Annotated in this window: 47 protein-coding genes, 1 tRNA gene and 1 pseudogene; 16 read left to right on the plus strand and 33 right to left on the minus strand. The window is 73.0% G+C overall.

Features of this window, described 5'->3' with window-relative positions; all coding sequences use genetic code 11:
* Positions 1–658 precede the first annotated feature (658 nt).
* From ABZW32_RS27015 to rsmI, 3 genes are all read right to left on the minus strand, one after another.
* Positions 659–1,546 (minus strand): TatD family hydrolase, encoded by an 888-nt coding sequence (locus tag ABZW32_RS27015; RefSeq protein WP_356220419.1) that lies wholly within the window; start codon positions 1,544–1,546, stop codon positions 659–661.
* Between the two features lie 10 nt (positions 1,547–1,556).
* A complete protein-coding gene (locus ABZW32_RS27020) occupies positions 1,557–1,946 on the minus strand; it encodes a hypothetical protein (protein ID WP_356220514.1) in 390 nt (129 codons plus the stop codon).
* Positions 1,947–2,211: 265 nt separating this feature from the next.
* Positions 2,212–3,111: a 16S rRNA (cytidine(1402)-2'-O)-methyltransferase gene (rsmI, locus tag ABZW32_RS27025; protein ID WP_356220422.1), complete on the minus strand. Its 900-nt coding sequence runs from the start codon at positions 3,109–3,111 to the stop codon at positions 2,212–2,214.
* Between the two features lie 141 nt (positions 3,112–3,252).
* On the opposite strand from rsmI, the gene ABZW32_RS27030 reads away from it, so the two are divergent.
* Together ABZW32_RS27030 and ABZW32_RS27035 are read left to right on the plus strand one after the other, a co-directional pair.
* Entirely contained in the window at positions 3,253–5,019 is a 1,767-nt protein-coding gene (locus ABZW32_RS27030; protein WP_356220424.1) for a phospholipid carrier-dependent glycosyltransferase, read from the plus strand.
* A gap of 170 nt (positions 5,020–5,189) precedes the next feature.
* Positions 5,190–6,833, plus strand: coding sequence for a penicillin-binding transpeptidase domain-containing protein (locus tag ABZW32_RS27035; protein ID WP_356220427.1), 1,644 nt, complete (start codon positions 5,190–5,192; stop codon positions 6,831–6,833).
* Between the two features lie 102 nt (positions 6,834–6,935).
* Here the strand turns inward: ABZW32_RS27035 and ABZW32_RS27040 are convergent, their stop codons facing one another.
* The 4 genes from ABZW32_RS27040 to ABZW32_RS27055 are packed head-to-tail and all read right to left on the minus strand — an operon-like array spanning position 6,936 to position 10,759.
* A complete protein-coding gene (locus ABZW32_RS27040) occupies positions 6,936–8,093 on the minus strand; it encodes a serine hydrolase domain-containing protein (protein WP_356220430.1) in 1,158 nt (385 codons plus the stop codon).
* A 44-nt stretch (positions 8,094–8,137) separates the two neighbouring features.
* Positions 8,138–8,938, minus strand: coding sequence for an ABC transporter ATP-binding protein (locus ABZW32_RS27045; RefSeq protein ID WP_356220432.1), 801 nt, complete (start codon positions 8,936–8,938; stop codon positions 8,138–8,140).
* On the minus strand, positions 8,926–9,687 hold the full coding sequence (gene cbiQ, locus ABZW32_RS27050) for a cobalt ECF transporter T component CbiQ (RefSeq protein WP_356220434.1): 762 nt from the start codon (positions 9,685–9,687) through the stop codon (positions 8,926–8,928). The genes ABZW32_RS27045 and cbiQ overlap by 13 nt, the downstream gene beginning before the upstream one ends.
* A gap of 1 nt (position 9,688) precedes the next feature.
* Positions 9,689–10,759 carry an energy-coupling factor ABC transporter permease gene (locus ABZW32_RS27055; protein ID WP_356220436.1) on the minus strand — a complete coding sequence of 357 codons (1,071 nt, stop codon included), beginning with the start codon at positions 10,757–10,759 and terminating at the stop codon, positions 9,689–9,691.
* Between the two features lie 176 nt (positions 10,760–10,935).
* Between ABZW32_RS27055 and ABZW32_RS27060 the strand changes: the two genes are divergently transcribed.
* On the plus strand, positions 10,936–11,388 hold the full coding sequence (locus ABZW32_RS27060) for an SsgA family sporulation/cell division regulator (RefSeq protein ID WP_356220439.1): 453 nt from the start codon (positions 10,936–10,938) through the stop codon (positions 11,386–11,388).
* Between the two features lie 100 nt (positions 11,389–11,488).
* Here ABZW32_RS27060 and ABZW32_RS27065 read toward each other — a convergent pair whose 3' ends face one another.
* Together ABZW32_RS27065 and ABZW32_RS27070 are read right to left on the minus strand one after the other, a co-directional pair.
* Positions 11,489–13,693, minus strand: coding sequence for an MMPL family transporter (locus ABZW32_RS27065; RefSeq protein WP_356220440.1), 2,205 nt, complete (start codon positions 13,691–13,693; stop codon positions 11,489–11,491).
* A 168-nt stretch (positions 13,694–13,861) separates the two neighbouring features.
* Positions 13,862–14,440: a TetR/AcrR family transcriptional regulator gene (locus ABZW32_RS27070; protein ID WP_356220517.1), complete on the minus strand. Its 579-nt coding sequence runs from the start codon at positions 14,438–14,440 to the stop codon at positions 13,862–13,864.
* A 179-nt stretch (positions 14,441–14,619) separates the two neighbouring features.
* On the opposite strand from ABZW32_RS27070, the gene ABZW32_RS27075 reads away from it, so the two are divergent.
* Positions 14,620–17,904, plus strand: coding sequence for a S41 family peptidase (locus ABZW32_RS27075; RefSeq protein WP_356220443.1), 3,285 nt, complete (start codon positions 14,620–14,622; stop codon positions 17,902–17,904).
* Positions 17,905–18,021: 117 nt separating this feature from the next.
* Here ABZW32_RS27075 and ABZW32_RS27080 read toward each other — a convergent pair whose 3' ends face one another.
* From ABZW32_RS27080 to ABZW32_RS27095, 4 genes are all read right to left on the minus strand, one after another.
* Positions 18,022–18,207, minus strand: a complete 186-nt coding sequence (locus ABZW32_RS27080) for a hypothetical protein (RefSeq protein WP_356220446.1) — start codon at positions 18,205–18,207, stop codon at positions 18,022–18,024.
* Between the two features lie 75 nt (positions 18,208–18,282).
* Positions 18,283–19,167, minus strand: a complete 885-nt coding sequence (locus tag ABZW32_RS27085) for an SDR family oxidoreductase (RefSeq protein ID WP_356220448.1) — start codon at positions 19,165–19,167, stop codon at positions 18,283–18,285.
* Positions 19,164–20,090 (minus strand): alpha/beta hydrolase, encoded by a 927-nt coding sequence (locus ABZW32_RS27090; protein WP_356220450.1) that lies wholly within the window; start codon positions 20,088–20,090, stop codon positions 19,164–19,166. The genes ABZW32_RS27085 and ABZW32_RS27090 overlap by 4 nt, the downstream gene beginning before the upstream one ends.
* Positions 20,087–21,718: an NAD(P)/FAD-dependent oxidoreductase gene (locus ABZW32_RS27095; protein ID WP_356220519.1), complete on the minus strand. Its 1,632-nt coding sequence runs from the start codon at positions 21,716–21,718 to the stop codon at positions 20,087–20,089. The genes ABZW32_RS27090 and ABZW32_RS27095 overlap by 4 nt, the downstream gene beginning before the upstream one ends.
* 182 nt (positions 21,719–21,900) lie before the next feature.
* Between ABZW32_RS27095 and ABZW32_RS27100 the strand changes: the two genes are divergently transcribed.
* Positions 21,901–22,617 carry a MerR family transcriptional regulator gene (locus ABZW32_RS27100; RefSeq protein ID WP_356220521.1) on the plus strand — a complete coding sequence of 239 codons (717 nt, stop codon included), beginning with the start codon at positions 21,901–21,903 and terminating at the stop codon, positions 22,615–22,617.
* On the opposite strand, the gene ABZW32_RS27105 is transcribed toward ABZW32_RS27100, so the two are convergent.
* A complete protein-coding gene (locus ABZW32_RS27105) occupies positions 22,599–23,402 on the minus strand; it encodes an exodeoxyribonuclease III (protein WP_356220452.1) in 804 nt (267 codons plus the stop codon). The genes ABZW32_RS27100 and ABZW32_RS27105 overlap by 19 nt on opposite strands.
* Positions 23,403–23,440: 38 nt before the next feature.
* On the opposite strand from ABZW32_RS27105, the gene ABZW32_RS27110 reads away from it, so the two are divergent.
* Positions 23,441–23,935, plus strand: a complete 495-nt coding sequence (locus tag ABZW32_RS27110) for a GNAT family N-acetyltransferase (RefSeq protein ID WP_356220455.1) — start codon at positions 23,441–23,443, stop codon at positions 23,933–23,935.
* A 77-nt stretch (positions 23,936–24,012) separates the two neighbouring features.
* Here ABZW32_RS27110 and ABZW32_RS27115 read toward each other — a convergent pair whose 3' ends face one another.
* The 8 genes from ABZW32_RS27115 to galU form a co-directional block, all read right to left on the minus strand.
* Positions 24,013–25,338: a CoA transferase gene (locus ABZW32_RS27115; protein ID WP_356220457.1), complete on the minus strand. Its 1,326-nt coding sequence runs from the start codon at positions 25,336–25,338 to the stop codon at positions 24,013–24,015.
* 224 nt (positions 25,339–25,562) lie between these two features.
* A tRNA-Ala gene (locus ABZW32_RS27120) sits at positions 25,563–25,636 on the minus strand.
* A gap of 74 nt (positions 25,637–25,710) precedes the next feature.
* Entirely contained in the window at positions 25,711–26,739 is a 1,029-nt protein-coding gene (locus tag ABZW32_RS27125) for a hypothetical protein (RefSeq protein WP_356220458.1), read from the minus strand.
* 145 nt (positions 26,740–26,884) lie between these two features.
* Complete coding sequence (locus ABZW32_RS27130; RefSeq protein ID WP_356220460.1) at positions 26,885–27,514, minus strand: GNAT family protein; 630 nt, start codon at positions 27,512–27,514, stop codon at positions 26,885–26,887.
* Between the two features lie 17 nt (positions 27,515–27,531).
* Complete coding sequence (locus ABZW32_RS27135) at positions 27,532–28,023, minus strand: MogA/MoaB family molybdenum cofactor biosynthesis protein (RefSeq protein ID WP_266841709.1); 492 nt, start codon at positions 28,021–28,023, stop codon at positions 27,532–27,534.
* 122 nt (positions 28,024–28,145) lie between these two features.
* Positions 28,146–28,625 (minus strand): cyclic pyranopterin monophosphate synthase MoaC, encoded by a 480-nt coding sequence (moaC, locus tag ABZW32_RS27140; protein WP_266839546.1) that lies wholly within the window; start codon positions 28,623–28,625, stop codon positions 28,146–28,148.
* Positions 28,626–28,705: 80 nt separating this feature from the next.
* Entirely contained in the window at positions 28,706–30,046 is a 1,341-nt protein-coding gene (gene glp / locus ABZW32_RS27145; protein WP_356220463.1) for a gephyrin-like molybdotransferase Glp, read from the minus strand.
* Positions 30,047–30,050: 4 nt separating this feature from the next.
* On the minus strand, positions 30,051–30,953 hold the full coding sequence (galU, locus tag ABZW32_RS27150) for a UTP--glucose-1-phosphate uridylyltransferase GalU (protein WP_356220465.1): 903 nt from the start codon (positions 30,951–30,953) through the stop codon (positions 30,051–30,053).
* A gap of 51 nt (positions 30,954–31,004) precedes the next feature.
* Between galU and ABZW32_RS27155 the strand changes: the two genes are divergently transcribed.
* Positions 31,005–31,646 carry a 5-formyltetrahydrofolate cyclo-ligase gene (locus ABZW32_RS27155; protein ID WP_356220468.1) on the plus strand — a complete coding sequence of 214 codons (642 nt, stop codon included), beginning with the start codon at positions 31,005–31,007 and terminating at the stop codon, positions 31,644–31,646.
* Between the two features lie 93 nt (positions 31,647–31,739).
* Here the strand turns inward: ABZW32_RS27155 and ABZW32_RS27160 are convergent, their stop codons facing one another.
* Entirely contained in the window at positions 31,740–34,655 is a 2,916-nt protein-coding gene (locus tag ABZW32_RS27160) for a penicillin acylase family protein (RefSeq protein ID WP_356220471.1), read from the minus strand.
* A gap of 244 nt (positions 34,656–34,899) precedes the next feature.
* On the opposite strand from ABZW32_RS27160, the gene ABZW32_RS27165 reads away from it, so the two are divergent.
* From ABZW32_RS27165 to ABZW32_RS27180, 4 genes are all read left to right on the plus strand, one after another.
* Complete coding sequence (locus ABZW32_RS27165; protein ID WP_356220524.1) at positions 34,900–36,405, plus strand: potassium/proton antiporter; 1,506 nt, start codon at positions 34,900–34,902, stop codon at positions 36,403–36,405.
* Between the two features lie 576 nt (positions 36,406–36,981).
* Positions 36,982–38,325 carry an MFS transporter gene (locus ABZW32_RS27170; protein ID WP_356220473.1) on the plus strand — a complete coding sequence of 448 codons (1,344 nt, stop codon included), beginning with the start codon at positions 36,982–36,984 and terminating at the stop codon, positions 38,323–38,325.
* 67 nt (positions 38,326–38,392) lie between these two features.
* Positions 38,393–38,704 carry an FmdB family zinc ribbon protein gene (locus tag ABZW32_RS27175; RefSeq protein ID WP_356220476.1) on the plus strand — a complete coding sequence of 104 codons (312 nt, stop codon included), beginning with the start codon at positions 38,393–38,395 and terminating at the stop codon, positions 38,702–38,704.
* Between the two features lie 83 nt (positions 38,705–38,787).
* Positions 38,788–39,621, plus strand: coding sequence for an S-methyl-5'-thioadenosine phosphorylase (locus ABZW32_RS27180; protein WP_356220479.1), 834 nt, complete (start codon positions 38,788–38,790; stop codon positions 39,619–39,621).
* Positions 39,622–39,686: 65 nt separating this feature from the next.
* On the opposite strand, the gene ABZW32_RS27185 is transcribed toward ABZW32_RS27180, so the two are convergent.
* A complete protein-coding gene (locus tag ABZW32_RS27185) occupies positions 39,687–40,049 on the minus strand; it encodes a DUF6086 family protein (RefSeq protein ID WP_356220480.1) in 363 nt (120 codons plus the stop codon).
* Positions 40,050–40,246: 197 nt separating this feature from the next.
* Here ABZW32_RS27185 and ABZW32_RS27190 point away from each other — a divergent pair, with 197 nt between their 5' ends.
* On the plus strand, positions 40,247–40,792 hold the full coding sequence (locus ABZW32_RS27190) for a hypothetical protein (RefSeq protein WP_356220483.1): 546 nt from the start codon (positions 40,247–40,249) through the stop codon (positions 40,790–40,792).
* Between the two features lie 123 nt (positions 40,793–40,915).
* Positions 40,916–41,416 carry a large conductance mechanosensitive channel protein MscL gene (gene mscL, locus ABZW32_RS27195; protein ID WP_356220485.1) on the plus strand — a complete coding sequence of 167 codons (501 nt, stop codon included), beginning with the start codon at positions 40,916–40,918 and terminating at the stop codon, positions 41,414–41,416.
* 13 nt (positions 41,417–41,429) lie between these two features.
* On the opposite strand, the gene ABZW32_RS27200 is transcribed toward mscL, so the two are convergent.
* Complete coding sequence (locus ABZW32_RS27200; RefSeq protein WP_356220488.1) at positions 41,430–41,675, minus strand: hypothetical protein; 246 nt, start codon at positions 41,673–41,675, stop codon at positions 41,430–41,432.
* A 37-nt stretch (positions 41,676–41,712) separates the two neighbouring features.
* A complete protein-coding gene (locus tag ABZW32_RS27205; RefSeq protein WP_356220490.1) occupies positions 41,713–41,958 on the minus strand; it encodes a hypothetical protein in 246 nt (81 codons plus the stop codon).
* Between the two features lie 433 nt (positions 41,959–42,391).
* On the opposite strand from ABZW32_RS27205, the gene ABZW32_RS27210 reads away from it, so the two are divergent.
* Together ABZW32_RS27210 and ABZW32_RS27215 are read left to right on the plus strand one after the other, a co-directional pair.
* Positions 42,392–43,558 (plus strand): low temperature requirement protein A, encoded by a 1,167-nt coding sequence (locus ABZW32_RS27210; RefSeq protein WP_356220492.1) that lies wholly within the window; start codon positions 42,392–42,394, stop codon positions 43,556–43,558.
* A 144-nt stretch (positions 43,559–43,702) separates the two neighbouring features.
* Positions 43,703–44,968, plus strand: coding sequence for a cytochrome P450 (locus ABZW32_RS27215; RefSeq protein WP_356220494.1), 1,266 nt, complete (start codon positions 43,703–43,705; stop codon positions 44,966–44,968).
* Positions 44,969–45,122: 154 nt separating this feature from the next.
* Here ABZW32_RS27215 and ABZW32_RS27220 read toward each other — a convergent pair whose 3' ends face one another.
* Positions 45,123–45,617, minus strand: coding sequence for a DUF5949 family protein (locus ABZW32_RS27220; protein WP_356220497.1), 495 nt, complete (start codon positions 45,615–45,617; stop codon positions 45,123–45,125).
* Positions 45,618–45,674: 57 nt separating this feature from the next.
* Positions 45,675–46,286, minus strand: a complete 612-nt coding sequence (locus ABZW32_RS27225) for a DUF4352 domain-containing protein (RefSeq protein WP_356220500.1) — start codon at positions 46,284–46,286, stop codon at positions 45,675–45,677.
* Between the two features lie 170 nt (positions 46,287–46,456).
* Between ABZW32_RS27225 and ABZW32_RS27230 the strand changes: the two genes are divergently transcribed.
* A complete protein-coding gene (locus tag ABZW32_RS27230) occupies positions 46,457–46,897 on the plus strand; it encodes a DUF6299 family protein (protein WP_356220502.1) in 441 nt (146 codons plus the stop codon).
* Between the two features lie 256 nt (positions 46,898–47,153).
* Here the strand turns inward: ABZW32_RS27230 and ABZW32_RS27235 are convergent, their stop codons facing one another.
* The 5 genes and pseudogenes from ABZW32_RS27235 to ABZW32_RS27255 form a co-directional block, all read right to left on the minus strand.
* Entirely contained in the window at positions 47,154–47,321 is a 168-nt protein-coding gene (locus tag ABZW32_RS27235; RefSeq protein ID WP_356220505.1) for a hypothetical protein, read from the minus strand.
* Positions 47,322–47,406: 85 nt separating this feature from the next.
* Entirely contained in the window at positions 47,407–49,500 is a 2,094-nt protein-coding gene (locus ABZW32_RS27240) for a SpoIIE family protein phosphatase (RefSeq protein WP_356220507.1), read from the minus strand.
* A gap of 12 nt (positions 49,501–49,512) precedes the next feature.
* Positions 49,513–49,812 carry a hypothetical protein gene (locus ABZW32_RS27245; RefSeq protein ID WP_356220509.1) on the minus strand — a complete coding sequence of 100 codons (300 nt, stop codon included), beginning with the start codon at positions 49,810–49,812 and terminating at the stop codon, positions 49,513–49,515.
* A 24-nt stretch (positions 49,813–49,836) separates the two neighbouring features.
* Entirely contained in the window at positions 49,837–51,117 is a 1,281-nt protein-coding gene (locus tag ABZW32_RS27250; protein ID WP_356220511.1) for an NAD(P)-binding domain-containing protein, read from the minus strand.
* A 31-nt stretch (positions 51,118–51,148) separates the two neighbouring features.
* Positions 51,149–51,484, minus strand: a pseudogene (locus ABZW32_RS27255) (ATP-grasp domain-containing protein); the annotation flags it as partial.

Consider the following 51,484-nt stretch of genomic DNA (forward strand, 5'->3'; position numbering starts at 1 on the left):
GGTCGGCCCCCTTGCGCCGCCGCCCGGCCCGCCGCCCCTCACCCCCGCCCCGGGGAGCGGGCACCCCGGCCTCGGCCCCGAGGTGGGAAACGGGGCCGGGGCCGGGGCCCGAGTTGTATCCGGAGTCGGCCCCGGAGCCAGAGCTTGGGCCGGGGACGGGGCCGAAGCCAGGGCCGGAACCCGGGACCGGGCCGAAGCCGAAGCTTGAGCCGGGAACGGGGCCAGGGCCGGAGCCGGGAACCGGGCCGAAGCCGAAGCTTGAGCCGGGAACGGGGCCAGGGCCGGAGCCGGGAACCGGGCCGAAGCCGAAGCTTGAGCCGGGGACGGGGACCGGGCCGAAGCCGGCGCCGGCGTCGGAGGCCCGACCGGCCTCGAAGGTCCGGCCGTCCCGGGATGCCCGGCCGGGTACCGCTCCGGGCCCCGGACCCGCCCCCGCGGGCCCCGCGGGCCCCTCGGGCGCGCCGGCCGGGGCGGGGTCCGGCCAGGGGGTACGGCGGTGACTGCCCTGCGTATCGCTCACGTCGCTCGCTCCACTGGTCCGGCCCCGGCTGGTTCGGGCACGGCACCCTAGCGGGAGCGGCCGTCACGCACCAAAGCCGTTCGACCACGCAGCGTGTCGGACGAACAGGTGTGTCAGTCGCGTCAGCGGTCAGTCGTGTCAGTAGTCGAAGGCGCGCGCCGTATTGGCGGCCAGCGCCGTGGCCATCGCGTCCTCGTCGATGCCGCGCACCGCGGCCATCGCCCGCACCGTCAGCGGAATGAGGTACGGCGCGTTGGGCCGCCCGCGGTAGGGCGCCGGAGTGAGGTACGGGGCGTCGGTCTCCACCAGCACCAGCTCCAGCGGGGCCACGGCCAGGGCCTCGCGCAGCGGCGCGGCGTTCTTGAAGGTGACGGTTCCGGCGAAGGACATGTAGTACCCGGCGGCCGCGCACTCGCGGGCCATCTCGGCGTCGCCCGAGTAGCAGTGGAAGACGGTCCGCTCGGGCGCACCCTCCTCCCGCAGCACGCGCAGCACGTCCGCGTGGGCGTCGCGGTCGTGGATGACCAGCGCCTTGCCCTGCCGCTTGGCGATCTCGATGTGCGCCCGGAAGGAACGCTCCTGCGCCGCCATCCCCTCCGGCCCGGTGCGGAAGTAGTCGAGTCCGGTCTCGCCGACCGCCTTGACGTGGTCCAGCGCGGCCAGCGCCTCGATCTCGGCCAGGGCCGCGTCGAGGGCCGCCTCGCCGCCGCCGGTCCGCGCGCCCTGGCGGGACCAGCCGTCCGGGTCGCCGTGGACGATCCGGGGGGCTTCGTTCGGGTGCAGGGCCACCGCCGCGTGGACGTTCGGGTGGACGGCGGCGGTCTCGGCGGCCCACCGCGAGCCCTTCACGTCGCAGCCCACCTGGATGACCGTGGTCACCCCCACGGAAGCCGCCTTCGCCAGGCCCTCCTCGACCGTGCCGGCCTGCATGTCGAGGTGGGTGTGCGAATCCGCCACCGCCACCCGGAGCGGTTCGGGCAGCGGTGGCGGCGTGTCCTTCGCCCCCGTCTTGTCATCGCGTGTCATACGGCCGATCTTATGACCGGCGCAGACGCCCCAGCAGACGGGAGAACCAGCTCCGGCGCCGCTCCGGCGCGTCGGCCCCGACCGGCCCGGGGGTGTCGTGCGGCCGTGCGTGCCTGCGCGGCTTCGGGGTCCGCGGGACGTCGGCGCCGGCCGGCACCGGCCCGGCGATCCCGGGTGCGACGCGGTGGTGGTAGAGCTGGTCGAGCATGCCGAGCACCGAGGAGACCTGCCCCGCCCGCATGATCCGTACGACGTGCCCGCCACAGTTCAGGCAGGTGGGATTGGACAGCGGGGAGGGCACCCGCTCGCCGTTGACCGTGTACATGATGAACGGCTGACCCGTGCCGTCGACGTGGTGTTCTATCGCGTAGGCCTGCTCCCACCCGTACCCGCACTTCATGCACGCGAAGGAGTACGCCTCGTGCACGGTCTGTACGGCAGGTGTGGATACGGCGTCCGATACGGCCAGGGGTGCGGGTACCGGGGTGTCTGCGATCTCACTCATGCCAGCTCCTCTTGTTCCACTGGTGCCATTGCCAGTGGACGCCTCTTCGGGCGGGAGCGCATCAGACCCTGTCCAGTGTTGGACCGTCTTTGGGCCAGTCATGCCAAAAGTCGCCGGTGCACGGTCTGAGCTTTGCTTTTCAGGCCGGCTCTTTACCGACCTACGGCATCTTTCGAGTCGCATTCTTTGCCGCGACGACCGCGTCGAAGACCTCGCGCTTGGGTAGTCCCGCCTCTGCCGCGACCGCCGCGATGGCCTCCTTGCGGCGCTCCCCCGCCTCCTCGCGCACCCGCACCCGCCGCACCAGCTCCTCGGCGTCCACGTCGCCCGGTACGGCCGCCGGGGCGCCCTCGACCACGATGGTGATCTCCCCGCGGACCCCGTCGGCCGCCCACAGCGCGAGGGCGCCGAGCCCGCCGCGCTTGACCTCCTCGTAGGTCTTGGTCAGCTCGCGGCAGACGGCGGCCCGCCGGTCCGCGCCGAACACCTCGGCCATCGCCGCCAGGGTGTCGTCGAGCCGGTGCGGGGCCTCGAAGTAGACGAGCGTGCGCCGCTCGCCCTCGACCTCGCGCAGCCGGCCCAGGCGCTCGCCCGCCTTGCGCGGCAGGAACCCCTCGAAGCAGAAGCGGTCCACCGGCAGCCCGGACAGCGCGAGCGCGGTGAGCACGGCGGACGGCCCGGGTACGGCCGTGACCTTGATGTCCTTCTCGACGGCGGCGGCGACCAGCCGGTAGCCGGGGTCGGAGACCGAGGGCATCCCGGCGTCCGTCACCAGCAGCACCCGCTTGCCGGCCTCCAGGGCCTCGACGAGCTCCGGGGTCCGGGCGGACTCGTTGCCCTCGAAGTACGACAGCACCCGCCCGGTGGTGTGCACGCCGAGCCCCTGCGTCAGCCGGCGCAGCCGCCGGGTGTCCTCGGCGGCGATCACATCGGCCCGCTCCAGCTCGGCACCGAGCCGGGGCGGGGCGTCGGCGAGGTCCCCGATGGGGGTCCCGGCGAGGACGAGCACGCCGTCGGTCGGGGAGGTGGCTTCGGTACCGCGGGCCTGTTCAGCTGTCACCCCGCCATCTTCTCATCGGTCCCGGCACGGCTCCGGGCCCTCCCGTCCGCCCCGCGCGACGCACCCGCTCCGGACCGACTTCGCACGTCCCGACCCACGTGGGGGCTGGGGCTCCACAGGGGCGTTCCCTACGATGACCCGGTGACCAGTACCGCGACGCCGCCGCCCAGCCCCGCGGGGGCCCCGCCCGTCCCGCCGGGCGCGGGCGACTCCGCGCCCGAGCCGTCCCCCTGGCTGCGCCGCCTGCGGGGCTTCGGCTACACGCCGGCCGCGCCGCCCGCCGACGTCCGCACCCGCCTGGTGCCCCCGTACGCCCGCCCGTCCGGGCAGCTCTGGACGGCGCTCGGGGTCCCGGAGGCGAGCCGACACGGCTGGCAGCGGTTCATGGGGTGGGCCGGGCCGCTGCTGGTGACGCTGGTGGCCGGGGTGCTGCGGTTCGTGCACCTGGGCAGCCCGAAGGCGGTGATATTCGACGAGACGTACTACGCCAAGGACGCCTGGGCGACGATCCGCCAGGGCTACGAAGCCAGTTGGCCCAAGGATGTCGACAAGTCGATCCTCGCGAATCCCGACGCCGTGCCGCTCCCCCTGGACCCCGGCTACGTCGTGCACCCGCCGGTCGGCAAATGGGTGATCGGGCTCGGCGAGTGGATGTTCGGCTTCGACCCGTTCGGCTGGCGGTTCATGACGGCCGTGCTCGGCACCCTGTCGGTGCTGATGCTCTGCCGGATCGGCCGCCGGCTGTTCCGCTCCACCTTCCTCGGCTGCCTGGCCGGCGCGCTGCTCGCGGTGGACGGCCTGCACCTGGTGATGAGCCGCACGGCCCTCCTCGACCTCGTCCTCATGTTCTTCGTACTGGCGGCCTTCGGGGCGCTGGTCATCGACCGCGACAAGGCCCGTGCCCGGCTCGCGGCGGCGCTCCCGCTCGACGAGGAGGGCCGGGCCCGCCCCGACCGGGACATCGCGCGGAACCTGCGGCTGGGCCTGCGCCCGTACCGGCTGCTGGCCGGCGTCTGCCTGGGCCTGGCCTTCGGCACCAAGTGGAACGGCCTGGTGGTGCTGGCCTTCTTCGGCGTGCTGACCGTGCTGTGGGACGCGGCCGCCCGCCGCACCGCCGGCGCGGGCACCCCGTACGCGGCGATGCTGCGCCGGGACGCGCTGCCGGCCTTCCTGTCGACGGTGCCGGTGGCGATCGGCGTGTACCTGGCCTCCTGGGCGGGCTGGATCCTGAGCCCGGACAACGGCAAGGGCGGCTACTTCCGCGACTGGGCCGCCAAGTACGACCAGAACAGCTCCCTGTCCTTCCTCCCGGAGTGGCTGCGCAGCCTGTGGCACTACGAGACCGAGGTCTACAAGTTCCACGTGGGCCTGACCTCGGGCCACACCTACGAGTCGAACCCGTGGAGCTGGCTGGTCCTGGGCCGGCCCGTCTCCTACTTCTACGAGTCCCCCTCCCCCGGCACCGACGGCTGCCCGGCGACCGAGGCGGGCAAGTGCGCCCGCGAGGTCCTGGCCCTGGGCACCCCGCTGCTGTGGTGGGCGGGCTGCTTCGCACTGCTGTACGTGCTGTGGCGGTGGTTCTTCCGCCGCGACTGGCGTGCGGGCGCCATCGCGTGCGCGCTGGGCGCCGGCCTGCTGCCCTGGTTCAACTACCAGGAGCGGACCATCTTCTACTTCTACGCGGTGGTCTTCGTCCCGTACCTGTGCCTGGCGGTGGCGATGATGATCGGTGCCCTCCTGGGCCCGGCGGGCTCCACCGAACGCCGCCGCGCCCTGGGCGCGATCGGAGCGGGCGTCCTCGTCCTGCTGATCATCTGGAACTTCATCTACTTCTGGCCGATCTACACCGGCGGCACCCTGCCGATGGACTCCTGGCGCGGCCGCATGTGGCTGGACACCTGGATCTAGCGCGTTCGCCGTGTCGCCGCGTTCGCCGGTGTCGCCGTGTTCACCGTGTGACGCGTGCGACATCCCGTTCCGATGAACAACAGCGTGGCGGCACGCTCGCACAGCGTAAGGTCCACACCAGGAGTTCTTTGAACGTGTTCAGAGAACGGGGGTTCCTGGGGAGGGGACGCATGAACGGGGCAGCGAAGGGCGCCATCGTCGGCGGGGTGTTTCTCGCCATGGTCGGCGGCACCGCGTACGGGGTCTACAGCCTGGTCGGGGACGAGGGGGCCGGGGGCGGCGACGCCAAGGGGTCGATGAGCGGCAGCGCGCCGGCCGGACAGAAGGCGAGCGGGCCCGTCACCGAGAAGGAGACCGCGGAGACCGCGCGGGCCTTCCTGGCCGCGTGGGCGGCTGGCGACGACCAGGCGGCGGCCGGACTGACGAACAACACGCAGGCCGCGCAGTCGGCGGTCGCCGACTACCGCAAGGCCGCGTACGTCTCCAAGGCCGTCATCACCCCCGGCACGCCCGAGGGCACCACCGTTCCCTTCAAGGTGGAGGCCGAGGTCTCCTACCAGGGCGCGACCAAGCCCCTCGTCTACGACTCCCGGCTGACCGTCGTACGCGGGGCGACCACCGGCAAGCCGCTCGTCGACTGGCAGCCCTCGGTGATCCACCCCCAGCTCCAGCGCGACGAGCGGCTGCGCGCGGGCACCCCGGCGAGCCCGCCGGTGAAGGCCGTGGACCGCCACGGCAAGGAACTCACGGCGGAGCGCTACCCGTCGCTGGGCCCGGTCCTGGACGCGCTGCGCAAGACGTACGGGGAGAAGACCGGCGGCACCCCCGGCGTCGAGCTGTGGATCGAACCCGCCGGCCCCGACGCCCCCAAGCGGACCCTCGTGACGCTGGTCGAGGGGAAGCCCGGACAGATCGAGACCGTCCTGGACGCCGACGTGCAGGCGGCGGCCGAGAAGGCGGTCGCCGCCCACGCCGAGGCCTCGGTCGTCGCGGTCCAGCCGAGCACCGGCGACATCCTGGCGGTGGCCAACCACCGCCGGGACGGATTCAACGCGGCGATGCAGGGCAAGCGGGCGCCCGGCTCCACCCTGAAGATCGTGACGGCGGCGATGCTGCTGGAGAAGGGCCTGGTGGCCGCGGACCGGCCCGCGGCCTGCCCGGCCACGGCCTCCTGGGACGGCAAGGTCTTCCGCAACCAGGGCGGCTTCTCCACGCAGGGGCAGCCCTTCTCGAACAGCTTCGCCCGATCCTGCAACACCGCCTTCATCAGCCTGATCGACGATGTGAAGGACAACGGCGCCCTGCCGGCCGTGGCCCGGGAGGCCTTCGGCATCGGGCTGGACTGGAAGACGGGCGTCCCCTCGCAGGACGGGACGGTTCCGGTGACCTCCGGTTCCGCGGCGGCGGCCGAGTACATCGGCCAGGGCGCGGTCCAGATGAACCCGCTGAACATCGCCTCCATCACGGCCACGGCCCGCACCGGCGTGTTCCGACAGCCGGTGCTCGTCAAGGCCTCCCTGGACGGGCGCACCCTGGCCACGGCCTCGCGCCGGCTGGCGCCCGGGGTCTCGGCGCAGCTGGTCCAGATGATGCGGCAGACCGCCACCGGCGGCACCGCCGCGGGGGCGATGTCCTCGGTCCACGGCTCCGACAAGGGCGCGAAGACCGGCTCGGCGGAGGTCGACGGCGCGGCCGCCCCCGACAGCTGGTTCACCGGCTTCAGCGGTGACGTGGCCGCCGCGGCGATGGTCGAGGGCGGCGGCCACGGCGCCGACGCGGCGGGCCCCATCGTCGCCCAGGTCCTGAACTCCTGACGCGCCGCCCGACGGGGTCGCGGGCCCGTGGAGATCACGGGCCCGCGCAGGTGACCGTCCCGGCGGGATCACAGGCTCCCGCAGGTCACCGTCCCGCCGCGGTCACAGGCAGGTGCGCAGCGCGCGGACCAGGGACTGGGCGCGGGGGTCGGCGGTGACCGACTTGGCGTGGGAGTTCGTCACGTAGCCGAAGCCGATGCCCGCCTCCGGGTCCGCGAACGCCAGTGAGCCGCCCCGTCCCGGGTGGCCGAAGGAGGCCGGGGACAGCAGCGGCGAGGCCGGGCCGTGCAGCATGTACCCCGGGCCGAAGCGGGTGCCCACCACCAGCACCCGGTCGGCGCCGGAGGCGAACTCCGTACCGGCGAGCGCGGTCGTCGCCGGGGTGAAGACGCGGGCGCCGTCCTCGACCACCCCGATGGTGGCCCCGTAGAAGCGCGCCAGTGCGCGGGCCGTGCCGATGCCCGCGGAGCCGGGCAGTTCGGCGGCCCGGTACACGGGGTCGTTCTCGTCGGGCTGGGGGTCGATGGCGGCGAAGGCGCGGCGGGTGAGGGACTCCGGGTCCGCGTAGGCCTCCGAAACGTTTCTCCTGGGCCGGGTCTTCAGCAGGCCCGCACTCGCCGGGGGCTCGACCGGAGCCACCCGGCCCACCCGGTGCTCCTGCTCCTCCGGCAGGCCGATCCAGAAGTCCAGTCCCAGCGGCTCGGCGATCTCCTCGGCGAGGATCCCGCCCACCGTGCGGCCGGTCGCCCGCAGCACCAGCTCGGACACCAGCCAGCTGAAGGTCTGGGCGTGGTAGCCGTGCGCGGTGCCCGGTTCCCAGTGGGCCCGCTGGGCGGCGACGGCGCGCGCGCCGGTGACCCCGTCCACCGCCTGCGCGACGGTGAGTCCGCGGTCCAGCGCGGGCACCCCGGCCTGGTGGGCGAGCAGGTGGCGGACCAGGGTCCGTTCCTTGCCGCCCGCCTTGAACTCCGGCCAGTACGAGCCCACGGGCGCGTCCAGGTCCAGCAGTCCGCGCTGGTGCAGGAGCAGCGGCACGGCGGCGGCCACGCCCTTGGTGGCGGAGCGCACGATCTGCGCGGTGTCCTCGGTCCAGGGCTCGGTGCCGTCGGCGTCCTTGGTGCCGCCCCACAGGTCGACGACCTTGCGGCCGTCGCGGTAGACGGCGACGGCCGCGCCCCGGTCCCCGAGCACCTCGAAATTGCGCGCGAAGGCGTCTCTGACGGGCTCGAAGCCCTCGGTCACCACACCCTGGATGTTCACGTCCGGGGCAACAACCGCAGGCCGGCGCTTATGCCACGGTCCGCTTATGCCACGGTCACCGAGCGCGGGTCGAAGCCGAAGGGCAGCTCCAGCCGGTGGGCGCCCATCAGGGCCTCGTCGCACAGCAGGTCGCGGGTGCGGCCGTCGGCGGCGATGACGCCCTCGCTGAGGATCACCGAGCGCGGGCAGAGTTCCAGCGCGTACGGCAGGTCGTGGGTGACCATCAGCACGGTCACGTCCAGCGAGCGCAGGATGTCGGCGAGCTCGCGGCGCGAGGCGGGGTCGAGGTTGGAGGAGGGCTCGTCCAGGACGAGGATCTCGGGGCGCATCGCCAGTACGGTCGCCACCGCCACCCGGCGGCGCTGCCCGAAGGAGAGGTGGTGCGGCGGGCGGTCGGCGAAGTCGGCCATGCCGACCAGTTCGAGGGCCTCGCGGACCCGCTCCTCCAGTTCGGCGCCGCGCAGGCCGGCCGCCGCCGGGCCGAAGGCCACGTCCTCGCGGACGGTCGGCATGAAGAGCTGGTCGTCGGGGTCCTGGAAGACGATGCCGACGCGGCGGCGGATCTCGGCGAGGTTGCGCTTGTCCACGGGCAGCCCGGCGACGGTCACGGTGCCGACCCCGCCGCCGAGGATGCCGTTGAGGTGGAGCACGAGGGTGGTCTTGCCTGCGCCGTTGGGGCCGAGCAGGGCGACCCGCTCCCCGGCGGCGACGGTGAGGTCGACGCCGAAGAGGGCCTGGTGCCCGTCGGGGTAGGCGTAGGCGACGCCGGCCACCTCCAGGGAGGGCGGGGGCGACGCGGAAGCGGAGGCGGAGGCGGGGGCGGAGGGAGCGGTCACAGCGTCCATCCCATCAGACAGACGGCGAGGGCCGTCACCGGGAGCACGGCCGCGTAGGCCCACTGGGCGCGGCTGGCCGTGACGTCGTCGATCACCGGCATCGAGCCGGTGTAGCCGCGGCTGACCATCGCGAGGTAGACCCGCTCGCCGCGTTCGTAGGAGCGGATGAAGAGGGCGCCGGCCGTTTTGGCGAGGACGCCCCAGTGGCGCACGCCCCGGGCCTCGAAGCCGCGCGAGCGGCGGGCGATGGACATCCGGCGCAGCTCTCCGCTGATCACGTCGCCGTACCGGATCATGAAGGAGGCGATCTGGACCAGCAGCGGCGGGAGCTTGAGGCGCTGGAGGCCCAGCAGCAGGGCGCGCAGTTCGGTCGTCGAGGCGAGCAGGACGGAGGCGGCCACGCCGAGGGTGCCCTTGGCCAGGACGTTCCACGCGCCCCACAGACCGGAGACGCTCAGCGAGAGGCCGAGGACGTGGACCTGCTCGCCCTCGGCGACGAAGGGCATGAGGACGGCGAAGGCCACGAAGGGGACCTCGATCAGCAGCCGTCGCAGCAGGAAGCCGGCGGGGACCCGGGCCGCCGCCGCGACGACCGCGAGCAGGACGGCGTAGAGGCCGAAGGCCCACATCGCCTCGCGCGGGGTGGAGACGACGACGACCACGAACGCGAAGGTCGCGGCGATCTTGCAGTGCGGCGGCAGCCCGTGGACGGGCGAGTGCCCGTGCCGGTACAGCCTGTGCGCGTGGCCGGCCCCCATGTCAGTGGGCCGAGGGGGCGGCCGGGGCGGTGGCGGTGAGGTCTTCCGCGCGGCGCCGGCGCACGGACCAGAAGATGCCGGTGCCCACGACGACGGTCACGCCGACGCCGATGATCCCGGCGAGGCCGCCGGAGAGGCGGGCGTCGGAGACGTCCTTGACGCTGTAGTCGGCGAGCGGGGAGCCCGCGGCGGCGTGTTCCCGGGCCTTGGCGTCGATGCCCTGGTCGGCGGCCACCTTCTCCAGGCCGTCGGGGCTGGAGGAGGCGTAGTAGGAGACGAACCCGGCGAGGACGAGGGCGGTGACCAGGCCGCTGATCCACAGCGGGCGGGTGGAGCGGGCGGCGGCGGGCACGGGGGCGGCGGCCGACGCGGGCGCGGCGGGCGCGTCGACAAGTCGACCGTCGACGCGCAGCTTCAGCGGGGCGGCCAGTCCGCGCGCCCCGTGCACCAGGTCGGGCCGTACGGCGATGACGGCGCCCACGGTCGCGGCGGTGATGACGGCCTCGCCGATGCCGATGAGGACGTGCACGCCCACCATCGCGGTGAACACCTTGCCGATCGGGACGTCGGTGGTGCCGCCGAGGGCGTAGAAGAGGGTGAACATGACGGCCGCGCCGGGCACCGAGAGCAGCGCTCCGGCGAAGGCCGCGACGGTGACCGAGCGGCGGCCGGCCGGCAGCACCTTGAGCAGCCCGCGGAAGACGGCGTAGGCGACGACCACGGTGACGACGGCCATGTTGGAGATGTTGACGCCGAGGGCGGTCAGGCCGCCGTCGGCGAAGAGGATGCCCTGCATGAGCAGGACGACGGAGACGCAGAGGACGCCCGTGTAGGGGCCGACGAGTATGGCGGCGAGCGCCCCTCCCAGCAGGTGGCCGCTGGTGCCGGCCGCGACGGGGAAGTTCAGCATCTGGACGGCGAAGATGAAGGCGGCGACGAGGCCGGCGAGCGGGGCGGTGCGTTCGTCGAGTTCGCGGCGGGCGCCGCGCAGGCTGACGGCGACGGCGGTGGCGGCCACTGCTCCGGCGGCCACCGAGACGGGTGCGTTGATGAATCCGTCGGGCACATGCATGGAGCGGCTCCGCTTCCTCTTCCTCACTAAGTCTTTAACCGTTCAAGAATAGTGCCCAGTTGCAAATGGTTGGCAAGAGCGGCTCCGTCACAAATGGACCCGCGCGCTTTCGTGGGAATGTGCGACGCTGGACGGACAAACGGACTCATTTGCTCCGATTTTGAGGAGTCTTGTCGATGTCAGCCACCGCCGAGAATCCACCGGGCCGCACCGCCGGGGCCGCCGGGACCGCCACCGCGACGGCGACCGCGACCGCGCCGCCGGCCCCGCCCGCTTCCGCCCAGGCCGTCGAGATGCGCGTGCGCGCCCGCGTCATCAGCGACGACCCCCTCTACCGCGCCATCCCCGTGGCCCTGCGCTTCACCTCCGCCGAGCCGCTCGCCGTCCGCGTCGTCTTCCCCGCCGAGCTGTCCCCGGAGGACACCGACAACGAGTGGGTCTTCCCCCGCGCCCTCCTGGAGGCGGGCCTGCTGGCCCCGACCGGGACCGGGGACGTCCGCGTGTGGCCCTGCGGCCGGGTGCAGGCCGTGGTCGAGTTTCACTCTCCCGAGGGAGTGGCCGTCATCCAGTTCGACATCGCCGCGCTGCGCCGCTTCCTGCGCCGCACGTACGCCGCCACCACCCGGTAGACCCGACGCCGCGCGACGGCATGACGGCGGACGGGACGAGACGCGACCGGCCCCGCACCTGGAGTCCAGGTGCGGGGCCGGGTTCGACGGCGTCGGCCGGTCAGGCGTTGACCAGCTCGCGGTCCTTGTCCGGACCCTCCGCGGAGCCGGAGCCGGCGTCGCCGAGGTGCTTGCGCAGGCTCTCGCCCTCCACGTCCACGTTCGGCAGGATCCGGTCGAGCCACTTCGGCAGCCACCAGGCCTTGTGGCCGAGCAGCGCCAGCACCGCCGGAACGATGGCCATGCGGACCACGAAGGCGTCGAAGAGGACGGCGACGGCCAGGCCGAAGCCGATCATCTTGACCATCGCGTCGCTGGCCCCCAGGAAGCCGGAGAAGACGGCGATCATGATCACGGCGGCGGCCACGACCACGCGGGCGCTGTACTGGAAGCCGGTGACCACGGCCTGGCCGGGACGCTCGCCGTGGACGTACGCCTCACGCATCCGGGTGACCAGGAAGACCTCGTAGTCCATCGCCAGGCCGAAGACCACGCCCACCATGAAGATCGGCATCATCGACATGATCGGGCCGGTCTGCTCCACCCCGAACAGCGAGCCGAGCCAGCCCCACTGGAAGACCGCGACGACCGCGCCGAGGGCCGCGACGACCGACAGCAGGAAGCCGAGGGCCGCCTTGAGCGGGACCAGGATCGAGCGGAAGACCAGCATCAGCAGCAGGAAGGCCAGGCCGACCACGAGCGCCAGGTAGGGCAGCAGCGCGTCGTTCATCTTCTGCGAGAAGTCGATGTTCATCGCGGTCTGGCCGCTGACGTACACGCCCTCGGGGTCGCCCTCGCGGATCGAGTGGACGAGGTCCTCGGTCTTGACGGAGGACGGCCGGTCCTTCGGGATGACGCTGACGATCGCCGCGTCCTTGGCCTCGTTCTGGACCGGCGGCATCACGACCGCCACCCCGTCCAGGCCCTTGATCCGGTCGGCGGTCTTGTCGGCGAGCGCCTTGTCGCCGTCGACGACCACCATCAGCGGACCGTTGAAGCCGGGGCCGAAGCCCTCGGAGAGCAGGTCGTACGCCTTGCGCTGGCTGGTGGAGACCGGCTTGGAGCCGTCGTCCGGCAGGCCCATCTCCAGCTTGCTCGCCGGGATCGCGACCGCGCCGAGGCCGATCACACCGACCAGCAGGACCATGATCGGGCGGCGCAGCACGAAGCGGGCCCAGCGGGTGCCGCCGTTGGCCTTGGGCTCGGTGCCGGCCGGCTTGCCCTTGCCGAAGAGCTTGCTCTTCGTCCCGGCGGGCAGCACCTTCCTGCCCGCGAAGCCCAGGATGGCGGGGACCAGGGTCAGGGCGACGAGCACCGCGATGACGACCGTTCCGGCGGCCGCGACACCCATCTTCGTCAGCATCGGGATGTTGACGACGGCCAGGCCCACCAGGGCGATGACCACGGTCAGACCGGCGAACACCACCGCGGAACCGGCAGTTCCGGTGGCCCGGCCGGCGGCCTCGTCACGCTCGCGGCCCTCGGCGAGCTCCGCGCGGTAGCGGGAGACGATGAAGAGGGCGTAGTCGATGCCGACCGCGAGGCCGATCATCATCGCGAGGGTGGAGGTGGTGTTGCCCAGGTCCAGCACGTTGGCGAGCGCGGTGATGGAGGAGACGCCGATGCCCACGCCGATCAGGGCGGTCAGCAGCGGCAGCCCGGCCGCGATCAGCGAACCGAAGGTGATGACGAGGACGACCGCGGCGATCAGGATGCCGATGACCTCGCCGGAGCCCGTCTCGGGGGCCTCCATCAGCGCGTCGCCGCCGATCTCGACCTGCAGTCCGGCCTTCTGCGCGGCGTGGCCGGAGTCCTTGAGGGCGTCGCGGGTGTCGTCCTTCAGCTCCATCCCGCTGACCTTGTACTTCACGCTGACGTAGGTGGTGGAGCCGTCCTGGCTCACCGCCTTCGTCTGGTACGGGTCCTCGACACTGGCGATCTGGTCGGCGCCGGCGCCGCCCTTCAGGTCCGAGATGAGCTTCTCGACCTCGGCCTTGGGCGCCGGGTCGGTGACCTTGGCGCCCGCCGGGGCCTTGACGACGATGCGGGCGGTCGCGCCGTCGGCGGACATGCCCGGGAACTTCTGGTCCAGCAGGTCGAAGGCCTTCTGGGCCTCCGTCCCGGGTATCGAGAAGGAGCCGGAGGTGGGCGCCGAAGCGGTCGCGGCGCCGAAGACGGCCGCGAACAGCAGCGCCACCCAGACGAGGGCGACGAGGCCGCGGCGCCTGAAGGCACCTCGGCCGAGCCGGTAGAGGAAGGTGGCCACGTCGTGGTTCTCCCGTTTCAGGTCGTGGGATGGATCCGGGACGGATCAGGGCGTCGAAAGCCGGCCCGACGACGAGAGCGGCGTGTCAGGAGCAGCGGGAAGTACGTGTGCGGGTGTACGGGGAAGGGCGGAACGGGCGGAACGGGTGGGCGCGCGCCGAGCGGGGACTCAGACGCCGAGGGCGGGGAAGACCACGGCGTCGACGAACTCTCCGAGGAAGGCCCGGTCCACGGACCGGTCCTCGATCAGCGGGAGGGCGATGAACGCCCCGATGAGCATGTGCGGAACGAAGTCCAGCGCCGGACAGTCCGGCCGGATCTCGCCCCGCGCCACCGCGCGCCGGAGCATCTCCTGGAGACCGTTGATCTCCGGGTCCACCAGCAGGTCGCGCAGCGCCCTGTGGAGCTCCGGGCTCTCGTGCACGGCATGGGCCAGACCCCGCATGAGCGCGGTGTCCTTGGCCATCTGCGCGTCGTCCGAACGCTCGACCATGAGCGCGAAGTCGCCGCGCAGGGTGCCCGTGTCGATCTCCCGCAGGGAGACCGGCTGGGTGCACCGCATCGCCTGGGCGACCAGCTCCGGCTTGCTCCCCCACTGGCGGTAGAGGGTGGCCTTGCTGGACTTCGTACGGGCGGCGACCGCGTCCATGGTCAGCGCCTCGTAGCCGACCTCGCGCAGGAGGTCGAGGACCGCCCCGTGGAGTTCGGCCTCGCGTTCGGGGGTGATCCGGCTGCGCCGAACCGACATGGCGTCGGCCACCCGGCAGCTTCCCTTCATCACGACCACCCATCCGAACGAAACCGTTTCGTACTCCACGAAGCCTACCCCCCTCCCTAACGAAACGAAACCGTTCCGTTTCGATGGGGGAGTGAGGTGGATCACCTGTACGAGTTGCCGCACCCCCCTGCCGCGGAAAGCATTGGGGGGTGAGTCACGACGTCGCGTACCTCCGCTTCCCGCACCTGCACGACGATCTGCTGTGTTTCGCCACCGAGGACGACCTCTGGGTCGCCCCCCTGGTCCCCGACGGCCGCAGCCCCGGCCGCGCCTGGCGGATCACCGTCGACCGGACCAGGGTCGGCCATCCCCGCTTCTCCCCGGACGGAGGGCACATCGCCTTCACGACCTGGCGCAGCCTCGACCCCGAGATCCACCTCGCCCCCGTCGGCGGCGGACCCGCCCGCCGCCTCACCCACTGGGGTGCCACCGACACCCGCGTCTGCGGCTGGACCCCGCCCGACGAGGAGGGCCGCAGCGACATCCTGGCCGTGTCCTCCCACGGCCAGCCCTTCTCCTACTTCGCCTGGGCCTACAGCCTGCCCACCGACGGCAGCCCCGGCGGCCGCCTCCCCTGGGGTCCCGTCTCCGACATCGCCGTCCACGCCCCCGACGGCCCCGGCGGCGAACGCCGCAGCCTGCTCCTCACCGGAAAACCCCCGCACGAGCCCGCCGCCTGGAAGCGCTACCGCGGCGGCGCCACCGGACGCCTGTGGCTGCACGGACAACGGCTGCTGGAGGACATCGAGGGCCACCTCGACTCGCCCATGTTCGTCAACGGCCGCATCGCCTTCCTCTCCGACCACGAGGGCATCGGCAACCTCTACTCCTGCCTCCCCGACGGCACCGGCCTGCGCCGCCACACCGACCACGACGCGTTCTACGCCCGGCACGCCTCCAGCGACGGCACCCGCGTCGTCTACCAGTGCGCGGGCGACCTCTGGCTCGTCGACTCCCTCGACGCCGACAGCACGCCCCGCCGGCTGGACGTCCGCCTCGGCGGCCCGCGCGCCGGCCGGCGCGTCTACCAGGTCCCGGCCGCCAGCAACGTCGACTCCCTCTCCGTCGACGCCACCGGCCGCGCCAGCGCCGTCGTCGTGCGCGGCAGCCTGTACTGGCTCACCCACCGCGACGGCCCGGCCCGCACCATCGCCGACACCCCGGGCGTACGGGTCCGGCTGCCCGAGATGCTCGGCAGCGGCGGACAGGTCGCCTACGTCACCGACGCCGAGGGCGAGGACGCGATCGAGATCGCCTACCTCCCCCGCGCCTCCGGGGAACGCGAACCCCGCCGGCTGGCCTCCGGCGAGCTGGGCCGCGTACTGGAACTGCTGTCCGACCCGGACGGGGAGCGCCTCGCCATCGCCTCGAACGACGGACGGCTGCTGCTCCTCGACGCGACGGAGGAGTCCAACGGGGAGGTCACCGAACTCATCCGGTCCATCAACGGACCCGTCACCGACCTCGCCTTCTCCCCCGACGGCTGCTGGCTGACCTGGTCGCACCCCGGCATCGGCCGCTCCCTGCGGCAGATCAAGATGGCGAAGATCGCCGGACCCGGCCCGCGCGCGATCGTCGACGTCACCAACGGCCGCTTCGAGGACGAGAACCCGATCTTCACCCGCGACGGCCGCTACCTCGCCTTCCTGTCCTGGCGCGGCTTCGACCCCGTCTACGACGTCCACACCGGCGACCTGTCCTTCCCCCTGGGCTGCCGCCCCTACCTGGTGCCGCTCTCCTCGGCCACCCCCTCCCCCTTCGCCCTCTCCGCCGACGGCCGCCCCGCCGCGGGCGGGCTCGACCCCGTCGAGGGGGAGAGCGGCGAGGGCGACGGCTCGGTGACCGTGGAGGTCGAGGGCCTGGAGAGCCGGGTCACCCCCTTCCCCGTGAGCGCGTCGAAGTACTCGGCCCTCCACCCGGTGCACGGCGGCGGACTGGTCTGGCTGCGCTGGCCCATCTCGGGCGCGCTCGGCGAGACCTTCGCCAACCCGGCCGACACCAGCGGCAAGCCGACCCTGGAGCACTTCGACATCACCAAGGCGCGCAAGAGCGAACTGGCCTCCGGACTGGACTGGTTCGCGGCCAGCGGCGACGGCACCCGCCTCGTCGTCAACGACGACGGCGACCTGCGCGCGGTCCCCGCCACCGAATCCGGCGACGGCGACTCCACCGTCTACCTCGACCTGCGGCGCATCCTGCACGAGGTGGACCCGGCCGCCGAGTGGCGCCAGGCCTTCGAGGAGGCCGGCCGGCTCATCCGCGCGTACTTCTGGGAACCGGACATGTGCGGCATCGACTGGGACGGGGTACTGCGCCAGTACCGCCCCCTGGTCGAACGGGTCGCCTCCCCCGACGAGTTCGCCGACCTGCTGCGCGAGGTCCTCGGCGAACTCGGCACCTCCCACGCCTACGTCTCCCCCGCACGCCGCAACGAGGGCCCGCCGCACTACCAGCGGCCCATCGGACTCCTCGGCGCCAACCTGGTCTGCCGGGACGGGACCTGGGCCGTCTCGCGAATCCTGCCCGGCGAGTCCTCCGACTCCAAGGCCCGCTCCCCGCTCGCCGGAACGGGCATCCGCGAGGGCGCCGTCCTCACCCACGTCGACGGCCGGCCCGTGGACCCCGTGGCCGGCCCCTACCCGCTGCTCGCGGCGGCCGGGGGCACCACCGTCGAACTCACCTTCCAGCCCGCCGAGGGCGAGGGCCGGGCCCGCCGGGTCGCGATCGTCCCCCTCGTCGACGAACGGCCGCTGCGCTACCAGGACTGGGTCTCCAAACGGCGCGCCGTGGTCCGCGAGATCAGCGGGGGCCGCTGCGGCTACCTGCACATCCCCGACATGGGCGGCTCCGGCTGGGCCCAGTTCAACCGGGACCTGCGCCTGGAGGTCTCCCGGCCCGCCCTGATCGTCGACGTCCGCGGCAACGCGGGCGGGCACATCAGCGAACTGGTGGTGGAGAAGCTCACCCGCTCCATCCTCGGCTGGGACCTGACCCGCAACGCCCAGCCCGTCTCCTACGCCTCCAACGCACCCCGCGGCCCGATCGTCGCCCTCGCCGACGAGGCGACCTCCTCCGACGGGGACATGATCACCGCGGCCTTCAAACTGCTGGGCCTGGGCCCGGTGGTGGGCCAACGCACCTGGGGCGGGGTCGTCGGCATGACCGGCCGGCACACCCTGGGCGACGGCACCGTCATCACCGTGCCGATGAACGCCGCGTGGTTCCCGGAGTACGGCTGGTCGGTGGAGAACCACGGCGTGGAGCCGGACCTGGCGATCCTGCGCACCCCGCTCGACTGGGCGGAGGGGCGGTACGCGCAGCTGGACGACGCAGTGCACCTGGCGCTGGAACTGCTGGAGCAGGACCCGGCCGCGGTACCGCCCGGGTACGCGGACGTACCGGACCTGCGGCGGCCGAAACTGCCGCCCCGGTAACCGGCGGGACGCACGAAGGGGGCGCGACCCGGCGACGGTGCCGGATCGCGCCCCTTCGTACGTCCTCGTACGTCCTCGTACTTCTTCGTACGCCTTCGTACGCCTTCGTGCGCCGGTTCAGATGTCCCAGTTGTCGTCGAGCTCGTCGTGCACCTTGGGCGCCTTCTGCTTGGCACCGGGCTTCTTCCCGCCGGGCTGCTGCCCGCGCTCGGGCGACGGGTCCTTCGCACCGGGCCGGGCCGCCTTCTGCGCCCTGCTCTCGAGCTCGTCCGCCTTGTCCTGGAACTGGTCCTTGATAGCCATGCTCTTCACTCCATGAGGGGTGTCGGTGGTGGGCCTCGCCCAGACTTTCACGGGCGGACATCCCTCGCATTTCGATCAGTGACGCTGCGTGCGCGCCTGCTCGTCGGCGGCCCCGCCCGCACCCACGAGCCCCTTGGAGACCGAGGCGAGCCTCGGTGCGAACCGCCTCATCTCGCGCGCTCCGGACGCCGCGATGATCCCGGGCAGGTAGCCGCGCACGCCCTGCATCCCGCGCAGCCACCCCTGCGCGTACACGTGCGCCGAGCGGCGCTCGATGCCGGCCACGATCCGGTCGACGGCCGGGCCCAGCGGGTAGGTGCGGTTGGCGGGCCACGGCAGCCGCCGGCGCAGTTCCCGCATGACCTCGTTCTCGTCGGCGCCGCGGACCATGTCGGTGTCGGTCCAGGACAGGTAGCCGACGCCCACCTTGACGCCCTGGTAGCCGACTTCGGCGCGCAGGCAGTGGGCGAAGGCCTCGACCCCGGACTTGGAGGCGCAGTACGCCGTCATCATCGGCGCCGGGGTGATCGCGGCGAGCGAGGCGATCTGGAGGAAGTAGCCGCGGCTCTCCACGAGTACGGGGAGGAAGGCGCGGGCGGTGACGGCCCCGCCGATCAGGTTGACCTCGATCACACGGCGCCAGGCCTCGGGGTCGGAGTCGGCGAACGGCCCGCCGGCGGCGACGCCCGCGTTGGCGACGACGACGTCCACCTTCCCGAAGCGCTCCTTGACCTCCCGCGCCACCCGGGCCATCGCCTCGTGGTCGGTGACGTCGGCGTACCAGTGGTCGCTGTCGGTGTGCAGCCGCTCGGAGACCTCCTTGAGCGCCTCCGGCTCCAGCCCGACCAGCGCCACCTTCGCCCCGCGCGCGGACAGCTTGCGGGCGAGCAGCTCACCGACGCCGCGGGCGGCTCCGGTGACGACGGCGACCTGGCCTTCCAGACTCCTGTGAGCGCTCACGCGGTCTTCTCCTTCTCGGTTTCCAGGTAGCGGGACGTCAGTTCGCGGATCGCGCCGGTCACGGCCTCGGGCGCCTCGACCGGGGTCATGTGGCCCATGCCGGTGAGTTCGGTCAGGCCGACGCACCTCGGCAGCGCGGCCGCCAGCCCGCGGGCGTGCGCCACCGGGGTGAGCCGGTCGTCGCGGCCGGCGAGCACGGCGGTGGGCAGGGTCAGCCGGGCGAGCCCCTCGTCCAGGTCCAGGCCGGCCAGCACCACCGACCAGGCGTGGCGCACCGCCGTGGGGCAGCCGTGGACGATACGGGCACAGGCCTCGACCCGGTCCGGCGCGGAGCCGGGGCCCATGGTCGCGTACCGGAGCACGGCGCGCGCGGCGGGCGTGACGGGCCCGAGGGGGGCGCGCGAGCCCAGCACCGCGCGGGTCAGCCGGGTCCGCAGGCGCCCGGGGGGCAGCGGCAGCACGGTGGACCCCTCGACCAGCCCGGAACTCCCGGTGCTGCACAGCAGGGCGGCCGCGGCGTGCTCGGCGAACTCGGGGCGGCCGGCGGAGGCCATCACGGTCATGCCGCCCATGGAGTGCCCCGCGACGACGGCCCGCTCGCCGGGGGCGAGGGTCGCCTTCAGCACGGCGACGAGGTCGTCGGCGAGGGCGGTGGTGCTGTACGTCTTCGCTCCGGCCGGGCTGCGGCCGTGGCCGCGCTGGTCGTAGACGACGACCCGGTGGTCCCGGGCCAGTTCGCGTATCTGGGCGGCCCAGAAGGCGGTGGAGCAGGTCCAGCCGTGGGACAGCACCACGGCCGGGGCCCCTTCGGCGCCGTGCACCTCGACGTGCAGGCGCGCCCCGTCGGCGGAGACGGCGTTCAGGGTGCGGGCCGGGGCGGGGGGCGCGTACCGCCCGGCGGTGACGTGCGCGGGCCCGCTCATGCCGCCGCCTCCCCGGCACCGGCCTTCGCGGAACCGGCCTTCGCGGAACCGGCCTTCGCGGCGGCGGTCTTCGCGGCGGCGTCTCCGGGCCCGGCCTTCGCGGAGCCGGCCTCACCGGCACCGGCCTCCCCGGCGCCGGCCTTCGCGGACACCCGCTCCCGGCCGCGGATGACCTCGTACTCGGACAGGTCGACGCTCCGCGTCTCCTTGCGGAACTCGCCCGTCGTCCCCGGCCAGACGGTGGTGTTGCGGCCCTGCGCGTCCAGGTACCAGCTCGTGCAGCCGCCGGTGTTCCACACCGTCCGCTCCATCCGTGCCTGGACGCGCCGGTTCCACTGGTTGACCGCGGACGGCCGGGCCGCGAGCGCGGTCCGCCCGCCCAGGACGCCGAGCTGGCGCATGTAGTCCGCCATGTAGTTCAGCTGCGACTCGATCATCAGGATCATCGAGCTGTTCCCGAGGCCCGTGTTGGGCCCGATGATCGTCATCCAGTTCGGGAAGCCGGCGGCGGTCGCCCCGCGCAGCGCCTGCATCCCGTCCTTCCAGGCGTCGGCCAGCGTCTTCCCTTCGGCGCCCACCACCCGGTCGGCGATCGGCATGTCCGTCACGTGGAAGCCGGTGCCGAAGATGATCGCGTCGACCTCGGTCTCGGTCCCGTCCGCGGCGACGAGCACCGAGCCCCGGATCTCCTTCAGCCCGGAGGCGACCAGGTCCACGTCCGGCCGGGCGAGCGCCGGATAGTACTCGCTGGAGAGCAGGATCCGCTTGCAGCCGATCCGGTACGAGGGCGTCAGCCTGGCCCGCAGCTGCGGATCCTTGATCGAGCGCGCCATGTTGGCCTTGGCCAGGGACTCGATCAGCCCGAGCTGGTTCGGCCGCTTGGTGAACGCGCTGACCTGGAGCTCACGGATCCCCCACAGCAGCCCGCGCCGCGCCGCCCGGGTGAAGGGGAGCTGGCGGTGGAGCCAGCGCTCCACCGCGCTGATCGCCCGGTCGGTGCGCGGCATCACCCACGGTGGGGTCCGCTGGAAGAGGGTGAGCCGCTCCACCTCGGGCGCGATGGCGGGCACGATCTGGATGGCCGAGGCGCCGGTCCCGATCATGGCGACGCGCTTGCCCCGCAGGTCGTAGTCGTGGTCCCAGCGGGCCGAGTGGAAGACCTTGCCGGGGAACTCCGCGAGTCCCGGTATCTCCGGCATCTTCGGGTCGGACAGCGGCCCGGTGGCCGAGACGACGACGTCGGCCGTCAGGTCCCCGCCGGCGGTCTCGATCTCCCAGCGCAGCTCGTCGGCGTCCCAGCGCATCATCCGGACCTCGTGGTTCAGCCGGATGTGCCGGCGCAGTCCGAAGACGTCCGCGACGTGTTCCAGGTACTCCCGGATCGCCGGCTGCCCGGAGAAGGTCCGCGGCCAGTCGGGATTGGGCGCGAAGGAGAAGGAGTACAGGTGGGACGGGACGTCGCAGGCGCATCCCGGATAGCTGTTGTCGCGCCAGGTGCCGCCGACGGAGTCGGCCCGCTCCAGGACGACGAAGTCCGTGATCCCCTCGCGCCGCAGCCGTACGGCTGCCCCGAGCCCGCCGAAACCGGACCCGATCACCGCCACCCGTACGTGCTCGCGTCCGCCCATGCCGTCGATGCCGCCCATGCCCGCCGCCTTCCGCTTCCGCAGTCCCAGCCACCACACCGCAACACTGCCAGCAATCACTGGCACAATCGGGAGGGTAGAGCAGCCCCGTACCCATGGGTAGGGGTCGCACCCGGAAAGTTACTGCGGGTACGCCCTAGGCTGCGCGTGTGGCGGAGAACCCTATGGCCGAGTCAGGGAGCACAGTGCGCGAATACCGGACGGAGGAACTGGCCGAGGCGGCCGGCATACCCGTCCGCACCCTGCGCTTCTACCGCGAGCGCAAACTGCTCCCGCCCCCGCGCCGCGAGGGCCGGATCGCCTGGTACGACGACCAGCACCTGGCCCGGCTGCGCACCATCGCCGCCCTGCTGGAGCGCGGTCACACCCTCGGCGGCATAGCGGAGCTGACCGCCGCCTTCGAGCAGGGCCGCGACGTCGGCCAGCTCGGCGAGCTGCTCGGCATCGGCTGGTCGGAGGAGACCCCTGTCCGGCTGACCCCCGAGGCCCTGGCCGACTACTTCGAGGGCGAGGTCACCCCGGAGAACCTCGCCGCGTCCCTGGACCTCGGCTACGTCGCCGCCGACGGCGAGGAGATCGTGCACGTCAGCCGCCGCCTGCTGGACGTCTCCTCGGCGCTGGTCCGCGAGGGCGTCCCGCTCGCGGCCGTCCTGGAGACGGGCCGCCGGGTGCGCGAGCACGCGGACGCCCTGGCGGCCCTGTTCACCGACCTGATCTCCACCCACCTCGGCGACGGCACCGGCACCGGCACCGCCGACGACCCGGTCACACGCCTGCGCCCGCTGGCGAAGAGCGTGGTGGAGGCGGAACTCACGATGGCGATGGACCGCCTGCACCAGCGCCGGACCCCGGCCCCGGCCCCTCAGACGCCGAGTTCGTAGACCACGGTCACGGGCGCGTGGTCGGACCAGCGCTCGGGGTGCGTCTCGGCCCGCTCGACGAAGGCCTTCACGGCCTTGCCGGCCAGCCCCGGGGTCGCGACCTGCAGGTCGATGCGCCAGCCGGCGTCGTTGTCGAAGGCCCGCCCGCGGTAGGACCACCAGGAGTACGGCCCCTCGGCGTCCGGGTGCAGGGCGCGCACCACGTCCACGTACCCGGCCTCCGCGTACACCTTTCCGAGCCACTCCCGCTCCTCGGGCAGGAAGCCCGCGTTCTTCCGGTTCGTCTTCCAGTTCTTGAGGTCGGCCTCCCGGTGGCAGATGTTCCAGTCACCGCACACCACGACCTCCCGCCCGTCGGCGGCCGCCCGCTCCCTCAGCCCCGGGAGGTAGGGGAGGAACTCCTCCATGAACCGGTACTTCTCGTCCTGCTTCTCGGTCCCGGCCTCCCCGGAGGGCAGGTACAGGCTCGCCACGGTCACGCCGGGGAGATCGATCTCCAGGTACCGGCCGCTGCCGTCGAACTCGCCGCTCCCGAAGCCGACCCGCACCCGCTCCGGCGCCCGCCGCGTGTACAGCGCGACCCCGGCCCGGCCCTTGGCGGCGGCCGGCGCGAACACGGTGTGCCAGCCCTCGGGCTCCCTGACCCCGTCCGGAATCTGCCCCTCCTCGGCGCGTACCTCCTGGAGGCACACGACGTCGGCGTCGGATCCGGCGAGCCACTCCACGAAGCCCTTCTTGGCGGCGGCGCGGATCCCATTCACATTCACGGAGGTCACGGTGAGCATCCCTGCACCATAGCGGGATGGTTCCGTACGATATTCAAATGTCTCACGGTATAAACCTCCGCGCCGTGCCGTACGACCACGCGGACGCGGTCGAGCTCGATGCCCAGGTCCAGGTCGAGTACCGGACGCGCTACCAGGGCGAGGGCGACGCCACCTTCCTCGACCCGGCGATGTTCGTCCCGCCGATCGGTCTGTACCTCCTCGCCTACGACGCCTCGGACGCCCCGGTGGCGAGCGGTGGCTGGCGCCGCCAGGACCACAGTGACGAGGGTTACTCGGACGGCGACGCCGAGATCAAGCGCATGTACGTGGTCCCGCAGGCCCGGGGCACGGGCCTGGCCCGCCGCATCCTGGCGGAACTCGAAGCGGACGCCCGCGCGGCGGGCCGCACCCGCATGGTCCTCGAAACGGGCGACCAGCAGCCGGAGGCGATCGCGCTGTACCTCTCGTCGGGGTACTCCATGTCGGAGAAGTTCGGCTACTACCGCTTCCACGAGAACAGCCGCTGCATGACAAAGCCGCTGCTTCCCTGACGGGGACGCCCCCTCCGCCCCTCCGGCCCCGCCTGCGCTCGAAGTGCGGGGGCCCGGGGGGCCGGGGCCCGGGGTCGCTACCGGCGGAGCCATTCGGCCGTGTCGGTCCCCCACCGCGAAGGCCCCCGCCCCCACTCCCCGAAGGGACTGGCGGCGTGTCGCAGCACCCCGTACCCGGACGCCGCCTCCCGCAGCCACGGCTCCGCCGTGTACCCCGCACCCCCGTCCCCGTCCCCGCCCTCGCCCTTCGGCACATCCCGGACCAGCCACGACGCCGTCCCCGCGAGGGAGAACCGCAGCAGCCGCCCACCGCCCTCCGCGAGCGCCCGCAGTACGCCGGCCGCCATCAGGTACCCCGTGCCGTGGTCCAGCGCCTGCGCCGGCAGCACCCCCGGCCGGCCGTCCTCGCCGCACGCGGCGGCGATCCCGTACCCGGCCTGAACCAGCGAGTCGAAGCCGCGCCGCGCCGCCCACGGCCCGTTCCACCCCCAGGCGCACAGCTCCGCCACCACCAGGCCGGGCCACCGGGCGAGCAGCTCCGCACCGCCCAGCCCGAACCGTTCCAGCGCCCCCGGCCGGTACCCGGACACCACCACGTCGGCCTCGCCGAGCAGCCCCTCCAGCACGGCCCGGCCGTCCGCCCGCGCGAGGTCCAGCAGCGCGGACCGCTTCCCGAACCCGGTGTCGGCGTACGCGTCGTCGGACTCGGGCAACCCGGGCGGGTCGATCCGCAGCACGTCCGCTCCGAGTACCCCGAGGGTCCGGGTGGCGACCGGTCCGGCGATGACCCGGGTCAGGTCGAGCACCCGTACCCCGGCCGCGGGCAGCGCCGCCGGCTCCAGTACCCGCCCGCGCCCGGAACTCCGTACGGTTTCCACCAGCGGCAGCGGCTCCCCGTACTCCCGCGCCACCGCGACGGCCAGCCCGCCCTCGGCATGGACCAGTTCCTGCACCTCCACGGCGCTCCGCGCCGCGAGCGCCCCGCGCACCGCCTCCGGGGCGGCGGGCACGCCCAGGGCCCGTACCAGGGCGGCTTCGTGGTGGGGGTAGTTGGCGTGGGTCCGCACCCATCCGTCGGTGGTCCGCCAGAACCCGGACAGCGGCGCGAAGGAGACCGGCGCCCGGCCGTCCACCCGCAGGTGCCTCTCACTGACGAACGCGGTCGCCACGGCCCCCTCGTCCACCACCACCGGCCCCGCGTCCCGGCCCGTGCCCCCGGCCCGTACGGCGCCCAGCTCCGCCGCCGCGAGCCCGCACACCCCCACGCAGGCCCGCGCCAACTCCCTTACCGGCAGGGGCCCCTCCCAGCCGCCGGACCCCCGGTACCGCACCCGCTCCGCCTCGCCGGCCACCCCGCCGAGCGCCACCCACGCCTGCCCTGTCGCACCGTCAAAACTCCGCATCCGGCCATTGTGGGCCCGGCGCGGGACGGAAGATCAGGGAAGCCGCCGCGAAACGCCCCGCCGGGCCGGCCACCCGCCCGCCCGGTGCGGGCGTTCGGCCGTCGACCAGCGTCACCGAAACCGCGTCCTCGCCAACGGGCCCACAAACGCCGAGATCCCGCCCGGTCTTCCGACCGGACGGGATCTCGTGACGTCCACGGGAGCAACCCGCGAACTGTCGTCTGTGGACCTGTGGGGATTTGAACCCCAGACCCCCTCGATGCGAACGAGGTGCGCTACCAGACTGCGCCACAGGCCCTTGCGACGTGTGAAACATTAGCATCCCCGGGCGGGTGCTCCAAAACGCGTTCCGCGCAGGTCACCCGCACCCCGTCACTCGTTGGCGGCGCGGGGCCGGTCCTCGCCCTCGTACTGGTCGAAGAGCGGGGTGCGGCCCCGGCCCTGGCCCCGGGGCCGGGGGGTGGACGGGGTCGTCTGGTCCGGGCCCGGGGCCGGCTTCGGGAGGGCCGGCTGGGCGCGCAGGCGCGGGTCGGTCGGCTCCGCGGTGCTGGAGCGGGTCGCGCTCCAGCCGTCGGGGGCCGTCGGCCCGGTGGCGCGGGGGGCGACGGGGGCGGTCACGTAGGTCGGCAGCGGGACCGGCACCGGCTCCCAGCTGTCCCCGCGCGCCGGTCCGCGCTCCCGCTCGCGCTGCTGGTCCACCCACTCGGCGTGGTCGGTCTGCTCGACGAGCGCACGCCGCCCGGCCTCCTGCGGGGAGACCGGCGGCGCGGGGTCCGGTTCGGCTCCGGCCTCGGGGGTCTCCTCGGCGGGCCGGCGGCGCAGGCGGCTCTCGCGCAGCTGGCGCGCGGCCGCCTCGGCGCGGCGCCGGTCCATCGTGAACTCGTAGCGCCGTCGCTCCTGGACCCGCAGGTGCACGATGTACGCGCTCAGCAGCAGGGCGGGCACGGCCGGGGCCCACAGATACCGCAGGCCGCCGACGGCGGCGGCGATCGCCCCGCCGCTGAAGGCGAGGAAGAGGAGTGCGGTGGTGCGCCGACGGCGCGCGAGCACCTGGAGGCGCTGCTGCCGGCGGACCCGCTCGGCCTCGCTCGTTCTCGGCTCGGTCCTGGTCGGGGACATGCCGAAGGCCCGGGCGTCGGCGTCCACGGAATTCACCGTTTCCGTCGCCGCTTCCGGGTCCGCGTGGGGCTCGGGTTCCGCCTGTTCCTCACCGCGCTCACGCAGCCCCTTGGCATAACGGCGCTCCATTCCCGCCCGGCCGGAAAGAAGCCGGATGGCAGTGGAGAAGCGTTCCGTCGGACGGGCTTCGTTCAGCTCGTCCTGCCTGCGGAGCCACATGGGCACCAAGTAGGCGGCCCAGGCCCCGACAATGACTGCGTAGATGAGGCCGCTGCTGCTCACACCCCACACCGTAGAGGGGCGCGGCCGAGGGGATCGGCCAATTGAGCCGGTGTGTCGCACGATCCGGCTGATATCACGGACTTTTTTTGTGATTCTTCGGATCAGGTTATGGGCGAATCGGCCAGAAATTCGAACGCTTTTGCGATTACCTGATTTCGGGCGGCCCGGACGACGACCCCTGCGGCGGCTTCCGCCGGCGGTGCCACCGGCGCACCAGTCCCTCCGGTACCTCCTCCGCCGTCAGCGCGAAGACCAGATGGTCCCGCCACGCGCCGTCGATGTGCAGGTAGCGCGGCCTCATCCCCTCCTCGCGGAAGCCGAGCTTCTCCACGACCCGCCGGCTCGGCACGTTCTCCGGCCGGATGCACACCTCGATCCGGTGCAGCCCGACCTTCCCGAAGCAGTGGTCGACGGCCAGCGCGACCGCCGTCGGCATGACCCCGCGGCCCGCCACGTCCCGGTCCACCCAGTAGCCCACATGGGCGGCGCACATCGACCCCCAGGTGATCCCGGCGACCGTCAGCTGCCCGACCAGCCGTCCCTGGTACTCGATGACGAACGGGAGCATCCGGCCCGCGTTGGCCTCCGCCCGCAGGTGGCGGACCATCTGCCGGTACGTCGGCCGCTGGATGACCGGCCCCCACGGCGCGGGCGGCGGGATCGTGGCCTCCCAGGGGCGCAGCCAGTCGCGGTTGCGCCGGTTGACCTCGCGCCAGGCGCGCTGGTCCCGCAGCTTTATCGGCCGGAGCGTGACATCGCCGTCCGTCAGCACCACCGGCCAGGTGGGGCCGTTCAGCTCGGGCTCCCCGGCGTCGGCGCGGGTCTGGGGTGGTCGCCGCCGCGGAGCTGGTCCACGGCGTGCGGCAGGATCCGGGCCAGGACCGCGAGGCCGTCGCGCACCCCGCCCGTGGAGCCGGGCAGGTTGACGATCAGGGTGTGGCCCGCCACGCCCGCCAGGCCCCGCGACAGGGCGGCGGTCGGCACCTTCTCCAGGCCCTCGGCACGGATGGCCTGCGGGATCCCCGGGACCTCGTAGTCCAGCACGCGCGCGGTGGCGTCCGGGGTCCGGTCGGTCGGGGAGATGCCGGTGCCGCCGGTGGTCAGGATGACGTCGTACCCGGCGGCCACGCCCTCGCGCAGCGCCAGCTCCACCGGGTCGCCGTCGGGGACGACGCGCGGGCCGTCCACGGCGAAGCCGAGCCGCTCCAGGGCCTCGGCGAGCAGGGGGCCGCCCCGGTCCTCGTACACGCCCCGGGAGGCGCGGTTCGAGGCGGTGACGACCAGCCCGCGCGGTGCGGGGGTCCCGGCGGCGGGCGGGACCGCCGTCTCGGGGGCGCCGGCCGCTTCGGCGTGGCTGTGGGTATGGCCGTGGCTGTGGCTATGGACCTCGCCGCCGCGGGGGGCGTTCACGCGCGGGTCCAGTCGCCGGACTTGCCGCCGGTCTTCTCCTCCACCCGGACGTCGGTGATGACCGCGCCCTTGTCGACGGCCTTCACCATGTCGATCACGGTGAGCCCGGCGACGGCGACCGCGGTCAGCGCCTCCATCTCGACGCCCGTACGGTCGGTGGTCTTGACGGTGGCGAGGATCTCCACGGCGTCGTCGGCGACCCTCAGGTCCACCGTCACCCCGGACACCGCCAGCGGATGGCACAGCGGGATCAGGTCCGGGGTCTTCTTGGCGCCCATGATCCCCGCGATCCGCGCGGTGGCGAGGGCGTCGCCCTTCGGCACGCCCTCGCCGCGCAGCAGCTCGATCACCCGGGGCGATACGAGGACGCGTCCGCTGGCCCGGGCCGTCCGGGTGGTCACGTCCTTCGCCGAAACGTCCACCATCCGGGCCGCGCCGGCCTCGTCGATGTGCGTCAGCCTGCTCTGCGTACTCATGTCTGCGTGCCACTCCCGCTCCGGGCCCCCTGAGCCCTGGGGCCTGTGTGGTGCAACACGCTACCCGCACCGGACGGTGCTCAGCCGAGCAGGATGACTTCCAGCTCGGCCCCCGGCTCCACCGAGGTGACGTCCTCCGGCACCACCATCAGCGAGTCGGCGTGCGCCAGTGCCGCGATCAGGTGGGAGCCCGATCCGCCGACCGGGCTGACCGTCCCGCTCCCGGGGTCGTAGGCGCCCCGCAGGAACTGGCGGCGGGCGGCCGGCGAGCCGATCGGCCGGTCGGCCTTGAGCACGGCGCGCACGCTCGGCCGGCTGACCTCGGACGCGGGCAGGCCCATCAGCGCGCGGATGGCGGGACGCACGAACAGCTCGAAGGAGACGTAGGAGGACACCGGGTTGCCGGGGAGGGCCAGCAGCGGGGTGTGGTCGGGGCCGACCGTGCCGAAGCCCTGCGGCTTGCCGGGCTGCATGGCGAGCTTGCGGAAGTCGACGCGTCCCGCCTCCACGGCCTCGTCGCCCGCCGAGACGGAGGTCAGCGCCTCCTTGACCACGTCGTACGCGCCGACGCTGACCCCGCCCGTGGTGACGAGGAGGTCGGCCCGGATCAGCTGGTCCTCGATGACGCCGCGCAGGGTCTCGGCGTCGTCGGCGACCGCGCCGACCCGGTAGGCGATGGCGCCGGCGTCGCGGGCGGCGGCGGCGAGGGCGAAGCTGTTGGAGTCGTAGATCGCCCCGGCGGCCAGCGCCTCACCCGGCTGGACCAGCTCGCTGCCGGTGGACAGGACCACCACCCGGGGGCGCGGGCGGACCCGTACGGTGCCGCGGCCGATGGCGGCCAGCAGGGCGATCTGCGGCGGGCCGAGGACGGTGCCGGCGGCCAGGGCCAGGTCACCGGCCTGTACGTCGCTCCCGCGCGAGCGCACGTGCGCCCGCGCCTCGGCGGCCCGGTGGACCCGCACCTCGCCGCCCGCGCCCTCGGGCGCGGCGCTGGCCGGGGTCATTCCGGCGGCGGCGCCGCCGCCCGTGCCGCCGTCGGTCCACTCGACCGGCACGACGGCCTCGGCGCCGGGCGGCAGCGGGGCTCCGGTCATGATGCGGGCGGCCTGTCCGGGGCCGACGGTGGGCAGTTCACCGCTGCCCGCCGCGACGTCGCCGATGACGGCGAGCACCGCGGGGAACTCCTCGCTCGCACCCTGGACGTCGGCCACACGGACGGCGTACCCGTCCATGGAGCTGTTGTCGAAGGGCGGGAGGGCGACGGGCACGGTGACGTCCTCGACCAGGACGCAGCCCTGGGCGTCGAGCAGCTGGAGCTCGATGGGCTCCAGCGGCCGGACGGTGGCGAGGACGTCCGCGAGGTGCTCGTCCACCGACCACAGGCGGTGCGGTGCGGTGTCCTGCGGTGCGGAACTGCTCACGTTCCTACATCTCCTCCGTGACGTAACGGTGAAGCCAGGTGCGGAACTCCGGGCCCAGGTCCTCACGTTCGCACGCGAGTCGCACGATGGCCCGCAGGTAGTCGCCGCGGTCCCCGGTGTCGTAGCGGCGGCCGCGGAAGACCACGCCGTGCACCGGGCCGCCCACGCTCTCGTCGGCGGCCAGCTTCTGCAGGGCGTCGGTGAGCTGGATCTCCCCGCCGCGGCCCGGCTCGGTCTCCCGCAGTATGCCGAAGATCGCGGGGTTGAGGACATACCGTCCGATGACCGCGAAGTTGCTGGGTGCCTCGGAGGCGTCCGGCTTCTCGACGAGTCCGGTGACGCGGACGACGTCCGGCTCGCCGGTCGCCTCGACGGCGGCGCAGCCGTAGAGGTGCACGCTGGACGGGTCGACCTCCATCAGCGCGATGACGGTGCCGCCGGTGCGCGCGTGGATGTCGACCATCTGGCGCAGGAGCGGGTCGCGCGGGTCGATGAGGTCGTCGCCGAGCAGGACGGCGAAGGGCTCGCTGCCGACGTGCGGCTCGGCGCACAGGACGGCGTGTCCCAGGCCGCGCGGGTCGCCCTGGCGGACGTAGTGCATGGTGGCCAGGTCGCTGGACTCCTGGACCTTCTTCAGCCGGTCGTCGTCGCCCTTGGCGATGAGGGCCGACTCCAGCTCGTAGTTGCGGTCGAAGTGGTCTTCGAGAGCCCGCTTGTTACGTCCTGTGATCATCAGGACGTCGTCCAGGCCGGCCGAGACGGCCTCCTCGACCACGTACTGGATGGCCGGCTTGTCCACGACCGGGAGCATTTCCTTCGGGGTCGCCTTGGTCGCCGGGAGGAACCGAGTGCCGAGGCCCGCGGCCGGGATGACGGCCTTCTTGATCACGGGGTGCGACTGAGTCATGGGCAGAACGATAGTGGGTCGCGCTGAACACCCGCCCAGATTCCGGTAATTATGTCCGGATATCCACCTATAGCAAAGGTATGTGACCTCATAGTGACGGTGCACCCGCCCGAGAAGGCCGCCCTCCGGCGACAACTGCTCGCCGCCCGCCGCGCCCTGTCCCCCGAGGCGCGGGGCACGGCCGCCCGCGCGCTCGCCCGCTCCGCCCTCGCCCTGCCCGAACTGGCCGGTGCGCGCACGGTGGCCGCGTACGTCTCGGTCGGCGCGGAACCCGGCACCCACGAGCTGCTCGACGCGCTGCGCGCGGCCGGCAAGCGGGTGCTGCTGCCCCTGCTGCTGCCCGACAACGACCTCGACTGGGCCGCCTACGAGGGGCCCGGGAGCCTCGCCGAGGCCGCGCACCCGGGGAAGATGCGCCTGCTGGAACCCTCCGGGCCGGCCCTCGGCCCCGAGGCCGTCACGGCCGCCGACGCCGTCCTGCTGCCCGGCCTGGCGGTCGACGGACGCGGGATGCGGCTCGGCCGCGGCGGCGGCTCCTACGACCGGGTGCTGGCCCGGCTGGAACGCGCGGGGGCGCACCCGGCGCTGGTGGTGCTCCTCTACGACGAAGAGGTGGTCGCGCGGGTCCCGGAGGAACCGCACGACCACCCCGTCCAGGCGGTCGCCACCCCGTCGGGGGTGGTGCGCTTCTGAGGCCTCGGCCCCGGGGCTCCGGCTCTCGGCCTTCCACCCCGGGCTCCGGCGTCACCGCCTCGGCGCTACCGCTTCGGCGCTACCGCGTCGGCGTCACGGCTTCAGCGTCAGCGTGTCGACCGTCGACTTGTCGACAGCCTCCTTGCCGAAGGGCCACTCCAGCAGTTCGCCCTTGGCCCACATCGTCGTCTGGTCCGTGTACGTGGATGCGTACGCGTGCCCCGAGGCGCCGGTCAGGTTGATCCAGCGGGACTTGTCCAGGTCGTTGAGGTTCACGACCATCCGCATCGACGGCACCCAGGTGACCCCGTACCCGCTGGAGGCGTTCCAGCCGGTCGCGTTGACGGTGGCCTCGCCGCCGCCCAGGTTCCACGGGCCGCGGTTGAGGAGCCACCGCATGAAGCCGGGGCCCTCGGTGCCGATCGTCTGGTTCTTCAGGTTCAGCTGGTGCAGCCGGCCCCAGCTCCAGGTCGACTGGTCCTTGCCGAGCTTGGCCGTCAGCTCCCAGCGCGCGTCGTTCATGGCGCGGGCGAAGAGCTGGTCACGGGTGGTCGTCGCCGGCTTGGTCAGCGTCTTGGGCGAGGACCACCAGGGCGACTTCTCGTCCTTGACCAGGCGGCGCACCACCTCGAACCACCGGTCACCGCCGTCCGGCTGCGCCGAGTCGGGACCTCGGGTGCCGCACTCGCGGACCGTCTTGGTGAGGTCGTCGTTGGGACCGCCGCTCTCCTGGACGTTGGCGCAGCTGCCCTCGATCCGCAGCTCCTTGGGCATCTTGTCGCCGAAGGACAGCTTGAGGATGTTGCGCCAGACCGCGTTGAAGTACGCGGCCGCCGCCGAGTCGTTCTCCTGCGTGTAGTTCCAGCCTTCGAGCAGCTTCTGCGCCGAGCGCACGTCCGGGTCCGAGACCTGGATCTTGGCCAGCATCGGGGTCAGCAGCGCGGCGATCTCGCTGCTGTTGTCCATCTGCATGGCGCGCATGTCGTCGGTCGAGATCTTGCCGCTGTCCTTGATCTTCGCCTCGATGAGGTCGTTGATCCGCTGGCTGCGGGCGCCGTAGCCCCAGTCCGTGGTCAGCACGTACGGGTACTTGCCGGGGCCGGTCTCGGTGACGGCCTGGTTGGCGGTGACGATGTAGCCGCGGGCCGGGTTGAGCTCCCAGGGCATCTCGTTCTGCGGGATGTAGCCCGCGTTGCCGTCCTTGCCGCCCTTCCAGGCGAACTTCGGGTCCCAGCCGGGCGCCGGCATGCGGCCGTCGCCCTGGCCCCGCATCGGGATGCGGCCCGGGGCCTGGTAGCCGATGTTGCCGTTGGCGCCCTTGTTGTCGGCGTAGATCAGGTTCTGCGAGGGGACCTCGAAGTCGGCCGCGGCCGCCCGGAAGCTCGCGAAGTCCTTGGCGCGGTCGATCTTGAACACCGCGTCCATCGACTTGCCGGGGTCCAGGGCGGTCCAGCGCAGGGCGACGGCGTAGCCGTTGCCGCGGTCGGGGGCGGAGCTGGGGACGGGGGCGCGGACGCCCACGGTCTCCAGCTCGTCGCTGCGGTCGGAGATCAGCGGTCCGTTGTTGGTGGTCCGGACGGTGATCTTCTTGCTCTTGCCGCCCGCGACCTTGATGACCTCTTCACGGGTGGTGAAGGGGAGCACCTTGTTGTCGTAGACGTAGCCGTCGGGCCTGACCTGCTCCAGGTAGAGGTCGGTCACGTCGGCGCCGAGGTTGGTCATGCCCCAGGCGATGTCGGCGTTGTGGCCGATGACCACGCCGGGCATGCCCGAGAAGGTGTAGCCGGCCACGTCGTACTGGCACTGGGGCGAGACGGCGCGGCAGTGCAGGCCCATCTGGTACCAGACCGAGGGCAGCTGCGGGGAGAGGTGCGGGTCGTTCGCGAGGAGCGGCTTGCCGGTCGTCGTGTACTTGCCACCGATGACCCAGGAGTTGGATCCGATGCCGCTGCCGTTGGGGCCGAGGATGGCCGGGATCTCGTCCAGGGTCTTGGAGAGCGAGGTCAGCTGCGTGCGCAGGCCGACCGTGGCGCCCTGGGCGGTGGCGTTGCCGGCGAGGCCGGTGCTGCCGCCGTTGGGGGTGGCCTGCGAGCCGGTGCCGGTGCCCGTGCCTGTTCCGGTACCCGTGCCCGTACCCGTACCCGTTCCGGTACCCGTACCCGTTCCGGTACCCGTACCCGTTCCGGTGCCGGTACCCGTACCGGTACCTGTTCCGGTACCCGTGCCGGTTCCCGTGCCCGGGGTCCCCTGGGGCACGTACTTGCCGCCCGCGACCGTGCCGCCCTCGACGATCGGCTTGTTCCGGTCGAAGGGGTACGGCGGGTAGAGCTCGTCGATCTGGGCCTGCGAGAGCGTGTTCGCCATCAGCGAGCGGTCGATCTCGTCCTGCATGTTGCCGCGCAGGTCCCAGGCCATGGCCTTGAGCCAGGCCACCGAGTCCACCGGCGTCCACTGTTCCGGCTTGTAGTCGTCGGTCAGCTTGAGGGCGGCGTGCTCGACGGAGAGGTCCTTGCCGGACTTCCCCTTCAGGTACGCGTTGACCCCGTCGGCGTAGGCCTGGAGGTACTTCTTGGTCTCCGGTGAGAGCTTGGTGTCGTACTCGGCCTGGGCGACCTGGCGCCAGCCCAGCGTGCGCAGGAAGGCGTCGGTCTCCACCTGGCCGGACCCGAACATCTCGGAGAGCCGGCCGGAGGTCATGTGGCGGCGTACGTCCATCTCCCAGAACCGGTCCTGCGCGTGGACGAAGCCCTGCGCGCGGAAGAGGTCCTCGTCGTTGTCGGCGTAGAGCTGCGGAATCCCGTGCTCGTCACGCTTGACGTCGACGGTCCCGGTCAGACCGGGGACCTTGAGGGAGCCGGTGGTCTGCGGGAAGGAGGCGCGCACGGTGTCCACGCTCCAGTACGCGCCGTAGCCGATTGCCGCCAAGAGCACCAGGACCAAGACGAGCACGAGCAGGCGTGCGCGTCGTCCCTTCTTCTTGACGGAAGGTCCGGATTCATTGGCGGGCATCGCTGTCCTTAGAGGGGCAGGGTGGTCCTGGGATTGCTGGGAGCAACCATAGGCGCAGGACCATGTCCGTTGATCCGCCAGGGGTCAAGGTCATGAGGACAGGGCCGAACAGGCGTTTCACAATGTGACTATCGCGTCAAGGAATCGTCAAATATTAGGTAAGGTAACGAAGTAACTTGCCGGACGCGCCTCCGGAAGGAACGATCCGCCGCTCCGTCAGGCGCGCTGAGGAAAGGGCCGCCCGCTGACTGTCCACACGCTCAACGAGCTCCTGCTGGTCTGCTCGCTCGTGCTGCTCGTCGCGGTAGCGGCGGTACGCATCTCCTCACGCAGCGGCCTCCCCAGCCTGCTCATCTACCTCGGCATAGGCATAGCGATAGGCCAGGACGGCATCGGCAACGTCGTATTCGACAATGCCGAGCTGACGCAGGTCATCGGCTACGCCGCACTCGTCGTGATCCTCGCCGAGGGCGGTCTGGGCACCAAGTGGAAAGAGATCAAACCCGCGCTGCCGGCCGCGATCGTGCTGTCGCTGGTCGGCGTCGCGGTCAGCGTGGGCGTCACGGCGGCGGGCGCGCACTACCTGGTCGGGCTGGAATGGCGCCAGGCCCTGCTGATCGGCGCGGTCGTCTCCTCGACCGACGCGGCGGCCGTCTTCTCCGTTCTGCGCAAGGTCCCGCTCCCCTCGCGGGTGACGGGCGTACTGGAGGCCGAGTCCGGATTCAACGACGCTCCCGTCGTGATCCTGGTGGTGGCCTTCGCGACGGTCGGACCGGTGGACGACTGGTACGTCCTGATCGGCAAGATCGCGCTCGAGCTGGCGATCGGCGCCGCGATCGGCCTGACGGTGGGCTTCCTGGGGGCGTACGGACTGCGGCACGTGGCGCTGCCCGCCTCCGGCCTGTACCCGATCGCGGTGATGGCGATAGCCGTGGCGGCGTACGCCGCCGGCGCGATGGCTCACGGCTCCGGCTTCCTGGCGGTGTACCTGGCGGCCATGGTGCTCGGGAACGCGAAGCTGCCGCACTGGCCGGCCACCCGCGGGTTCGCGGACGGGCTCGGCTGGATCGCGCAGATCGGCATGTTCGTGCTGCTGGGCCTGCTGGTCACCCCGCACGAACTGGCGAGCGACTTCTGGCCCGCGGTGATCATCGGACTGGTGCTGACGATGGTGGCGCGGCCCCTGGAGGTGTTCGTCAGCCTCCTGCCCTTCCGGATCCCGTGGCAGGAGCAGGCCCTGATGTCGTGGGCGGGCCTGCGGGGCGCCGTCCCCATCATCCTGGCGACCATCCCGATGGTGACCGGCATCGAGGGCAGCGACCGGGTCTTCAACATCGTCTTCGTGCTCGTCGTCGTCTACACGCTGGTCCAGGGCCCGACCCTGCCGTGGCTGGCGCGCAAGCTGGAGCTCGGGGACACAGACGAGGCCGCGGCCGACCTCGGGATCGAGTCGGCGCCGCTGGAGAAGCTGCGCGGGCACCTGCTGTCCTTCGCGATCCCGCCCGCCTCGCGCATGCACGGGGTGGAGGTCAGCGAGCTGCGGCTGCCGGCGGGAGCGTCGGTGACGCTGGTGGTCCGGGACGCGAAGAGCTTCGTACCGGCGCCGTCGACCGTGCTGCGGCGCGGGGACGAGCTGCTGGTGGTGGCCACGGATCCGGTTCGCGACGCGGCGGAGGCCCGGCTGCGGGCGGTGGCGCGCGGCGGCAAGCTGGCGGGGTGGCTGGGCACCGGGGGCGGAGCGTCGCTGTAACGGCGGCCGGTGGTGCCGGCGGCGTCCGCCGGCACCACCGTCACTGCCTGCACCACCGTCACTGCCGGCACCACCGTCACCCTTCGACGGTCGTGCATATTTGTCGACATTCCCCGACGTCGCGTACACGGTCACCCGTGGTGGATCGGCGGCGATTTTCAGTGACGGAGGGTTACGCAGGGGCGGCCAGGATGAACGCTCCGCTATAGAGCGCTGCTCTAAACTGGCCAATTTCGGTGGCGTATGACCTTCTTCGCCCCCATTTCATGGGCGCTGGAATGCGAAGCTCCAGTTAATCGCAGGTGAAGACACGAGTTGCCAGAGAAATCACAGGGCGTGGTAGCGGATTCCCCTGTACGATGAAGGCACACCAGATCGAACCAACTCTGCCTGACGCAGAGCTGGCGCGACCGCAAAGCGGCCGTGGCACCCTCCCGCAGTGGGCGCCCAGGTATCACTCGGTTCTGCGCAAGAGGACAGCTCTCGGGGCTCCCACATGTACGGGTGCGGTCGCTCACAAGGCGGCGCACCGTCCGCAGACGGGGACGCTCTACCAGGCAGCGGAAAGGCCAGGCCGTGACATCCGCGGTCACGACCGACAAGTCCGCCACGTCCACCCGACCCGGCTACGGGCAGCTGCTCCGCACGCCCGGCGCCCTCGGCTTCGTCCTCCCCGGCTTCGCCGCCCGTCTGCCGTTCGGCATGCTGACGATCAGCATCCTGCTGCTCGTCCAGCACGCCACCGGCTCCTACGGAGACGCCGGCATCGTCGCCGCCGTCACCGGCGTCTCCATGGCCCTCTTCGCACCGGTCATGGGCAAGTTCACCGACCGCCGCGGCCAGAGCGCCGTCCTCGTGCCGGTCGTCCTCGTCCACGCCGCCGCGGTCTCCGCTCTGACCGCGCTGGCCCTCCTCGGCGCCCCTCTGTGGGCGCTCGCGCTGGCCGCCGTCCCGGCCGGCGCATCCGTCCCGCAGGTCGGGCCCATGGTCCGCTCCCGCTGGGCGGCCAAGCTCGAAGGATCCCCGCTGCTGCCGACGGCGGCCGCGTTCGAGTCCGTCACCGACGAGTTCACCTTCGTCGTCGGACCCGTGCTCGCCACCGCCCTGTGCACCGGCATCCACCCGGCGGCCGGTCTGGCCACCGAGGCGGCCCTGACCCTGCTCGGCGGCCTCTTCTTCGCCGCGCAGCGCGCCACGGAGCCGAAGCCGGCCCCGGTCCCGGCCGACGGCCACAAGCACGCCTCCGCGCTGTCCTTCCCGGGCCTGCGCGTCCTGATCGTCGCCTTCATCGGCATCGGCGCCGTCTTCGGCGGCATGCAGGTCTCGCTCGCCGCCTTCTCCAACGAGATCGGCAACCCGGGCGCCAACGGCCTGCTGTACGGCATCTTCGCGGCGGGCAACATGACCGCCGGCATCGCGATGGGCGCCATCGCCTGGAAGATCGGCCCGCGCCGCCGCCTGATCCTCGGCTACATCGGCCTCACCGCCGCCGCGTCCGTCCTGTGGGCCGCCCACTCGATGATCCTGCTGGGCGCCCTCGGCCTGGTCGTCGGCCTGTGCATCGCCCCTGCGCTGATCACCGGCTACACCATGATCGAGCAGCTGATCCCGGCCGCCTCGCGCACCGAGGCCTTCACCTGGCTGACCGGCGCGGTCGCCTTCGGCCAGGCCGGCGCGGTGACCCTGGCCGGCCGGCTGACGGACGCGCACGGGTCCTCGTACGGCTTCCTGGTGCCGCTGGCGGCCACCGCGCTCGCGCTGGTCACCCTGCTGGCCCTGCGGTCGAAGCTGGCGCCGCCGGCCGCGAGCCGGATCGTGAACGCGTCGGCTCCCGCCGCCGCGGCGACCCCCGCGCCGGCCGCCCGGAACCGGGTGAACGAGCGTGGCATCGGTCACCGCCAGCCTGTGACGGTGGACTGATCCGCCGGAATACGTCACCATGGAGCGTCGTTAGCACTCATTGAGTCAGAGTGCCAGGAGGAAATTCGTGCCGACCTACCAGTACCAGTGCACCGAGTGCGGTGAGGGCCTTGAGGCCGTGCAGAAGTTCACCGATGACGCACTGACCGTGTGCCCGAGCTGCGACGGACGCCTGAAGAAGGTGTTCTCCGCGGTCGGCATCGTCTTCAAGGGTTCCGGTTTCTACCGGAACGACAGCCGTGGCGCTTCGTCGAGCAGCACGCCCGCCTCGAAGCCCGCGTCCTCGACGACGACCACCGCAGCGCCCGCCGCCGCTTCGTCCTCCTCGACGTCGTCGTCCGGCACCGGCAGCAGCGCCGGCTCCACGTCCGCCGCCTGACCCGTACGCCTTTCTTTTTCCGTAAGGCCCCGCTCGCCCTCCTGGGCGGCGGGGCCTTACGCGTACCCGGTTAGGGTGGCGCCATGGTCAACGCAGAGATCGGTGTCATCGGCGGCTCGGGCTTCTACTCCTTCCTGGACGACGTCTCGGAGATCCAGGTGGAGACCCCGTACGGGCCCCCCAGCGACTCCCTGTACCTGGGCGAGCTGGCCGGGCGGCAGGTCGCCTTCCTGCCCCGGCACGGGCGCAGCCACACCGTGCCCCCGCACAAGATCAATTACCGGGCCAACCTGTGGGCGCTGCGCTCGGTCGGCGTCCGCCAGGTGCTGGGCCCGTGCGCGGTGGGCGGCCTGCGGGCCGAGTACGGGCCGGGCACGCTGCTCGTCCCGGACCAGCTGGTCGACCGTACGAAGGCGCGCGCCCAGACGTTCTTCGACGGCGAGCCGCTGCCGGACGGCAGCGTCCCCAACGTCGTGCACACGACCTTCGCCGACCCGTACTGCCCCGTCGGTCGCACGGTGGCGCTCGAAGCGGCGCGGGGGCGCGGCTGGGAGCCGGTGGACGGCGGCACGATGGTCGTCATAGAGGGACCCCGCTTCTCGACGCGGGCGGAATCGCGCTGGCACGCGGCGGCGGGCTGGTCGGTGGTCGGCATGACCGGGCACCCGGAGGCGGTCCTCGCCCGCGAGCTGGGACTCTGCTACACCTCGATGGCTCTGGTCACCGACCTGGACGCGGGCGCCGAGACGGGTGAGGGGGTTTCCCACACGGAGGTCCTCAAGGTGTTCGGCGAGAACGTCGGCCGGCTGCGCGAGGTCCTCTTCGACGCCGTCGCTGCCCTCCCGCCGACCGCGTCCCGCTCCTGCCTGTGCACCCACGCCCACGACGGCTGGGACCTCGGCATCGAGCTCCCGTAGCCGCTCTACCTCGACCCCGCCCCCGACCGCGACCGCCTTCACCTGGCCGCCTTCACCCGGCCGGCTCAGCCACGCACTGCCGGCCGCACCCCGCGGACGAGCTCGCGGAGCCGGTCCGCCCGGTCCCCCTCCCCCAGGTCGAGGGGGATCCGGGCACTCGCGGCCAAGGCCGCGACGACTGCGGTGAACCCCTCGGACAGCGCGGCGGAGACGGGATGGCCGCCGCGCAGGTACCGGTCCACGAGCTCCTCGGCGAACCGGGCGAGCCCCACGGGGTCGACCTCGCTGTCGTCGGCCTCCATGGGCCCGATCCCGGAGGGCATCGCCAGTTCCCGCTCGAAGGCGGCCACCTGCGCGAGGAAGAGCCGGGACACTCCTGTCGCCGGGTTCCAGAGCACCTCGTCGCCCATGTTGTAGTACTGGCTCATGCGTCGATGATCGCGTACAGGGGGCTGCCGCTCCGGCGTCGGGGCGGCCGACGGGGCCGCTCGTGAGGGTGACGGAGTTGTCCACAACCTGGGGACCGTCCACAGGCCGGCGCGGGACCGGCCGGAACGGCGGATCGTGAGGGGGTCCGGGCGCTGGACCCGGACACCGGATCCCGATCGGCTCGGCGGTGCCCACCATGTCCAGGACCTCTTCCTGTCCTCCCTGTTCGCCCTCCTCCCCCTCCCCCTCCTCCGTCCCTTCGTCCTCCACGTGTCCCCCCGCGCGCCCCGTTCCCCCCTTCCCCCCGCTCCGCGTGGGCCGGGCCGGGGGCCGGCTGCGTCGTGCGGTGCGGCGGCGCAGGCGGGCCACCGCGGCCGGGCTGGCCGTCGTGGCGGCGGCCCTGGCGGTGGGCGGGGCGCAGGCCCGTGCCTCCCGGGGCGCGGCCCCGCCCGTGGTGAAACCGCCGGTGGCGGTGGTGCGCCTGGTGTCGGCGCCCGTGCGCATCGCGGACGCGGCGACGGTGCGGCTGCTGCGCCCCGGGGACCGGGTGGACGTGGTCGCGGCGGAGCGCACCGGCCCGCCCCGTGTGGTGGCGGCCGGGGCCCGGGTCACCGAGGTGCCCGAGCCGGAGAAGGGCGTCGGGGACGGCGGCGCGCTGGTGGTGCTGTCCATCCCCCGGGACACCGCTCGGGTCCTGGTGGGCGCGGGCACGGTGGCGCGGCTGGCGGTGACGTTGTGCTGATTCGCACGCACGCCCAGTCAAGTCACCTTGTTGTGCGGCTCGATTGGACACTGCGGGCCCGGACTGCCGTAGCTTTCGGAACAGTTGACTCCGAATTCAGCGGTTCCAGAGAGAGGCTCAGTGGTGGGCGAGAAGAAGAAGGACAGCGTGCTGGCGGGCTTCAAGGCCTTCCTGATGCGCGGCAACGTGGTGGACCTGGCGGTGGCCGTGGTCATCGGCGCCGCGTTCACGAACATCGTGAACTCGATCGTGAAGGGCATCATCAGCCCGCTCGTGGGCGCCATCGGCACCAAAAGCCTGGATGTCTACACCTCGTGCCTGAAGGGACCCTGTGGCATCGACGCGAAGGGCGATCCGATCGGCGTCAACATCCTGTGGGGATCGGTCCTCAACGCCGCACTGACCTTCCTGATCACGGCGGCGGTCGTCTACTTCCTGATGGTCCTGCCGATGGCGAAGTACCTCGCCCGGCAGGAGGCGCGCCGCAAGGCCAAGGAGGGGGTGAAGGAGACCATGGAGATCACCGAGCTGGAGGTCCTCAAGGAGATCCGCGACACCCTGGTGGCGCAGCGGGGCTCGAACGGCGGCAGCGGCCAGGCTCCGGGGGCGCGGGACGCCTTCTGACCGCTCGGGCGGATCAGATGTGGTGCGGGGGCTTCTCGTCGAGGAAGCGGGCCAGGTCGGCCGCGCTTCCGCCGGCGGGCGGTCGCTCGCCCCAGCCGCGGTCGGTGTCGTCGGACGACTGGCGGTCCAGCGGGTCGTCGAAGACCAGCCGGGGGCGCGGCTTGGCAGCCGGTGTCGACGACGCCGGTGCCGGGGTCGGCGTCGACGTCGGCGTCGCGGCGGACTCGGGCAGCGGGTCGGGGGCGGCGGAGGTGCTCATGCGTCCAGGGTACGGCGACCCCCGCCACCGGCCCGGTTCAGCCGGGGACCTCGGCGCCCTTGAGGGCGTAGCACCGCCGGCACGCGGCGAGGAAGGTCGCGTGGAAGCCGATGAGGATCCGCAGCGTGTCGGTGACGGCCATGGCGGCGGACATCGCGGGGACGAACGCAAAGCCGTAGGCGGCGATGGCGGCGCAGGAGCCGGCGACGGCGCCCGCCTCCGTCCCGGACTGCTTCGACGCGGCCGCCTGCTCCTCGGGGCCCTGGCCCTCGGCTTGGCGCACCTGCTCGTCCCGGAAGACCACCGGGATCCGCCGGTCAGGGAACCGGAGCGTCCGTACGCCCCCCGGGTGCGGGCCGACGCGGTCACCGCGGCCGGCGCGGGGTCCTGCCGCCCCGTGGGCGACGCCGGGGAGGCGGCCCGTGCGGCCCGGCCCGCCCGCCGGATCGGCGGGCGGGCGGGATGGCGAGGACCCGGGTCGGCGCGGTGGCGAGGTCCCCGGCCGGCCGGCCGCCGGGGTACCTGGGTGCCGGGTTGCCGCAGTGCGACCGCGGGACCGGCCTCGGGAGCCGGGCCGGCGGCGTACCCGGCGTCGGCCGGGCGCCGGCGGATCGTTCGGATGGTGGTGGGCCGCTACGAGTCCGCCCGGGGCACCCGGGGGGTTCGGGCCGCGCGCCTCGCCTGTCAGGCGGCCGGGCACTGCTGTGCTGGGCGGTATGACGTACGTACCGATGACCGCGCGCAGCCGCGACGAGGACCACCGGGCGGCGACCCCGCTGGAGCTGTTCTTCGATCTCTGTTTCGTCGTCGCGATCGCCCAGGCCGGTCAGTGTCTGGTGCACTCGCTGGCGGAGGGCCATCCCGGGAGCGGGGTGATCGGGTACTTCTTCGTCTTCTTCGGGGTGTGGTGGGCGTGGATGAACTTCACGTGGTTCGCGTCGGCCTACGACTGTGACGACGTGCCGTACCGGATCGCGACGCTCGTGCAGATCGCCGGTGTGCTGGTCTACGCGGCGGGGGTGAGCCGTGCCTTCAACGACAACGACTGGACGGTGGCCGTCATCGGCTACCTGATCATGCGGGTGGCGTTGACGGCGCAGTGGCTGCGGGCGGCGTCCGGGGAGAGCGGTCCGGCCCGTACGGCGGCGCTGAAGTACGCGGCGGGGCTGGTGTTGTGCCAGGCGGGTTGGGTGGCGCTGCTGTTCGCCCCGGACGCGTCCAAGCGGTGGCTGTTCCTGGTGCTGGTGGCGGCGGAGCTGTTGGTTCCGGTGCTGGCCGAGCGTGGGCACCAGACACCGTGGCACGCGCACCACATCGCGGAGCGGTACGGGCTGTTCACCATCATCGTGCTCGGCGAGACGATCGCCGCGAGCACGGTGGCCGTGAAGTCGGCGCTCGACGAGCACGAAGCCCTGGGCGAACTGCTGCCGATCGCCGCGGGCGGGCTGTTGATCGTGTTCGCCGCGTGGTGGATCTACTTCGCGGTGCCGATGCACGAGCGGCTGACGTCCAACCGTCAGGCGATCCCGTGGGGGTACGGCCATCTGTTGATCTTCGCGTCGGGTGCGGCGATCGGTGCGGGCATCGAGGTCGCGGTCGAGCACGCGGTGGGCCAGGCCCACATTTCGCAGGTGGCCGCGAACGCCGCCGTCACCGTCCCGACGGCCCTGTTCCTGATGATGGTGTGGCTGTTGCACTCCCGGCACTTCAAGCGGGGTCTCGCCCAGCAGCTGGTGCTGCCGGTGTCCTCCGTGGTGATCCTCGCGTGCACGTGGACGGGTGACTACGCGGTGTTCTACGCGGGCCTGGTCGCGACGGCGACCGTGGCGGTGGGCCAGGCCCTCTCGGTCCGGGGCGGGTCGCGGGCGGCCGTCGCCGCCTGAGGTCCGGGGCTCCGGGAGGCGCCGGCCGCCGGGCCGTCACTCCCGCGCCCGTGGATCCGTTCTGCAGCACGGCGCACCGCTTACGGCACGCCACGCATCACGCGGTGCGCGTCCCCCACCACGGCGACAGGAAGAGAAGGCCCCATGACACTCCCCCCACAACGGCAGAGCGGCGCGACCGGTCCCGGAGCGGAACTGGCCGAGCCGGGTTTCTGGCAGCTTCCACCGGACCGGCGCCTGGCCGCCTTCGCGCGCCTGCGCGCGCTGCCGTCCCCGGTGTTCGTCCCGGAGGGGGCCGGCCATTGGGCGCTCGTCCGGCACGCGGACGTGCAGGAGGCGAGCCGGCTGCCCAAGGTGTTCGCCAGCGCGCCCGGGGTCACCACACCGGAGCCGGCCCGGTGGGTGCGGGCGCTGTTCGGGGACTCGATGGTCAACCTGGACGGTCCGGACCACGCGCAGCTGCGCAAGATCGTGCAGCGGGCCTTCACGCCCCGCCTGCTGGCCGCCGCCGAGGAGGACATCCACGCGGTGGCGGCGCGGATCGTGGACGACGTGCTGGAGGGGCGGCCGGACGAGTTCGTGTCGGCGGTGGCCTCCCGGCTGCCGCTGGAGGTCATCTGCAACATGATGGGCATCCCGGAGCGCTACCGGGCGGAGATCGCGGACCGGGTCAACCACGCTTCGGAGAACATCGGGGTGGAGCGGGGCCTGGCGTCGCGGCTGCGGATGCCGGGGCGTGGGCTGCGGGCGCTGGCGCGGATGCAGCGGATGGTCGCGGGGATCGGGCGGGAGCGGCGCAGGCACCCCACCGACGACCTGATCTCGGCGCTGGTCTGCGCGAACGTCGACGGCCAGGCGCTCGGGGCCCGGCAACTGGGGGCGTTCTTCAGCCTGCTGATGGTGGCGGGGGTGGAGACGACCCGTAACGCCATCACCCACGGGCTGACGCTGCTGACCGACTTCCCGGACCAACGGGACCTGCTGCTCTCGGACTTCGAGAAGTACGCGGACGGCGCGGTGGACGAGATGATCCGGCACTCGACGCCGATCATCCAGTTCCGCCGGACGGTGACGGCCGAACACAGCCTGGGCGGCCATCTGTTCCGGCCCGGCGACAAGGTGGTGCTGTACTACGCCTCCGCCAACCGTGACGAAGCGGTCTTCCCCGATCCGGACGCCTTCGACATCACCCGCTCCCCCAACCCCCATCTGGGTTTCGGGGGTGGCGGTCCGCACTTCTGCCTGGGCGCGCACCTGGCCCGGGTGGAGATGAAGGCGCTCTTCCGTGAGCTGCTGACGCGTCCGGTGGGGCTGCGCGCGGTGGGGCTGCCGGATCTGGCGGGGTCCAGTTTCGACAACCGGGTGCGTTCGCTGCGGTTCGCCTTCGAGTGTCCCCGCACCGAGGCGTGACGGCGGGCCGGGAGGAGCGGCCACCGGGTGGTGGGGGAAACGGCCACCGGGGGGGGGACCGGCCACCGGGCGGGGGGGGGACCGGCCACCGGGCGGGGGGGGGGGACCGGCCACCGGGCGGGCTGGGGGCCCGGCGGCCGGAGCGCGGCCCCGCCTACTGCTGGAGGCTCTGCACCGTCAGGACGCAGTGGGCGCTGCTGGTCAGCACTTCCTCGTCGCCGGCGAAGGCCTGCAGGAGCTCGGGGGTGACCGGCTTGCCGGGGACGGCCTCGGGCCAGGCGCGCGTGGCGAACAGGAAGTACGCCTGCCCGCTCTCGTTGGCGGCGGCGACCCATTCGTCGGGGGCGGTGCAGGTCGCGTTGAGGCCGGGCAGGGTCAGGGCGACCTGGTTGCCCGCGAGGAGGATCTGCACGGCGAAGGTGCGCGGGTTGCGGGTGCCGTCCATGACGACGTCGCCGATGGGCAGGCCGATCTCCTCCAGCAGTCCGCGCGCGGCCCTCTCGCCCGCCTCGCGGCCCTGCGGGCCGTCGCCGAGGGTGTAGGCGAGGAGGTACGGGATGTCGTGCCCTTCGGAGGGGTCACCGATCCAGGCGAGCACGGAAAGGGTGCCGAGGTGGGACCTGTCGATTTCGGCTTGCGTTGAAGTCATGCGCCGCACCTTAGTGCTCTGGAACCGGGCCCTTTCACGGCCTTTCACCCGGGCGGGCTAGACCGACCAGAAACCACCTCCGGAATTCGCCCTGATGTTCGCGTCCTGATACTGCAGCCGCACAATGCGCGTGTTTTCCGGGATTTCGAACACCACCCATCCCTCGGCCCGCTCACCGACCGCGAGGGAATCGAAGACGAGTGGTTTGCCGGTGGTCAGTTCACCGGTGCGCACGGCCGGGTAGCGCTTTCCCGCGCCGTCGTACGCCCACATGCGCCCGAGGGGCCCGTACGAGGCACCGCCGACGTTGACGAACGACATCGAGGCGGCCGCCCAGCGCTTCCCGGCAGGGGGCCCGTAGTTCGGCTCCACGCTGAGCGCGGGGTCCACGTAGGCGGCGAGTACGGCCTGGAGGTGTCGCCCCACCTCGCGCCCCTGCACCCGTACGGAGTCACCCACATGGGCATCCTTCGCGGCGGCCGCGTCCGCGCCGCGGGCCGGCGCCGCGGGCTCCTCGTCGGCGCCGGGCGCCCCGTCGTCGACGGGGACGGCGGGCGCGGCGGCGGGGGCGAGTGCGGCGCCCTCGGGGGCGCTCTGGCAGGCGGTGGCGCCGAACAGCAGGACGGGCAGGAGGGTGGCGGCGGCGAGGACGGCGGTGGGCTGGCGCATACGGGGACCCCTTCGGGGATCTTCGGTGCGGGGATGTAATTCGGCCAGTCTCACGCGCCCGAGCGGGCAATTGCACACACCGACACGGGTATGCGGTGCGCGTTTGCCCCCGACTGCCAGCACAATGCGTTCCGGCGGAATCCCGTCATCCACGCCCACCTGGAGGAAGAATGCGTACGCCTGCCCGCCGAATGGCCTTCTCCGCCTTCTCCGCACTGGCCGCGACCGCTTTGTTCGCGGCGCCCGCCGCCGCCACCGTCTTTCAGCAGGCCGTCGTCGTCAACCCGGACGCGGAGATCGCCCGGGACGGTGCGATCGCGCTTCACGGGGCCTACCGGTGCGAGACCGCGTCCCCCGGCGGGGCCACGCAGCTCAGGGTGACCGTCGCCCAGAAGGACTCGGGCAGGCTCAGCATCGGGACCGGTGTCGTCTGCGACGGTGCGCCGCACGAGTGGAAGGTGCGGGCGCCGCAGTTCGGCGCCGGCCTGCACGCGGGTCGCGCGGTGGCGACGGCGGAGCTCCAGGAGGTGCACCTGCACGGCCTGATGCCGAGGGCGGTCGACACCGTCGCCGCGGACAGCCGGGACATCGAGATCCACGTGCAGCGCTGAGGCCTCGGCGCACCCGCCGTCCGGCCGGCGGCCGCTGCCACAGGCCCGCGGCAACCGGTCGGCGGCAAGCGGTCGGCGGCAAGTCGTCGGCGGCAAGCGGCTCCGGGCGCTGGGGGTCCCTAGGGCCCCGAGGGCCCCGGCCGTCCGGCGCCGGGGCGCGCGACGCCCGGATCCCCGGTGCCGCTGCCGCTGCCGGTGCCCGGAGCCCGCGGACGCGGGCACGGGCGCCGGGCGCGGGCACGGGCGCGGCGGCCGGTCAGTGGCATTCGGGTGCGACGTCCGTCATCGACATGAACGCGACCGTCTGGCACCCGGGGTCCGCGTGGGGCCGTCCCGTCGTCCAGTCCACGACCTTCGGCACCCCGGCCGCGAGCAGCAGCACCGCCAGGAGGCCCGTGACGGCGCCCCTGCTCAGGCGGCGCACGGCACGGCCCGAAGCAAAACCTTCCGTTTCATGGCCGCATCATCACCCCGCACCCGGCATCCCACAACCCGGAGTGAGCGCCCGCTCACGGCGTGCCGTGCGGGGTGGCGGCGCGGGCGTCGAACTCGCACCAGACGGCCTTCCCATCGCCCCGGGACTCCACCCCCCAGTGCGTGGCCAGGGCGTCGACCAGCAGCAGTCCGCGCCCCGTGGTGGCCGCCTCGCCCGGGGTGCGGCGCCGGGGCCAGACGCTGGAGCGGTCCTTGACCCACAGCCGGATCCGCCGCACGGGTTCGGGCAGCACCTCCATGGTCAGCACCGCGCCGCCGTCGGTGTGCAGGAGGGCGTTGACCAGCAGCTCCCCCGCCGCCAGCTCGACGTCGTCGGCCAGCTCGGCCATGCCCCAGTCGCGCAGGGCCTGCCGCAGGGCGTAGCGGGCCTCGGAGAGCCCCTCCGGGTCGGCCTGGTGGATGTACTGGTGGATGCGCGGGGCCCGGTGGGTGCCGGGGTCCGGGGCGCGGCGCAGCACGAGCAGGGCGACGTCGTCGCCGGAGCCCCAGCGTTCCCAGAGCCGGTCGGAGAGGTGGTCGGCGAGGGCTCCGGCGTCCTGGGGTCCGCTGCGCACGGCGTGGGCGAGGGCTTCCATGCCCTGGGTGATGGCGGTGCCGGGTTCCTCGACGAGTCCGTCGGTGCACAGGACGAGGATCTCGCCGGGCACCAGGTCGAGGCGGGTCTCGGGGAACTCCTCCTGTTCGAAGGCGGAGGCCAGGCCCAGCGGCAGGCCGCCGCGTACGTTGGGCCAGCCGGTGCGGCCGTCGGTGTGCCGGATGAGCGGGCCGAGGTGGCCGGCGCGGGCTGCCCGTACGCCGCCGGTTTCCAGGTCCACCTGTGCGTACATGCAGGTGGCGAAGCGTTCGGTGTCGAGTTCGGCGAGGAAGCGGGAGGCGCGGGCCAGGACGGTGGAGGGGGAGTGTCCCTCGCCGGCGTAGGCGCGCAGGGCGATGCGCAGCTGGCCCATGATGGCCGCGGCGTGGGTGTCGTGGCCCTGGACGTCGCCGACGACGATGCCGACCCGGTCGCGGGGCAGGGAGATCACGTCGTACCAGTCGCCGCCGACCTCGCGTCCGCTCCAGGCGGAGTGGTAGCGCACGGCGATCTCCCCGCCGGTGATGTCGGGGATCCGGCGCGGCAGCATGGCGGCCTGGAGGCCGGTGGCGAACTCGCGTTCCTGGTCGAAGAGGAGGGCTCGTTGCAGGGACTGGGCGACGATGCCGGCGAGGCCGAGGCAGAGGTTCTGTTCCTCCGGGCTGAACTCGTTGCGCCGCCGGTAGAAGAGCACGAGTCCGCCGATGGCCTTGGCCTGGGCGATGAGGGGGAGGTAGGCGGCGGCGTCGTAGCGGATCCGGTTGAGGTAGTCGGCGAGCAGCGGGAACTCGGCGGCCAGGTCGGTGAGCGAGGTGACGAATCGTGCCTGCCGGGTGAGCACGGCCTGGGACAGCGGCAGTGATCCGTCCAGGCGGGTGAACCTGCGTTCGCTGAGGATCTCCAGGGACTCCCCGCTCAGGGCGATGATCTTGATGGTGCCGTTTTCGACGAGGCCCAGCGCGAGGCCGTCGGCGCCGAGGCGTTCCAGGGCGCCGGCGCCGGTCAGGGCGGCGGTCACGTCGTCGACGGTGACGGCGCGCGACAGTGCTTCGGTGGTGCGCTGCACGATGGCGGCCTGCTGGATGCGGGCGTTCTCCAGTTTGCGCAGCACGGTGGCGTGGGCGAGCTCGGCGGTGGCGTCGCGCACGATCGCGACGATGCGCAGCGGCTGCCCGTCGGGGTCGCGCAGTACCCGGCCCTGGATGTGGGTCCACTGGTCGCGGCCGTCGCGCCGGCGCACCGTGAAGTACGAGCCGTAGGTCGCGCCGCCGCCGTCCAGGACGCCGACGACGGTGTCCTGGAGCCGTGCCGAGTCGTCGGCGGGGATCCGCAGCCCGAGGCCGTCGGGGGTGTGGTCGAACTCCTGCGGCTCCAGGTCGAAGACGGCCAGGCCGGCCTCGTCGATGGTGACGGTTCCGGCGTCGAGGTCCCATTCGAAGCTGCCCATGCCGTTGAGCGCGAGCCGCTCGCCGGGGCCCGTCAGCGGGCCGGGGGTGCCGTCCCGCCCGGGTCTGTCACGCTCCGCCGCTGCCACGGGTCACACCACCTAACGGCCGGGCCAGCACGGCTGGGAGATGAGCCGCTCCCACTCCTCGTCAGGATGCCCCGGGAGGGTGCGTCCGGCCTCCCGCCAGCGCTTGAGGAGGGCGAGGTAGATGGCGGCCGGGTCGGCGGGGGCGAAGCCCCCGGAGGGGCTGGAAGGGGCGGAGGGGCCCGCCGGTCTGCCGGCGGCGGACGCGCGCCGGCCGTACGGTGTGCCGCCGGCGGCTCCGGCCGGGGAGTGTTCCCCGCGGCTGGCGGGGATGCGCACCCAGCCACGGCCGCCCTGTGCTCGCTCCGCGCCCATCGCGGGACCCCTCTCCGGTGGATCTCAGCGTAGATACGTATTCGGTTGCCCGGCGGCGGCCCGGTCGGGGCCGGCGCCGTCGGTGGTGCCGGTGAGCGGGCCCCGGGCGCCGAGGCGGCCCAGGACTCCCTTCACCAGTCTCCCCGCCGTGAAGCCCGCGCCGTGTACGAATCGCATGGAAGGTCCGAACGAGGGAGCGGTCAGCAGCCCCGCGAAGAACAGTCCGGGCCAGGATGACTCGAAGCCGGGGCTGAGCTCGGGGGTGCCGCCGTCGCCGACGGTCGCCAGGGCCGCGCGCAGTCCGGCGTCGAGCAGTTCCAGCCGGGCCAGGTCGGGGGCGAAGCCGGTGGCGGCGATGACGTGCGCGGTGTCCAGTACGACGGACTCCCCGGCCGCCGTGGTCAGGCCTAGCCGGGTCCGGCCGCCGGCCACGGGCACGGCCCGGTGCAGCCGGTGTCCCAGCAGCGTCGGCACCCGCCGTTCGAAGCGCTCCCGCAGCCACCAGGCCCCGGCGGGCCCCAGGGCGGTGGCGGCGATCCGCTCCCGGGTCGGGGCGGGCAGCCGCCGTACCGCCCAGGGCAGCTCGGACCACACCCAGCTGCGCCAGCCGGTGCCGAGGCCGCTGTGCGGGTCGCGCAGGGCGCGGAGCAGGGGCCGCTCCAGGGGCTGCGGGACGGTGTTCCAGTTCAGCCGGGACCGCCGGGCCACCAGGCAGGGCCGGGCGCCCGCCTCCGCGAGGAGCGCGGCGGTCTCCAGGGCGGCCTGCCCGGCGCCGAGGACGGCCACCTCCCGCCCGGCGAAGCGGGACAGGTCGCTGTGGCCGGTGCTGTGCGAGCAGTGGCCCGGGGGCAGGTCGCGCAGGGCTCGCGGGTACCGGGTGAAGGGCATCACCCCGACCGCGAGGGCCACGGTGCGGGCCGGGCGGGGCGGGCCGCCGGCGGTGTGGACGAGGAAGCCGTCGCCGTACGGGGTGACCTCGGTGACGGTGTCCTCCTCCACCTCGGGCAGCCCCGCGTGGCGGGCGAACCAGAGTCCGTAGGCGCTGAAGGTGGCGATGGGCAGCGGGCTGCCGTGTTCCGCGGTCAGACCGCGGGTGGCGCAGTACTCGGCGAGGGTGTGGCGGCCTCCGGGCGCGGAGAGGTTGGAGGACCAGGGCTCCGACTTGAGGTACATGCCCTCGGGCATGTGGTCCCGCCAGGACGCCATGGGGCGTCCCACGACGCGCACCCCGAGTCCGGCCGCAGCCGCGTGCGCGGCGATCGACAGCCCGTACGGGCCCGCGCCGATCACCACGAGATCGTCCATCCGCCTCACGGCCGTTCCTCCAGCTCCTCGGTTACCGGGTGACCAGTTCGTCCGGCTCCGCCGGGGCCTCCGGCGGGGTCCGGCGGGCCGGGGGTCCCGGCCGTTCGCCCCCGCGCTGCCGGGGCGCCCGCACGGCGCGGGCCCCGCGCCGCCCCTGTTCGGGTACGCCGCGCAGGACGCGGGCCCCCTTGCCGAGGCCGCGGCCCAGGAAGGCCCCGAGCATCGCCAGGAACGGCCCGAGGTCGTCGGCGGCGAACCAGGCCGCCTCCACGCGGCCCCGCCGTTCCCGCGGGGGCGCCGCCCGTACCGGACCGGGCCGCCGCCCGGCGGGCGGGGCGGATGCGGGGGGCGGGGCGGGTGGGGCGGG

The sequence above is a fragment of the Streptomyces sp. NPDC004667 genome, assembly GCF_040609475.1.
GTDB lineage: Bacteria > Actinomycetota > Actinomycetes > Streptomycetales > Streptomycetaceae > Streptomyces.

Coding starts and splice junctions, on each gene's coding strand:
- ABZW32_RS27080 (WP_356220446.1), bottom strand. CDS start 18,207: ATGGCTATCAAGGACCAGTTCCAGGACAAGGCGGACGAGCTCGAGAGC.
- ABZW32_RS27210 (WP_356220492.1), top strand. CDS start 42,392: ATGACGTACGTACCGATGACCGCGCGCAGCCGCGACGAGGACCACCGG.
- ABZW32_RS27160 (WP_356220471.1), bottom strand. CDS start 34,655: ATGCCCGCCAATGAATCCGGACCTTCCGTCAAGAAGAAGGGACGACGC.
- ABZW32_RS27185 (WP_356220480.1), bottom strand. CDS start 40,049: ATGAGCCAGTACTACAACATGGGCGACGAGGTGCTCTGGAACCCGGCG.
- ABZW32_RS27180 (WP_356220479.1), top strand. CDS start 38,788: ATGGTCAACGCAGAGATCGGTGTCATCGGCGGCTCGGGCTTCTACTCC.
- ABZW32_RS27095 (WP_356220519.1), bottom strand. CDS start 21,718: ATGGGCGGACGCGAGCACGTACGGGTGGCGGTGATCGGGTCCGGTTTC.
- cbiQ (WP_356220434.1), bottom strand. CDS start 9,687: ATGGGGGCCGGCCACGCGCACAGGCTGTACCGGCACGGGCACTCGCCC.
- ABZW32_RS27035 (WP_356220427.1), top strand. CDS start 5,190: ATGAACGGGGCAGCGAAGGGCGCCATCGTCGGCGGGGTGTTTCTCGCC.
- ABZW32_RS27215 (WP_356220494.1), top strand. CDS start 43,703: ATGACACTCCCCCCACAACGGCAGAGCGGCGCGACCGGTCCCGGAGCG.
- ABZW32_RS27110 (WP_356220455.1), top strand. CDS start 23,441: ATGTCTCACGGTATAAACCTCCGCGCCGTGCCGTACGACCACGCGGAC.
- ABZW32_RS27020 (WP_356220514.1), bottom strand. CDS start 1,946: ATGAAGTGCGGGTACGGGTGGGAGCAGGCCTACGCGATAGAACACCAC.
- ABZW32_RS27220 (WP_356220497.1), bottom strand. CDS start 45,617: ATGACTTCAACGCAAGCCGAAATCGACAGGTCCCACCTCGGCACCCTT.
- ABZW32_RS27015 (WP_356220419.1), bottom strand. CDS start 1,546: ATGACACGCGATGACAAGACGGGGGCGAAGGACACGCCGCCACCGCTG.
- ABZW32_RS27100 (WP_356220521.1), top strand. CDS start 21,901: ATGGCCGAGTCAGGGAGCACAGTGCGCGAATACCGGACGGAGGAACTG.
- ABZW32_RS27060 (WP_356220439.1), top strand. CDS start 10,936: ATGTCAGCCACCGCCGAGAATCCACCGGGCCGCACCGCCGGGGCCGCC.
- ABZW32_RS27230 (WP_356220502.1), top strand. CDS start 46,457: ATGCGTACGCCTGCCCGCCGAATGGCCTTCTCCGCCTTCTCCGCACTG.
- moaC (WP_266839546.1), bottom strand. CDS start 28,625: ATGAGTACGCAGAGCAGGCTGACGCACATCGACGAGGCCGGCGCGGCC.
- ABZW32_RS27250 (WP_356220511.1), bottom strand. CDS start 51,117: ATGGACGATCTCGTGGTGATCGGCGCGGGCCCGTACGGGCTGTCGATC.
- ABZW32_RS27155 (WP_356220468.1), top strand. CDS start 31,005: ATGTCCGGATATCCACCTATAGCAAAGGTATGTGACCTCATAGTGACG.
- galU (WP_356220465.1), bottom strand. CDS start 30,953: ATGACTCAGTCGCACCCCGTGATCAAGAAGGCCGTCATCCCGGCCGCG.
- ABZW32_RS27090 (WP_356220450.1), bottom strand. CDS start 20,090: ATGAGCGGGCCCGCGCACGTCACCGCCGGGCGGTACGCGCCCCCCGCC.
- ABZW32_RS27055 (WP_356220436.1), bottom strand. CDS start 10,759: ATGCATGTGCCCGACGGATTCATCAACGCACCCGTCTCGGTGGCCGCC.
- ABZW32_RS27045 (WP_356220432.1), bottom strand. CDS start 8,938: ATGGACGCTGTGACCGCTCCCTCCGCCCCCGCCTCCGCCTCCGCTTCC.
- ABZW32_RS27070 (WP_356220517.1), bottom strand. CDS start 14,440: ATGTCGGTTCGGCGCAGCCGGATCACCCCCGAACGCGAGGCCGAACTC.
- ABZW32_RS27245 (WP_356220509.1), bottom strand. CDS start 49,812: ATGGGCGCGGAGCGAGCACAGGGCGGCCGTGGCTGGGTGCGCATCCCC.
- ABZW32_RS27105 (WP_356220452.1), bottom strand. CDS start 23,402: ATGCTCACCGTGACCTCCGTGAATGTGAATGGGATCCGCGCCGCCGCC.
- ABZW32_RS27115 (WP_356220457.1), bottom strand. CDS start 25,338: ATGCGGAGTTTTGACGGTGCGACAGGGCAGGCGTGGGTGGCGCTCGGC.
- ABZW32_RS27225 (WP_356220500.1), bottom strand. CDS start 46,286: ATGCGCCAGCCCACCGCCGTCCTCGCCGCCGCCACCCTCCTGCCCGTC.
- ABZW32_RS27190 (WP_356220483.1), top strand. CDS start 40,247: ATGTCCAGGACCTCTTCCTGTCCTCCCTGTTCGCCCTCCTCCCCCTCC.
- ABZW32_RS27200 (WP_356220488.1), bottom strand. CDS start 41,675: ATGAGCACCTCCGCCGCCCCCGACCCGCTGCCCGAGTCCGCCGCGACG.